General features: G+C 70.2%; 58 protein-coding genes (1 of these 58 cut by a window edge). 33 read left to right on the top strand and 25 right to left on the bottom strand.

What is annotated here, in order from left to right; genetic code table 11:
* Positions 1-1,475, bottom strand: the 5' portion of a protein-coding gene (gene hrpA, locus BM109_RS07225) for an ATP-dependent RNA helicase HrpA (protein ID WP_256222468.1). Its footprint begins 2,311 nt before the window's first position; 1,475 of the gene's 3,786 nt are visible here — the first part of the coding sequence; it begins with the start codon at positions 1,473-1,475; its stop codon lies off the left edge, out of view.
* 486 nt (positions 1,476-1,961) lie between these two features.
* On the opposite strand from hrpA, the gene BM109_RS07220 reads away from it, so the two are divergent.
* From BM109_RS07220 to BM109_RS07175, 10 genes are all read left to right on the top strand, one after another.
* Entirely contained in the window at positions 1,962-3,977 is a 2,016-nt protein-coding gene (locus tag BM109_RS07220) for an AAA family ATPase (protein WP_093341713.1), read from the top strand.
* A gap of 43 nt (positions 3,978-4,020) precedes the next feature.
* The gene (gene argA, locus BM109_RS07215; RefSeq protein WP_093341712.1) at positions 4,021-5,367 is read left to right on the top strand and encodes an amino-acid N-acetyltransferase; all 1,347 of its coding nucleotides are present in this window, start codon (positions 4,021-4,023) and stop codon (positions 5,365-5,367) included.
* A gap of 31 nt (positions 5,368-5,398) precedes the next feature.
* Positions 5,399-6,034 (top strand): LysE family translocator, encoded by a 636-nt coding sequence (locus tag BM109_RS07210; protein ID WP_093341709.1) that lies wholly within the window; start codon positions 5,399-5,401, stop codon positions 6,032-6,034.
* A gap of 47 nt (positions 6,035-6,081) precedes the next feature.
* Complete coding sequence (dapC, locus tag BM109_RS07205) at positions 6,082-7,308, top strand: succinyldiaminopimelate transaminase (protein WP_093341707.1); 1,227 nt, start codon at positions 6,082-6,084, stop codon at positions 7,306-7,308.
* Between the two features lie 50 nt (positions 7,309-7,358).
* Complete coding sequence (gene dapD / locus BM109_RS07200) at positions 7,359-8,192, top strand: 2,3,4,5-tetrahydropyridine-2,6-dicarboxylate N-succinyltransferase (protein WP_093341706.1); 834 nt, start codon at positions 7,359-7,361, stop codon at positions 8,190-8,192.
* Positions 8,193-8,284: 92 nt separating this feature from the next.
* Positions 8,285-9,433 carry a PilT/PilU family type 4a pilus ATPase gene (locus BM109_RS07195; protein ID WP_093341704.1) on the top strand — a complete coding sequence of 383 codons (1,149 nt, stop codon included), beginning with the start codon at positions 8,285-8,287 and terminating at the stop codon, positions 9,431-9,433.
* Between the two features lie 14 nt (positions 9,434-9,447).
* Complete coding sequence (gene dapE / locus BM109_RS07190) at positions 9,448-10,626, top strand: succinyl-diaminopimelate desuccinylase (protein ID WP_093341703.1); 1,179 nt, start codon at positions 9,448-9,450, stop codon at positions 10,624-10,626.
* Positions 10,623-11,498 (top strand): 50S ribosomal protein L3 N(5)-glutamine methyltransferase, encoded by an 876-nt coding sequence (gene prmB / locus BM109_RS07185; RefSeq protein ID WP_093341701.1) that lies wholly within the window; start codon positions 10,623-10,625, stop codon positions 11,496-11,498. The genes dapE and prmB overlap by 4 nt, the downstream gene beginning before the upstream one ends.
* 168 nt (positions 11,499-11,666) lie before the next feature.
* Complete coding sequence (locus tag BM109_RS07180) at positions 11,667-13,691, top strand: ABC-F family ATP-binding cassette domain-containing protein (RefSeq protein ID WP_093341699.1); 2,025 nt, start codon at positions 11,667-11,669, stop codon at positions 13,689-13,691.
* Positions 13,692-13,797: 106 nt separating this feature from the next.
* Entirely contained in the window at positions 13,798-14,301 is a 504-nt protein-coding gene (locus tag BM109_RS07175) for a hypothetical protein (RefSeq protein ID WP_093341697.1), read from the top strand.
* Here BM109_RS07175 and BM109_RS07170 read toward each other — a convergent pair.
* Together BM109_RS07170 and BM109_RS41475 are read right to left on the bottom strand one after the other, a co-directional pair.
* Positions 14,234-14,485: a hypothetical protein gene (locus tag BM109_RS07170; RefSeq protein ID WP_093341696.1), complete on the bottom strand. Its 252-nt coding sequence runs from the start codon at positions 14,483-14,485 to the stop codon at positions 14,234-14,236. The two genes, BM109_RS07175 and BM109_RS07170, sit on opposite strands and share 68 nt — an antisense overlap.
* 3 nt (positions 14,486-14,488) lie before the next feature.
* Positions 14,489-14,893, bottom strand: a complete 405-nt coding sequence (locus tag BM109_RS41475; RefSeq protein WP_218159362.1) for a helix-turn-helix domain-containing protein — start codon at positions 14,891-14,893, stop codon at positions 14,489-14,491.
* Positions 14,894-14,959: 66 nt separating this feature from the next.
* Between BM109_RS41475 and BM109_RS07160 the strand changes: the two genes are divergently transcribed.
* The 3 genes from BM109_RS07160 to BM109_RS07150 all read left to right on the top strand — a co-directional run bounded on the left by BM109_RS07160 (position 14,960) and on the right by BM109_RS07150 (position 18,102).
* Positions 14,960-15,763 (top strand): helix-turn-helix domain-containing protein, encoded by an 804-nt coding sequence (locus BM109_RS07160; RefSeq protein WP_256222412.1) that lies wholly within the window; start codon positions 14,960-14,962, stop codon positions 15,761-15,763.
* Positions 15,764-16,051: 288 nt separating this feature from the next.
* Positions 16,052-17,446, top strand: a complete 1,395-nt coding sequence (locus BM109_RS07155) for an alkaline phosphatase PhoX (RefSeq protein ID WP_093341693.1) — start codon at positions 16,052-16,054, stop codon at positions 17,444-17,446.
* Between the two features lie 128 nt (positions 17,447-17,574).
* Positions 17,575-18,102, top strand: coding sequence for a nucleoside 2-deoxyribosyltransferase (locus tag BM109_RS07150; RefSeq protein WP_093341691.1), 528 nt, complete (start codon positions 17,575-17,577; stop codon positions 18,100-18,102).
* Position 18,103: 1 nt separating this feature from the next.
* On the opposite strand, the gene fliR is transcribed toward BM109_RS07150, so the two are convergent.
* From fliR to fliF, 13 genes are all read right to left on the bottom strand, one after another.
* Positions 18,104-18,874 carry a flagellar biosynthetic protein FliR gene (fliR, locus tag BM109_RS07145; protein WP_057591753.1) on the bottom strand — a complete coding sequence of 257 codons (771 nt, stop codon included), beginning with the start codon at positions 18,872-18,874 and terminating at the stop codon, positions 18,104-18,106.
* Between the two features lie 19 nt (positions 18,875-18,893).
* The gene (fliQ, locus tag BM109_RS07140) at positions 18,894-19,163 is read right to left on the bottom strand and encodes a flagellar biosynthesis protein FliQ (RefSeq protein WP_057591754.1); all 270 of its coding nucleotides are present in this window, start codon (positions 19,161-19,163) and stop codon (positions 18,894-18,896) included.
* Positions 19,160-19,909 (bottom strand): flagellar type III secretion system pore protein FliP, encoded by a 750-nt coding sequence (fliP, locus tag BM109_RS07135; RefSeq protein ID WP_093341689.1) that lies wholly within the window; start codon positions 19,907-19,909, stop codon positions 19,160-19,162. Before fliP ends, fliQ begins: the two co-directional genes overlap by 4 nt.
* Positions 19,890-20,186 (bottom strand): FliO/MopB family protein, encoded by a 297-nt coding sequence (locus BM109_RS07130; protein WP_093341687.1) that lies wholly within the window; start codon positions 20,184-20,186, stop codon positions 19,890-19,892. The genes fliP and BM109_RS07130 overlap by 20 nt, the downstream gene beginning before the upstream one ends.
* A gap of 25 nt (positions 20,187-20,211) precedes the next feature.
* The gene (fliN, locus tag BM109_RS07125; protein WP_093341686.1) at positions 20,212-20,577 is read right to left on the bottom strand and encodes a flagellar motor switch protein FliN; all 366 of its coding nucleotides are present in this window, start codon (positions 20,575-20,577) and stop codon (positions 20,212-20,214) included.
* Positions 20,567-21,556, bottom strand: coding sequence for a flagellar motor switch protein FliM (gene fliM, locus BM109_RS07120; protein ID WP_093341684.1), 990 nt, complete (start codon positions 21,554-21,556; stop codon positions 20,567-20,569). The genes fliN and fliM overlap by 11 nt, the downstream gene beginning before the upstream one ends.
* A gap of 13 nt (positions 21,557-21,569) precedes the next feature.
* Positions 21,570-22,136: a flagellar basal body-associated FliL family protein gene (gene fliL / locus BM109_RS07115; protein ID WP_256222411.1), complete on the bottom strand. Its 567-nt coding sequence runs from the start codon at positions 22,134-22,136 to the stop codon at positions 21,570-21,572.
* A gap of 107 nt (positions 22,137-22,243) precedes the next feature.
* The gene (locus tag BM109_RS41755) at positions 22,244-23,497 is read right to left on the bottom strand and encodes a flagellar hook-length control protein FliK (protein ID WP_093341682.1); all 1,254 of its coding nucleotides are present in this window, start codon (positions 23,495-23,497) and stop codon (positions 22,244-22,246) included.
* Positions 23,494-23,943 carry a flagellar export protein FliJ gene (locus tag BM109_RS07105; protein WP_093341681.1) on the bottom strand — a complete coding sequence of 150 codons (450 nt, stop codon included), beginning with the start codon at positions 23,941-23,943 and terminating at the stop codon, positions 23,494-23,496. Before BM109_RS07105 ends, BM109_RS41755 begins: the two co-directional genes overlap by 4 nt.
* A 61-nt stretch (positions 23,944-24,004) precedes the next feature.
* Positions 24,005-25,411: a flagellar protein export ATPase FliI gene (fliI, locus tag BM109_RS07100; RefSeq protein ID WP_093341679.1), complete on the bottom strand. Its 1,407-nt coding sequence runs from the start codon at positions 25,409-25,411 to the stop codon at positions 24,005-24,007.
* Positions 25,398-26,075, bottom strand: a complete 678-nt coding sequence (locus BM109_RS07095) for a flagellar assembly protein FliH (RefSeq protein ID WP_093341678.1) — start codon at positions 26,073-26,075, stop codon at positions 25,398-25,400. Before BM109_RS07095 ends, fliI begins: the two co-directional genes overlap by 14 nt.
* A gap of 43 nt (positions 26,076-26,118) precedes the next feature.
* Positions 26,119-27,111 (bottom strand): flagellar motor switch protein FliG, encoded by a 993-nt coding sequence (fliG, locus tag BM109_RS07090; protein WP_057591764.1) that lies wholly within the window; start codon positions 27,109-27,111, stop codon positions 26,119-26,121.
* A gap of 15 nt (positions 27,112-27,126) precedes the next feature.
* Entirely contained in the window at positions 27,127-28,872 is a 1,746-nt protein-coding gene (fliF, locus tag BM109_RS07085; protein ID WP_093341676.1) for a flagellar basal-body MS-ring/collar protein FliF, read from the bottom strand.
* 158 nt (positions 28,873-29,030) lie between these two features.
* On the opposite strand from fliF, the gene fliE reads away from it, so the two are divergent.
* On the top strand, positions 29,031-29,348 hold the full coding sequence (gene fliE, locus BM109_RS07080; RefSeq protein ID WP_093341675.1) for a flagellar hook-basal body complex protein FliE: 318 nt from the start codon (positions 29,031-29,033) through the stop codon (positions 29,346-29,348).
* Positions 29,349-29,421: 73 nt separating this feature from the next.
* Here fliE and BM109_RS07075 read toward each other — a convergent pair whose 3' ends face one another.
* The 4 genes from BM109_RS07075 to BM109_RS07060 form a co-directional block, all read right to left on the bottom strand.
* Positions 29,422-29,721: a flagellar protein FliT gene (locus tag BM109_RS07075; protein ID WP_093341673.1), complete on the bottom strand. Its 300-nt coding sequence runs from the start codon at positions 29,719-29,721 to the stop codon at positions 29,422-29,424.
* 19 nt (positions 29,722-29,740) lie between these two features.
* On the bottom strand, positions 29,741-30,157 hold the full coding sequence (gene fliS, locus BM109_RS07070) for a flagellar export chaperone FliS (protein ID WP_093341672.1): 417 nt from the start codon (positions 30,155-30,157) through the stop codon (positions 29,741-29,743).
* Between the two features lie 98 nt (positions 30,158-30,255).
* Complete coding sequence (gene fliD / locus BM109_RS07065) at positions 30,256-31,704, bottom strand: flagellar filament capping protein FliD (protein WP_093341670.1); 1,449 nt, start codon at positions 31,702-31,704, stop codon at positions 30,256-30,258.
* 126 nt (positions 31,705-31,830) lie between these two features.
* A complete protein-coding gene (locus BM109_RS07060; RefSeq protein WP_093341669.1) occupies positions 31,831-32,994 on the bottom strand; it encodes a flagellin in 1,164 nt (387 codons plus the stop codon).
* A gap of 624 nt (positions 32,995-33,618) precedes the next feature.
* Between BM109_RS07060 and flhD the strand changes: the two genes are divergently transcribed.
* From flhD to BM109_RS07020, 8 genes are all read left to right on the top strand, one after another.
* Positions 33,619-33,951, top strand: coding sequence for a flagellar transcriptional regulator FlhD (gene flhD, locus BM109_RS07055; RefSeq protein ID WP_057591771.1), 333 nt, complete (start codon positions 33,619-33,621; stop codon positions 33,949-33,951).
* A gap of 29 nt (positions 33,952-33,980) precedes the next feature.
* A complete protein-coding gene (gene flhC / locus BM109_RS07050) occupies positions 33,981-34,520 on the top strand; it encodes a flagellar transcriptional regulator FlhC (RefSeq protein WP_093341667.1) in 540 nt (179 codons plus the stop codon).
* Between the two features lie 103 nt (positions 34,521-34,623).
* The gene (motA, locus tag BM109_RS07045; protein WP_093341666.1) at positions 34,624-35,481 is read left to right on the top strand and encodes a flagellar motor stator protein MotA; all 858 of its coding nucleotides are present in this window, start codon (positions 34,624-34,626) and stop codon (positions 35,479-35,481) included.
* 25 nt (positions 35,482-35,506) lie between these two features.
* Positions 35,507-36,526: a flagellar motor protein MotB gene (motB, locus tag BM109_RS07040; RefSeq protein WP_093341664.1), complete on the top strand. Its 1,020-nt coding sequence runs from the start codon at positions 35,507-35,509 to the stop codon at positions 36,524-36,526.
* 15 nt (positions 36,527-36,541) lie between these two features.
* Positions 36,542-37,720, top strand: coding sequence for an EscU/YscU/HrcU family type III secretion system export apparatus switch protein (locus BM109_RS07035; protein ID WP_093341663.1), 1,179 nt, complete (start codon positions 36,542-36,544; stop codon positions 37,718-37,720).
* Complete coding sequence (gene flhA / locus BM109_RS07030) at positions 37,717-39,789, top strand: flagellar biosynthesis protein FlhA (RefSeq protein ID WP_093341662.1); 2,073 nt, start codon at positions 37,717-37,719, stop codon at positions 39,787-39,789. The genes BM109_RS07035 and flhA overlap by 4 nt, the downstream gene beginning before the upstream one ends.
* Positions 39,786-41,252, top strand: coding sequence for a flagellar biosynthesis GTPase FlhF (gene flhF / locus BM109_RS07025; RefSeq protein ID WP_093341660.1), 1,467 nt, complete (start codon positions 39,786-39,788; stop codon positions 41,250-41,252). Before flhA ends, flhF begins: the two co-directional genes overlap by 4 nt.
* 52 nt (positions 41,253-41,304) lie before the next feature.
* A complete protein-coding gene (locus tag BM109_RS07020) occupies positions 41,305-42,027 on the top strand; it encodes an RNA polymerase sigma factor FliA (RefSeq protein WP_093341659.1) in 723 nt (240 codons plus the stop codon).
* 32 nt (positions 42,028-42,059) lie between these two features.
* Here the strand turns inward: BM109_RS07020 and BM109_RS07015 are convergent, their stop codons facing one another.
* Both BM109_RS07015 and pdxA read right to left on the bottom strand, forming a co-directional pair.
* Entirely contained in the window at positions 42,060-42,731 is a 672-nt protein-coding gene (locus BM109_RS07015) for a 4-hydroxythreonine-4-phosphate dehydrogenase (protein WP_093341657.1), read from the bottom strand.
* Entirely contained in the window at positions 42,728-43,765 is a 1,038-nt protein-coding gene (pdxA, locus tag BM109_RS07010) for a 4-hydroxythreonine-4-phosphate dehydrogenase PdxA (RefSeq protein ID WP_256222407.1), read from the bottom strand. The genes BM109_RS07015 and pdxA overlap by 4 nt, the downstream gene beginning before the upstream one ends.
* Positions 43,766-43,833: 68 nt before the next feature.
* On the opposite strand from pdxA, the gene BM109_RS07005 reads away from it, so the two are divergent.
* The gene (locus BM109_RS07005; protein ID WP_093341655.1) at positions 43,834-44,754 is read left to right on the top strand and encodes a LysR family transcriptional regulator; all 921 of its coding nucleotides are present in this window, start codon (positions 43,834-43,836) and stop codon (positions 44,752-44,754) included.
* An 18-nt stretch (positions 44,755-44,772) separates the two neighbouring features.
* A complete protein-coding gene (locus BM109_RS07000) occupies positions 44,773-45,693 on the top strand; it encodes an SdiA-regulated domain-containing protein (RefSeq protein WP_093341654.1) in 921 nt (306 codons plus the stop codon).
* A 9-nt stretch (positions 45,694-45,702) separates the two neighbouring features.
* Here BM109_RS07000 and BM109_RS06995 read toward each other — a convergent pair whose 3' ends face one another.
* The 3 genes from BM109_RS06995 to flgA all read right to left on the bottom strand — a co-directional run bounded on the left by BM109_RS06995 (position 45,703) and on the right by flgA (position 47,234).
* Positions 45,703-46,083: a hypothetical protein gene (locus BM109_RS06995; RefSeq protein WP_143129102.1), complete on the bottom strand. Its 381-nt coding sequence runs from the start codon at positions 46,081-46,083 to the stop codon at positions 45,703-45,705.
* A gap of 4 nt (positions 46,084-46,087) precedes the next feature.
* Entirely contained in the window at positions 46,088-46,396 is a 309-nt protein-coding gene (flgM, locus tag BM109_RS06990; protein ID WP_093341650.1) for a flagellar biosynthesis anti-sigma factor FlgM, read from the bottom strand.
* Positions 46,397-46,493: 97 nt separating this feature from the next.
* Complete coding sequence (gene flgA, locus BM109_RS06985; RefSeq protein ID WP_093341648.1) at positions 46,494-47,234, bottom strand: flagellar basal body P-ring formation chaperone FlgA; 741 nt, start codon at positions 47,232-47,234, stop codon at positions 46,494-46,496.
* A gap of 211 nt (positions 47,235-47,445) precedes the next feature.
* Here flgA and flgB point away from each other — a divergent pair, with 211 nt between their 5' ends.
* From flgB to flgJ, 9 genes are read left to right on the top strand one after another with little or no spacing between them, the layout of a single operon-like run.
* Positions 47,446-47,874, top strand: a complete 429-nt coding sequence (gene flgB, locus BM109_RS06980) for a flagellar basal body rod protein FlgB (RefSeq protein WP_093341646.1) — start codon at positions 47,446-47,448, stop codon at positions 47,872-47,874.
* Between the two features lie 3 nt (positions 47,875-47,877).
* Positions 47,878-48,282, top strand: a complete 405-nt coding sequence (gene flgC / locus BM109_RS06975) for a flagellar basal body rod protein FlgC (protein WP_057595352.1) — start codon at positions 47,878-47,880, stop codon at positions 48,280-48,282.
* A 40-nt stretch (positions 48,283-48,322) separates the two neighbouring features.
* A complete protein-coding gene (locus BM109_RS06970) occupies positions 48,323-49,000 on the top strand; it encodes a flagellar hook assembly protein FlgD (protein WP_093341644.1) in 678 nt (225 codons plus the stop codon).
* A gap of 38 nt (positions 49,001-49,038) precedes the next feature.
* Entirely contained in the window at positions 49,039-50,256 is a 1,218-nt protein-coding gene (gene flgE, locus BM109_RS06965; RefSeq protein ID WP_093341642.1) for a flagellar hook protein FlgE, read from the top strand.
* Positions 50,257-50,281: 25 nt separating this feature from the next.
* Complete coding sequence (gene flgF / locus BM109_RS06960; RefSeq protein ID WP_093341641.1) at positions 50,282-51,022, top strand: flagellar basal-body rod protein FlgF; 741 nt, start codon at positions 50,282-50,284, stop codon at positions 51,020-51,022.
* A gap of 28 nt (positions 51,023-51,050) precedes the next feature.
* On the top strand, positions 51,051-51,833 hold the full coding sequence (flgG, locus tag BM109_RS06955) for a flagellar basal-body rod protein FlgG (protein WP_057595348.1): 783 nt from the start codon (positions 51,051-51,053) through the stop codon (positions 51,831-51,833).
* Positions 51,830-52,522, top strand: a complete 693-nt coding sequence (locus BM109_RS06950; RefSeq protein WP_256222406.1) for a flagellar basal body L-ring protein FlgH — start codon at positions 51,830-51,832, stop codon at positions 52,520-52,522. Before flgG ends, BM109_RS06950 begins: the two co-directional genes overlap by 4 nt.
* A 14-nt stretch (positions 52,523-52,536) precedes the next feature.
* Complete coding sequence (locus BM109_RS06945; RefSeq protein WP_093342429.1) at positions 52,537-53,688, top strand: flagellar basal body P-ring protein FlgI; 1,152 nt, start codon at positions 52,537-52,539, stop codon at positions 53,686-53,688.
* 5 nt (positions 53,689-53,693) lie between these two features.
* The gene (flgJ, locus tag BM109_RS06940; protein ID WP_093342427.1) at positions 53,694-54,548 is read left to right on the top strand and encodes a flagellar assembly peptidoglycan hydrolase FlgJ; all 855 of its coding nucleotides are present in this window, start codon (positions 53,694-53,696) and stop codon (positions 54,546-54,548) included.
* Positions 54,549-54,550: the final 2 nt, after the last annotated feature.

Below are 54,550 nucleotides of genomic sequence, written 5' to 3'. Positions count from 1 at the left end.
GCGTCGGCGATCCACTTCCACAGCCGCAGGTAGCCGCTGAACTCGCTCTTCTCGTCGTCGAACTTCGAATGCGCCTGGTCGGCCTGCTGCTGCGCTTCCATCGGGCGGTCGCGCACGTCCTGCACGCTGAGCGCCGAGGCGATCACCAGCACCTCCTCGAGCGCGCCGCGCGAACGGGCCTCGAGGATCATGCGGCCCACGCGCGGGTCGAGCGGCAGCTTGGCGAGCTCGGCGCCGGTGGCGGTCAGCTCGTTGGCATCGTCGACCGCGCCGAGCTCGTTGAGAAGCTGGTAGCCGTCGGCGATGGCGCGCGGCGACGGCGCCTCGAGGAAGGGAAAGCGCGACACGTCGCCCAGCCGCAGCGACTTCATGCGCAGGATCACGCCCGCCAGCGACGAACGCAGGATCTCGGGATCGGTGAAGCGCGGCCGGCCCTCGAAATCCTTCTCGTCGTAGAGGCGGATGCAGATGCCGTTGGCCACGCGCCCGCAGCGGCCCGCGCGCTGGTTGGCGGCGGCCTGGCTGATCGGCTCGACCAGCAGCTGCTCGACCTTGCTGCGGAAGCTGTAGCGCTTCACGCGCGCCGTGCCCGCGTCGATCACGTAGCGGATGCCCGGCACGGTGAGCGAGGTCTCGGCCACGTTGGTGGCCAGCACGATGCGCCGGCCGGTGTGGCCGTCGAAGATGCGGTCCTGCTCGGCCTGCGAGAGCCGCGCGAACAGCGGCAGCACCTCGGCATTGCGGTACAGCGGCTGGTGCGTGAGGTGCCGGCGCAGATGGTCGGCGGCCTCGCGGATCTCGCGCTCGCCGGGCAGGAAGACCAGGATGTCGCCCGCATGGTGCGGATCGCGCCAGAGCTCGTCGACGCCGTCGGCGATGGCGTCGTTGAGGTCGTGGTCGCGCGATTCCTCGAACGGCCGGTAGCGCTGCTCCACGGGGAAGGTGCGGCCCGACACGAACACCGTCGGCGCCGGTCCCTTGGCCGAGGCGAAATGCTGCGCGAAGCGGTCGGCGTCGATGGTCGCCGAGGTCACGATCACCTTGAGGTCGGGCCGGCGCGGCAGGATCTCGCGCAGGTAGCCGAGCAGGAAGTCGATGTTCAGCGAGCGCTCGTGGGCCTCGTCGATGATGATGGTGTCGTAGGCCTTCAGCAGCGGATCGTTCTGCGTCTCGGCCAGCAGGATGCCGTCGGTCATCAGCTTGACCGAGGCATCGCGCGACAGGCGGTCCTGGAAGCGCACCTTGAAGCCGACCACGTCGCCCAGCGGCGTCTTGAGTTCTTCCGCGATGCGCTTGGCCACCGAGCTCGCGGCGATGCGGCGCGGCTGCGTGTGGCCGATGAGGCGGCCCTTGCCGGGCTCGGCATTGAGCTTGCCGCGGCCCAGCGCCAGCGCGATCTTCGGCAACTGCGTGGTCTTGCCCGAGCCGGTTTCGCCGCAGACGATCACCACCTGGTGCGCCTGGATGGCGGCCATGATCTCGTCGCGCCGGGCCGAGACCGGCAGCGATTCGGGGAAGTCGATGCGAAGGGAGGAAGTCGTCGTGGTCGTCAAGGGAGGGGGTCGCAAGCGCAGGCGCCCGTTCTCTTCGGGCAAACCGTCGATTATCGGCGCGCGCGATGGATGTTGCAGCACATCCACACCGTGGCGTAAATATTCTTTACGCCACGAGCCCGCGCCGCTACGATCGCGGCCATGACCACCATCCTTGTCCCCCCCTCGCTGCGTTTGCACGCAGGCCACGTGAGTGCACGTGGCGGGGTCAAGTCGACCCGCCCGGCCTGACGAAGCCCGCGCGCGCCGCGTTCTCCTTCACGGAACGCCGCCCGCGCGCTTCGGCAGCAGTCCGAAGCGCGCCGCCCTGATCCCGACCAGCGCATCGCATGCAGCCTCTCCCCGTTCGCGGGGAAGCGGCCGCGTTCCCGTCTCCCGAAACATCATCCGAAGAAGAAAAACACCGCCATGTCCAACGACATCCATTCCGACCTGCATGCGACGCTCGCCGAGCGCTCGCGCCACCTGCAGGCCGTGGCCCATTCGCTGAAGACCGAGCTCTTCGGCATCGACGACATCATCGATCGCGTGATCGATTCCCTGCGCGCCTGGTACGTGCTGCCGCAGCTCATCGGCCGCCCGGTCGTGATCTGCCTCTGGGGCCTCACGGGCACCGGCAAGACGCAGCTGGTGCGCCGCCTGGCCCAGCACCTGGGCTTCTACGACCGCTTCATCGAAGTGCAGATGGACGGCTTCAGCCACGGCTCGGGCCACCGCAGCGCCGGCTCGATCTCGGCCATGCTGGCCGAGTCGGGCATCGCCGAGGGCGAGCGCGGCATCCTCGTGCTCGACGAGTTCCAGCGCTTTCGCACCGTCGACAAGCACGGCAAGGAAGCCAAGGTCGAGCGCTACCAGGACGTCTGGGCGCTGCTGTCCGACGGCCGCCTGCCGCCTTCGCTGTCGGTGCTCGGCGAGATCGAGTCCTCGCTGGCCTGGGCCGAGTACGACCAGGACCGCAAGAGCGCGGACGAGGACGACGACGAGGAAGACCAGAAGGACGGCAAGCCGCGCCGCAAGCGCCGGCTTCAGCTGTCGCCGTGGGAGGCGCAGGAGTTCAAGCGCTGCCTCAAGCTGCGCGAATCGCTGCTCGACATCATGACCTGGAAGCCGGCCGAGATTCAGGAGCGGCTGCGCGCCTTCCGCGCCTCGCAGGAAAGCTGGGAGACCGACTACTCGAAGCTGCTGGTGTTCGTCTCGGGCAACCTCGACGAGATGTACGCCGAGACCGCCAAGCGGGTCGAGGACTGCGACACCGATGCCGACATCTTCCACGCGCTGACGAAGAAGCTCTCGCTGATCGACGTCAAGAAGGCGCTGGCCGAACGCTTCAAGCCCGAGCAGATCGCGCGGCTGGGCAACAACCACGTGATCTATCCCTCGTTCGACCGCGCGACCTACGTGCGCCTGATCCTCTCGATCTGCGACCGCTACGTGGGCGAGATCCAGGAGAGCTCGGGCGTGCGCTTCGTGCTCGACGCCAGCGTCTACGAGCAGATCTACGCCAACGCGGTGTTCCCCGCCCAAGGCACGCGGCCGCTGTTCTCGTCGATCCACGCGATCCTCAGCGCGACCCTGGTCAACGCGGCGCTCTGGGCGCTCGAACAGGGCGCCAACGGCGCCGAGCCGGTCTGGCTGATGCTGGACGCGGGCGACGGATCGCAGGGTGCGCAGGGCCAGGCGAAGATGGTGGCGCGCTTTCGCCTCGCGCGGCGCGAGTTCCCGGTGGTGCTCGAGCTCAACCGGCTCAAGCAGCGCGCCAACGCCGACTTCCGCGCGCTGCTGGCGGTACACGAGGCCGGCCACGGGCTGGTCTATGCGCTGCTGTTCGGCCGCGCGCCGCAGGAGATCCGCATCAACGTGGCCTCGTTCGAGGGCGGCTACAACAGCTACGTGAAGCGCAAGGCCTGGTCGAAGCAGAACACGCTCGACAGCATCTGCGTGAGCCTGGCCGGGCGCGCGGCCGAGCGGCTGGTGTTCGGCGATGCCGGCGCCACCACCGGCGCCGAGCAGGACCTGGCGCAGGCCACCGAGACCGCGGCGCGCCACGTGCGCCACCACGCCTTCGGCAGCCGCTGGAGCCGCACCGACGTGACGACCGACGCCAACGACAACCTCAACACCGACGTGGCGGCCACCAACCGGGAGATCGAGCAGATCCTGGCGCGCGAGCACATCCGCGCGCTCGAACTCATCGAGTCGCATGCGACGGCCTTCCTGGCCGTGGTCGATGCGCTGATGGCCCAGGGCTCGATCGCGCCGGCCGAACTCGCCGCGCTGCTCGGCCTGCCGCTCGCCACGGCGGGCCCGCCGGCCGGGCCGGAGGCCGAACCGCTGGACGCCTACGCCACCCAGCTCGCGTCGTTCAAGGCTCGCGGCACGCCGCCGGCCGGGGGTGCCGCGCGGCTGCTGCGCGCCCTGGCCTGATGCGCTGCACCAAAACGCGCCCAAGAATGCACAATCACGCCCCATGTCGACCGTCTTCAATTTCACCTTCGTGCCCTGGTTCCGCTCCGTCGCGCCCTACATCCACACGCACCGTGGCAAGACCTTCGTGGTCGGGCTCGCGGGCGAGGCGATCGCGGCCGGCAAGCTCCAGAGCATCGCGCAGGACCTGGCCCTGATCCAGAGCATGGGCGTGAAGATCGTGCTGGTGCACGGCTTCCGCCCGCAGGTCAACGAGCAGCTCGCCGCCAAGGGCCACGAGGCCAAGTACTCGCACGGCATCCGCATCACCGACGCGGTGGCGCTCGATTCGGCCCAGGAAGCCGCGGGCCAGCTGCGCTACGAGATCGAGGCCGCGTTCAGCCAGGGCCTGCCGAACACGCCGATGGCCGGTTCGACGGTGCGCGTGATCTCGGGTAACTTCATCACCGCGCGGCCCGTGGGCGTGGTCGACGGCGTGGACTTCAAGCATTCGGGGCTGGTGCGCAAGGTCGACTCGGCCGGCATCCGCCGCACGCTCGATTTCGGCGCGATGGTGCTGATGTCGCCGTTCGGCTTCTCGCCCACCGGCGAGGCCTTCAACCTCACGATGGAGGAAGTCGCGACCAGCGTGGCGATCTCGATCCAGGCCGACAAGCTGATCTTCCTGACCGAGACCCCGGGCATCCGCATCCACAGCGAGTTGCCCGAGAGCGAGGACAACCCGATCGACACCGAGCTGCCGCTGGACGCCGCCGAGAAGCTGCTGGCCGCGCTGCCGCCGGCGCAGAAACCCACCGACACCGCCTTCTACCTGCAGCACTGCGTGAAGGCCTGCAAGGCCGGCGTGGAGCGCAACCACATCCTGCCGTTCGCGCTCGACGGCTCGCTGCTGCTCGAGATCTACGTACACGACGGCGTGGGCACCATGGTGATCGACGAGAAGCTCGAGAGCCTGCGCGAGGCCTCGGTGGACGACATCGGCGGCATCCTGCAGCTGATCGAGCCCTTCGAGCGCGACGGCACGCTGGTCAAGCGCGACCGCACCGAGATCGAGCGCGACATCCACCAGTACACGGTGGTCGAGCACGACGGCGTGATCTTCGGCTGCGCGGCGCTCTATCCCTATCCCGAGGCCAAGACCGCCGAGATGGCCGCGCTCACCGTCTCGCCGCAGTCGCAGGCCCAGGGCGACGGCGAACGCATCCTCAAACACATCGAGCACCGCGCCAAGGCCATGGGCATCGAGAGCCTGTTCGTGCTCACCACCCGCACCATGCACTGGTTCCTCAAGCGCGGCTTCCAGCAGGTCAACCCCGACTGGCTGCCCGAGGCGCGCAAGCGCAAGTACAACTGGGACCGCAAGAGCCAGGTGCTGGTGAAGAAGATCTGAACCCTTCCATCGATTCCGCCCGCGAGAAACCATGACGCTCACCACCGCCCTGCTGTTCTGCATCGTGGCCCTGGCCGCCATCGCCACGCCCGGCCCCACCGTGCTGCTGGCGCTGAGCAACGGTTCGCGCCGCGGCGTGCGCGGCGCGCTGCCGGGCATGTTCGGCGCGATGCTGTCGGACTTCGTGCTGGTGGGCGCGGTGGCGCTGGGCCTGGGCGCGCTGCTCGCGGCCTCGGAATTCTGGTTCTCGATGCTCAAGTGGGTGGGCGCGGCCTACCTCGCCTGGCTCGGCATCCGCATGCTGCGCTCGAAGGGCGGCAGCTTCGAGCGGCCCGCCGAGGGCGCGGCCGCCGCGCCGGGCAGCGGCCGCCAGGTCTTCTTCAAGTCCTTCCTGGTGGCCGTGACCAATCCCAAGGGCTACCTGTTCTGCTCGGCGCTGCTGCCGCAGTTCATCGATCCCGCCGCGTCCCAGGGCATGCAGTACGCGATCATCGCGGTGCTGTTCGCGGGCCTCGACATGGCCGTGATGCTGGTCTACGCCTTCGTCGGCGCCAAGGCGATGCAGCTGCTGACCGCACGGGCCGCGCGCTGGATCGACCGCACCTGCGGCGCGATGCTGCTGGCGCTGGCCGGCTCGCTGGCCTTCTACCGCCGCGCCACGCCCTGAGCCCGCGCCGGGGCGGCGGCGGCCCGTGTCGCCGATAATCGCGCCCCATGAATCCCCTGCTTTCCAGGCTCCAGCCCTATCCCTTCGAACGGCTGAAGCAGCTGTTCGCCGGCGTCACGCCGAACCCCGACCTGAAGCCCATCAGCCTCGGCATCGGCGAACCCAAGCACGCGACACCCGAATTCATCAAAGAGGCCCTGAGCGCCGGCCTCGGCGCGCTGGCCGCCTACCCCGCCACCGCCGGTGACCCGAAGCTGCGCACTTCCTTCACCGACTGGCTGCAAAAGCGCTACGGCCTGGCGCTCGACCCGGCCACCCAGGTGCTGCCGGTCAACGGCTCGCGCGAGGCGCTGTTCTCGCTGGCCCAGACCGTGATCGACCCCAGCGACCGCGACCATCCGCCGGTCGTGATCTCGCCCAATCCCTTCTATCAAATCTACGAGGGCGCGGCCTTCCTCTCGGGCGCCGAGCCCTACTACGCGCCCAGCGTGCCCGCGCGCAACTTCGCCGTGGACTGGGACAGCGTGCCCGAGGCGATCTGGCAACGCACCCAGCTGGTGTTCGTCTGCTCGCCCGGTAACCCCACGGGCGCCGTGATGCCGCTGGACGAATGGCGCAAGCTGTTCGAGCTGTCGGAGCGCCATGGCTTCGTGATCGCCTCCGACGAGTGCTACAGCGAGATCTACTTCCGCGACGAGCCGCCGCTCGGCGGGCTGGAAGCGGCCGCCAGGCTCGGCCGTGGCGACTTCAGGAACCTGGTCGCGCTGACCTCGCTGTCCAAGCGCAGCAACGTGCCCGGCCTGCGCAGCGGCTTCGTCGCGGGCGATGCCGAGATCCTCAAGAAATTCCTGCTCTACCGCACCTACCACGGCAGCGCCATGAGCGGCATCGTGGCCGCGGCCAGCATCGCCGCCTGGGGCGACGAGGAACACGTGGTGCACAACCGCGCGATGTACCGCGCCAAGTTCGCGGCCGTCACGCCGCTGCTCGAGCCGGTGCTCGACGTGCGCCTGCCCGACGCCAGCTTCTACCTCTGGGCCGGCGTGCCCGAAGTGTGGGCCGGCGACGACGAAGGCTTCGCCCGCGCCCTTTACGCTCAATACAATGTCACGGTTTTGCCGGGGAGCTATCTGGCACGCGACACGCATGGCCCGCAGGGCGGCGCCCCCGTCAACCCGGGCAAGGGCCGCATCCGCATGGCGCTGGTGGCCGAGACCGCCGAGTGCGTCGAGGCGGCCGAGCGCATCGTGCGCTTCGTGCAGGGCGGCCGCTGATCCTGCCTCTCCCCGCCCCCGATTTTTCGCTTCTTCATCCGAGAGTCCTCATGACCCAGCAACTGCAACAAATCATCGACGCCGCGTGGGAAGACCGCGCCAACATCTCCGCCAGCGCCTCCTCGGCCGAAGTGCGCGATGCCGTCGAGCACGTGATCGTCGAACTCAACAACGGCAAGCTGCGCGTGGCCACGCGCGAAGGCGTGGGCCAGTGGACGGTGCACCAGTGGATCAAGAAGGCCGTGCTGCTGTCGTTCCGCCTCAAGGACAACGAGCAGATCCAGGCCGGTTCGCTCGGCTTCTACGACAAGGTGCCGACCAAGTTCTCGCACCTGTCGGCCAGCGAGCTCAAGGACTCGGGCGTGCGCATCGTGCCGCCGGCCGTGGCCCGCCGCGGCAGCTTCATCGCCAAGGGCGCGATCCTGATGCCCTCGTACGTGAACATCGGCGCCTACGTGGGCGAAGGCTCGATGGTCGACACCTGGGCCACCGTGGGCTCGTGCGCGCAGGTCGGCGCCAACGTGCACCTGTCGGGCGGCGTGGGCCTGGGCGGCGTGCTCGAGCCGCTGCAGGCCAACCCGACCATCATCGAGGACAACTGCTTCATCGGCGCGCGCTCCGAAGTGGTCGAAGGCGTGATCGTGGAAGAGAACTCGGTGCTCGGCATGGGCGTCTACATCGGCCAGAGCACCCCGATCTTCAACCGCGACACCGGCGAGATCTCGTACGGCCGCGTGCCCAGCGGCAGCGTGGTGATCAGCGGCAACCTGCCCAAGAAGACCAAGACCGGCCAGGACTACAGCACCTACGCCGCGATCATCGTGAAGACGGTCGACGCGCAGACGCGCTCGAAGACCAGCCTCAACGACCTGCTGCGCGACTGATCGAACGGCGGCCGAAGGGGGCCGCCTTTTTCCTGTCCCACCAAGAGTGCCACGACGGCACCGCCGAACGACCGAGGAGAAGGAGAGCGACGATGAACATGATGGAGCGGATTCTTCGGCTGATGGCCGAGCGCAAAGCCTCCGACATCTACCTGTCGGCGCACTCCCCGGTGCAGATCCGCATCAACGGCGTCTGCGTGCCGATCAATGCGCAGGTGCTGCCGCCGGCCGCGCCGCTCGCGCTGCTGGCCGAGGTGGTGCCGCCCGCGCGCATCCAGGAGCTCGAGGCCAACGGCGAGCTCAACATGGCGGTGGGCATCGAGGGCGCGGGCAACTTCCGCATCAGCGCGATGCGCCAGCGCGGCACCTACGCGGTGGTGGTGCGGCACATCGCCTCGGTCATCCCGGGCTTCGACGAGCTCAACCTGCCCGACATCCTGAAGACCCTCATCATGGAGAAGCGCGGGCTGATCCTGATGGTGGGCGCCACCGGCGCCGGCAAGACCACCACGCTGGCCTCGATGCTCGACTACCGCAACGAGCACGCCAGCGGCCACATCCTCACGGTCGAGGAACCGATCGAGTTCACCTACACCAACAAGCGCTCGCTGGTGAACCAGCGCGAGGTGGGCAGCGACACGCAGTCGCTGCAGACGGCGCTGAAGAACGCGCTGCGCCAGGCGCCCGACGTGATCCAGATCGGCGAGATCCGCGACCGCGAGACCATGACCGCGGCCATCGCCTATGCGCAGTCGGGCCACCTGTGCGTGGCCACGCTGCATGCCAACAACAGCTACCGCGCGCTCAACCGCGTGCTGAGCTTCTTCCCGGTCGAGGTGCGCCCCACGCTGCTGGGCGACCTGGGCTCGGCGCTGCGCGCCGTCGTCTCGCAGCGGCTGCTGCGCACGCCCCAGGGCGCGCGCGTGCCGGCGCTCGAGGTCATGCTCAACACCGCGCTGGTGGCCGAGCTGATCGAAAAAGGCGACTTCTCGGGCGTCAAGGAAGCGATGGAGAAATCCATGGCCGAAGGCTCGCAGACCTTCGAGGAAGACATCGCGCGCCTCGTGATCGAGGAGCGCATCACCCGCGAGGAAGGGCTGGCGCATGCCGATTCGCCCACCAACCTCATGTGGCGCCTGCAGAACCGCCAGGCGCCCAAGCCCCAGGCCGACGAGCGGCACCTGACCGACCAGCTCGACGAGCCCACCTTCACCGACATCACGCTCGACGTGAAATTCTGAGAACCGCTCCCCCGATGTCCCGCACGCTCCAGCTCGCCGAACAACTGATCTCGCGCCCTTCCGTCACCCCCGACGACGCGGGCTGCCAACAGATCCTGGGCGAGCGGCTCGCGCGGCTGGGCTTCGCGCTCGAGACCATCGAGAGCGGTCCGGCGGACTTCCGGGTCACCAATCTGTGGGCGGTGCGCCGCCCGGCCGACGCCTCGGCCGCCACGAAGACGCTGGTGTTCGCGGGCCACACCGACGTGGTGCCCACCGGCCCCGTCGAGCAGTGGACCAGCCACCCGTTCACGCCCACCCACCGCGACGGCAAGCTCTATGGCCGCGGCGCCTGCGACATGAAGACCTCGGTGGCCGCCTTCGTGGTCTCGATCGAGGAGTTCCTGCAGGCCGTGCCCGATCCGCGCCTGACGCTGGCGCTGCTGCTCACCAGCGACGAGGAAGGCCCGGGCGTCGACGGCACCGTGGTCGTGTGCAATGCGCTGGCCGCGCGCGGCGAGAGGCTCGACTACTGCATCGTCGGCGAGCCCACGGCCGTCGAGCGCTGCGGCGACATGATCAAGAACGGCCGCCGCGGCACCATGAGCGGCAAGCTCACGATCAAGGGCGTGCAGGGCCACATCGCCTACCCGCACCTCGCGAAGAACCCGGTGCATGCGGTGGCGCCCGCGCTGGCCGAGCTGGTCGCGATCAACGCGGCCGGCGGCTGGGACGCCGGCAACGCCTGGTTCCAGCCCACGAGCTGGCAGATCAGCAACTTCCACGCGGGCACCGGCGCGAGCAACGTGATCCCGGGCAGCGCGGTGATCGACTTCAACTTCCGTTTCTCGACCGAGTCCACGCCGCAGGCGCTGCAGCAGCGCGTGCAGGCCGTGCTCGACGCGCATGGCGTCGACTGCACCCTGGCCTGGACCGTCGGCGGCCTGCCCTTCCTGACCACGCCGGGCGAACTGGTCGCGGCCGTGCAGGGCGCGATCCGCGACGAGACCGGCATCGAGACCGAGCTGTCGACCAGCGGCGGCACCAGCGACGCGCGCTTCATCGCCAAGGTCTGCCCGCAGGTGGTCGAGCTCGGCCCGGTGAACGCCAGCATCCACAAGATCGACGAGCACATCGAGGTGGCCGAGATCGAGACGCTGAAGAACATCTACCTGCGCACCCTGAAGCAGCTCGACGCTGCCCTCGCGGCATGAAGACCGTCATCGCGCTGATCGAAGCGGGCGCCGAGCAACTGGAGCAGGCCGGCGTGGCCTTCGGCCATGGCACGGCCAACGCCTTCGACGAAGCGGCCTGGCTGGTGCTGTGGCGCCTCAAGCTGCCGCTCGACGAGCTCGACGCCGTGGCCGACACACCGGTGGCGCCGGCCGACGCGGCCAAGGTCGAGGCGCTGATCGCCGAGCGCATCGCGAGCCGCAAGCCCGCCGCCTACCTCACGAAGGAAGCCTGGCTGCAGGGCGTGTCCTTCTATGTCGACGAGCGCGCCATCGTGCCGCGCAGCTTCATCGCCGAGCTGATCGCCGACGGCTCCATCGACTACTGGCTCGGCGAGCACACGCAGCGCGTGCTCGACCTGTGCACCGGCAACGGCAGCCTCGCGGTGCTCGCGGCGCTGACCTATCCCGAGGTGAGGGTGGACGCCGCCGACCTGTCGGTGGCGGCGCTCGAGGTGGCGGCGATCAACGTCACGCGCCACGCGCTCGATGCGCGCGTGAGGCTGATCGAGTCCGACGGCCTCGCGGCCACGCCCGGCCCCTACGACCTGGTGCTGTGCAACCCGCCCTACGTCAACAGCCAAAGCATGGCCGCCCTGCCCGCCGAATACCGCGCCGAGCCCGAGCTGGCGCTGGCCGGCGGCACCGACGGCATGGATTTCGTGCGCCGGCTGTTCGCCGACGCGCCCGCGCGCATGAGCGAGCACGCGGTGCTGGTGCTGGAGATCGGCAACGAGCGCGAGCACTTCGAGACGGCGTTTCCGCAGCTCGAGGTGGTGTGGCTCGAAACCTCGGCCGGCGACGACCAGGTGCTGCTCGCCACCCGTGCCGCGCTGGCGGCGCTCGCGCCATGAGGGCCGGCGCCGGCGTGCGTTAGCTGCGCTCGACCGCAACCCCTTCCTCCTTCTTCTCGCGGCCATCGGCCGCGAATCCCGGTTTTCGGGCGAGTTTTCCGCGCCTTTGTCCCTTGTCGCCAAGACGCAAGGGCCGGGCGGGATAATCGCCCCCACGGTTCCTCTCTCATGATCACTCTCAAGAACGTCATTCTTCGCCGCAGCGCCAAGGTCCTGCTCGACGGCGCCACCGTCACCCTCAACCCCGGCGAGAAGGTCGGCCTGGTGGGACGCAACGGCGCGGGCAAGTCCACCCTGTTCGCGCTGCTCAACGGCACCCTGCACGAGGACGGCGGCGATTTCTCCGTGCCCAAGCAGTGGCGCATGGCGCAGGTCGCGCAGAACATGCCCGAGACCGAGGAGTCGGCCACCGACTTCGTGGTCGGCGGCGACACCCGCCTGGTCGAGCTGCGCGAGGCGCTCGCGCTGGCCGAGACCGCGCACGAGGCCGATCCCGACGACGCCGACGCGGGCATGGCGCTCGCGCATGCCTACACCGACCTGGCCGATGCCGGCGAGCACGATGCCGTGCCGCGCGCGCAGGCGCTGATCCTCGGCCTGGGCTTCAAGGCGCACGAACTCGACGCGCCGGTCAACAGCTTCTCGGGCGGCTGGCGCATGCGGCTGCAGCTCGCGCGCGCGCTGATGTGCCCGAGCGACCTGCTGCTGCTCGACGAACCCACCAACCACCTGGACCTCGACGCCCTGGTCTGGCTCGAAGCCTGGCTGCAGCGCTACGCGGGCACCATGATCGTCATCAGCCACGACCGCGAGTTCCTCGATGCCGTGACCGACGTGACCCTGCACATCGCCAACGCCCAGCTCACGCGCTACGGCGGCAACTACAGCAAGTTCGAGGACATGCGCGCGCTGCAGATGGAGCAGCAGCAGCAGGCCTTCACCAAGCAGCAGGACAAGATCGCCCACCTGCAGAAGTTCATCGACCGCTTCAAAGCCAAGGCCAGCAAGGCCAAGCAGGCCCAGAGCCGCGTGAAGGCGCTCGAGCGCATGGAGCGCGTGGCGCCGCTGCTGGCCGAGGCCGACTTCAGCTTCGAGTTCAAGGAGCCGGGCAACATCCCGAACCCGATGCTGTCGATCAGCAACGCGAGCTTCGGCTACGAGATCGAGAACGAGGAGCCCAAGACCATCCTGCGCGGCGTCAACCGCTCGGTGCTCGCGGGCCAGCGCATCGGCATCCTGGGCGCCAACGGCCAGGGCAAGTCGACGCTGGTGAAGACCATCGCGCGCGAGATGGGCGCCCTGGCCGGCCAGGTCACCGAGGGCAAGGGCCTGAACATCGGCTACTTCGCGCAGCAGGAACTCGATGTGCTGCACCCCGAGAGCAACCCGCTCGAGCACATGGTGCGGATGGCGCGCGAACTCGGCAGCAGCGTGAAGGAAGCCACCGGCGAACAGGCGCTGCGCGGCTACCTCGGCAGCTTCAACTTCAGCGGCGACATGGTGAAGCAGCCCGTGGGCACCATGAGCGGCGGCGAGAAGGCGCGCCTGGTGCTCGCGATGATGGTCTGGCAGCGGCCCAACCTGCTGCTGCTCGACGAGCCCACCAACCACCTGGACCTCGCCACGCGCGAGGCCCTGGCGGTGGCGCTCAACGAATTCGAGGGCACGCTGATGCTCGTGAGCCACGACCGCGCGCTGCTGCGCTCGGTCTGCGACGAGTTCTGGCTCGTGGGCCGCGGCGTGGTCGGCGACTTCGACGGCGACCTCGACGACTACCAGCGCTACCTGCTCGACGAGGCCAAGCGGCTGCGCGAGGAGGCCAAGGTGGCGAACGCGGCGGCGGCCGCGGCCCCTGCGCCCGCCCCCGCGCCGATCGCCGCTCCCGCACCGGCGCCCGTCGCAGCGCCCGCGGCCTCGTCGCGCAACCTGCAGCAGCGCAAGCAGGACGCCCAGGAGCGCCAGCAGCGCAGCGAGCAGGCCAAGCCGCTGAAGCGCGAGCTCACGAAGATCGACGAGCGCATGGCCGCGGCCGGCAGCGAGCGCAGCGCGCTCGAGGCCCGGCTGGCCGAGCCGCTGCCGCCGGCCGAGATCGCCGACGCCGGCAAGCGGCTCAAGGCGCTCAACGACGAGATCGGCCAGCTCGAGGAACGCTGGCTCGCGCTGTCGGACCAGCTCGAAGCCCTGAGCGCGTGACTAGCCTGTAACGCCAGTAACGCCTGCAGGCCTTGAACCACCGCCCGGGCGGACCATCTATCGGAAGATCCCCATCCATCCGACGACCACCCGGGAGGTGCACCGCATGCCATCCGCCATCGAACTGGCCCAGGGCGACGAGAAGCTGATCGCCGCCATCCTGCGCAGCCGGCGCCTGCTCGGACGCAAGGCGCTGATGGCCGCGGCCGCCAGCGCCGTGCCGCTGCCGGGTGTGGACTGGATGGCCGACGCCGCCCTGCTCTCGCGGCTGGTGCCGCAGATCAGCGCCGAATTCGGACTCTCGGTGACCCAGATCGACCGCCTCGGCACGCACCAGCGCGAGCGCGTGCAGAAGGCCGCCACCACCGTCGGCGCGCTGCTGGTCGGCCGGCTGGTCACACGCGAGCTGCTGCTTAAGCTCGCGCGCCATGCCGGCATGCGGCTCACGGCCAAGCAGGCCACCAAGTACGTGCCGATCGCCGGACAGGTGGTGTCGGCCGCCCTCGGCTATGCCGCGCTGCGCGCGCTGGGCGAACAGCACATCAAGGATTGCGTGCGCGTGCGCACCGCGCTCGCGCTGCCGCCCGCCGAAGCGCCCGCGTCCGCCTGAGCGCTTCGCGGTCGGGCGTGGTCAGCGCCAGGGCCACGCCGACCGCCAGGCCGAAGCCGCCCAAGCCCAGCGCCAGCATGTCGCCGGCCTGCAAGCCCACGCAGATCACGGCCACCGACACCAGCATCAGCAGCCCGCGCAGCGCGCCCTCGAACTCGAGGCCCGGCGCGGCTTCGCGGCGCATGGCTCAATCGCGGTGCATCGCGGGCCAGGGCAGCGGGCCGCGCGGGAAGGGCCGCAGCACCACCGGGGCCGCCGGTCGGCGGCGGGACGAGCTGCCCGACCTGGCCGGCGTCGGCGCCGGCGCGGACGCTGAGGCCGGGGTCGCGGGTGTCGATTCGGAGGCCGCGTTCTCGACCGGCGCGCTGCGCGACAATGGCCGGCCCCGGCCCGGCCCTGGCGCCACCGGTCCTTCCTTGAGCTGCTGCTCGTAGGCGGCGAGCAGCGCGTCGTAGGTGCGCAGCATCACGTCGCGCTCGCCGTAGCGTCCGATCTTGCTGATGGTGGGTTGCGGAATGCCGGTCCGTTTCTGGATCTGCTTCTGCGTAAGTCCCATGGCGCGCAGCGCCAGTACGAGCTCTTGTGGCTTCATGGCTGACTCCCTTTCGCTTATTCTAGAGTCGATATAGAATATTCTCTCGGGATTAAATCTGCGGCTATGGAAGACTCCCTAGCCGCACGAGCACTGGCGGCTCGCCTCTACGCCGACATGACGCAAAGGGCAGCCGAGGACAAATCGGGGGTCCGGCAATCGGACATTTCGAAGATCGAACGCGGCGAGACCCTGCGCCCTTCGGGCTTGCTGCAGCTTGCTCTCGCCTATCGCTGCGATCCGGTGTGGCTGGCCACCGGCGAAGGGCGCGCCCCCTGGGAAGAGGCCGCCCTGCCGCGCTCGGCCAACATCACGGGCGAACCCGACGGCTCCTACCGCGTGACCCGCGTGCCGCCGCCGATCCCCTTCTACCGCCCCGGCACGCCCGGTACCGTGCCGCTGATCAGTTGGGAACAGGCCGCCACCTGGACCGGCCCCACCATCCCCGAACCGACGCCGCCGGCTCCGCCCCCGTTGCCACTGAACGTGCGCGAGCTGCGCAAGGGCAAGCTGCCGCCCGCGCCGCCACCGCAACCGGTTCCGGCCGAGATGTGGATTCCCTGCGTGAGCCGCCACAGCGAGCTGGCCTATGCGCTGCGTGTGCGCGGCGACAGCATGACCGCGCCCAGCGGCCACCTGAAGAGCTATCCCGCCGACGCGATCATCTTCGTCGACCCGCAGCGCGTGCAGCCGATGGACGGCGAACGCATCATCGCGAGGCTCGACGCCAGCGGCGAGGTCACCTTCAAGGCCTTCAAGCAGGAGGACGGCCGGCGCTGGCTGCAGCCGCTCAATCCCGCGCACGAACCGATCCGGCTCGCGTTCACCGTGCTGGGCACGGTCATCGGCAAGTGGGAAGACGAGGACTGAGTCGAGCGCCGCGGCGAGAAGAATGAGCCCAGGATGAGCATCCCTCCAGGAATGCGAAACGGCGCGCGCGGTCAGGTTGCATGCAGGTTCGCAGAGCACATTAAGGGCTCTCCCTGTGACCTGTACCTCTGATCCTCCCTCCTCCGCAGGTCACCTTCCAGCCCGCCTCGTGCGGGCTGTTTTTTTTCCGCGACGCCTTGCGTCCAGCGTCATCGTTCTGCCATCGCACCCCCGAAGAATCGGGCCCGGTCTTCCCTGACCGCGACCTGACTTCACGATGCAAAGAACATGACAAAAGCCTTCCCCGCGATTCCCCTCGACCTGCCCCAGCGCCGCGCCTTCCTGCGCCAGAGCTTCGCCACCGCCGGTGCCGTCACGCTGCCCGCCTTCCTCGCCGCCTGCGGCGGTGGCGGCGACGGCGTGGCCTTCCCGCCGATCGGCGCCCTGCCGCCGAGCCCGCCGCCCGCGGGCGAGCCGCCCGCACCGCCGCCGGCGCCGCCCGTGAAGAAGAGCCCGTTCGCCGAGTTCTCCGCGCTGCAGGCCGCCGACGCCAACGGCGTGATGCTGCCCAAGGGCTTCAGCTCGCGCATCGTCGCGCGCTCGGGCACCGCGGCCGCGGGCAGCTACGCATGGCATGCCGCGCCCGATGGCGGCGCGGTCTATCCGGGCCCCGACGGCGGCTGGATCTACCTGAGCAATTCGGAAGTCAGCAAGACCGGCGGCGTCGGCGCGCTGCGCTTCGACAAGAACGGCGTGGTCGTCGATTCGTACGCCGTGCTCAAGAACACCTCCACCAACTGCGCCGGCGGCCCCACGCCCTGGGGCACCTGGCTCTCGTGCGAAGAGCATTCGAGCGGCATGGTGTGGGAGTGCGATCCCGCCAAGCCCTGGGTCGATGCCAGCAGCGCGCCCAGCCTGCCCGCGCTCGGCCTCTATGCGCACGAGGCCGTCTGCGTGGACCCGGTCCACAAGACGCTCTACCTGACCGAGGACGCATCGGGCGGCCGCGTCTACCGCTTCGTCTGCGACGCCAGCGACTGGCCCGAAGGCGCGGCGCGTCCCGCCATGAAGAGCGGCCGGCTCGAAGTGCTCAAGGTCAAGGGCATCGTGAACGACGTGGACCTCGCCGCGCCCGACTACGCCAAGCTCAAGGACTACGGCACGCCCCAGCCCGTGGAATGGCTCGACGTGATCAATCCCGAGAAGGCGCAGGCCGGCGTGCGCAGCGCCATGCGCACCGGCGGACTCACGCCGCCCGGCGCCATCTTCACCAAGGCCGAGGGCATCTGGTTCTTCAACGGCATCGTCTATTTCGTGACCTCGTTCAATGCCCGCATCTGGGCCTACGACACGTTGAACCAGACGCTCGAGGTGATCTACGACGGCAAGGACAAGGACCCGGCCACGCATTCGATCGACGAGCCCGACAACCTCACGATCTCGGCGCTCGGCGACATCCTCGTGGCCGAGGACGCGGGCAACCTCGAGATCGGCGTGCTGCGCATCGAAGCCGGCACCTCCCAGCCGCTGATGCGCCTCGTGGGCCACGACGACAGCGAAGTCACCGGCCCCGCCCTCTCGCCCGACGGCACGCGCCTGTACTTCAGCTCGCAGCGCGGCACCAGCGGCTCGAGCAACGGCGGCATCACCTTCGAGATCACGCTGCCTTCGCCCGCGAAGTAAAGCGGCACGGCGGTTCATTCCTGCGAGCAGTCTTGGCCCGGTTCGTCCGGGCTTTTTTTCGTCCGCGGCGATATGCCAGGGCGCATCGCCCTACGCACGCGCGCGCCATGCCGCCGCATACTCGGCCCATGAACGCTCCTTCCGACCGCGTGCGGCGCGTCTACCTCGCCGGCCCCGATGTCTTCAGCGCCGATGCCACGGCGCGCCTGCAGCGCCTGGTCGAGGCCTGCGAGGCACGCGGGTTCGAGGCGCTGCCGCCGGCCGAGGACGCGAGCGGCCCGGCCACGCCGCCGGCCGAGGTGGCGCAGGCGATCTACGACACCAACATGGCGCTGCTGCGCCGCGCCTCGGGCGTGATCGCCGACCTGTCGCCGTTCCGCGGCACCGAGCCCGATTCGGGCACGGTGTTCGAGGTCGGGGTGGCGATCGCGCTGGGCTTGCCGGTGGTGGGCTACGGCATTCCCGAGGGCAGCTATGCGGCGCGCGTGGAAGCGGCACTGCCCACGCGGCGCGAGGCCGACGGCACGCTGCGTGACGCGAACGGCATGGCGGTCGAGGGTTTCGAGCTGCCGCTCAACCTGATGCTGGCCTGCTCGATCCGCATCGCGCGCACGGCCGAGGAAGCGCTCGACCTGTTGCAGCAGCGACTGGGCTGACTCAGCGGCCGCCCGCGGCGGTCGTGATCATGCGTTCCATCAGCGCGAGCAGCGGCTGCTCCATCATCGGCAGCACCAGCGCGATGCCGGCCAGGCCCGCGGTCAGCGTGACCGGGAAGCCGATGGCGTAGATGTTCATCTGCGGCGCCACGCGCGAGACGATGCCCAGCGTGAAGTTGACGAACAGCAGGAGCCCGATCATCGGCAGCGCAATCCACATCGCGCTCGCGAACAGGTCGGTGCCCAGCTCGTGCATGCGCGTGCGCGCCAGCGCCTGCAGCAGGCTGCCGCCGACGGGGAAGGCCTCGAAGCTGCGGATCACCGCCATCAGCACCGTGAGGTGGCCGTTGATCACCACGAAGAACAGCACCGCGATGTTGCCGAAGAAGCGCGATACGGCACTGGTCTGGCCGCTGCTCACGGGATCGAAGAAGGAGGCGAAGTTAAGGCCCATCTGCAGGCCCACGAGCTCGCCCGCGAACTCCACCGCCGCGAACACCATGCGCACCGAGAAGCCGATCGCCATGCCGATGCCCACCTGCTGCACCAGCGTGCCGAGCATCGCGGCGTCGTTGAGGCCGATCATCGGCGGCGTGTCCAGCGTGGCCTGCGCGCACAGCGCGACCATGAAGGCCAGCCCGATGCGCGCGCGCACCGGAAAGGCACGCGAGGAGAAGACCGGTGCGGTGGTGAACACGCCCAGCACGCGCAGGAAGGGCCACAGCACGGGCGTGACCCAGGCCATGAGCTGGGCTTCGGTGAAGGTCAGCACGGCAACGGAAGAAGACGCGCTACAGCACCATCTGCGGAATCGACTCGATCACGCGGCGGATGTAGTCGACCAGCGTGGCGAGCATCCACGGCCCGGCCAGCGCGAACACCGCCACGGCCGCCACCAGCTTGGGCACGAAGGCCAGCGTGGCCTCGTTGATCTGCGTGATGGCCTGGAAGATGCTCACGACCAGGCCCACGACCAGCACCACCAGCAGCACCGGCAGCGACACGGTCAGGAGCATGACCAGCGCTTCCTGCCCCATGGTCAGGACCATCTGCGCGTTCATGTGGCGAAGCTCGCGGCGAGCGAGCCGATCAACAGGTTCCAGCCGTCCGCGAGCACGAACAGCATGAGCTTGAACGGCAGCGCGACCAGCACCGGCGACAGCATCATCATGCCAAGCGACATCAGCACGCTCGAGACCACGATGTCGATCACCAGGAACGGGATGAAGATCATGAAGCCGATCTGGAACGCCGACTTGAGCTCGCTGGTGGCGAAGGCCGGGATCAGCACGCGCATCGGCGCGGTTTCGGCCTTGACGTCGGCCGGCAGCTTGGCCAGCCGCGCGAACAGCGCGAAGTCGCTCTGGCGCGTCTGCTTGAGCATGAACTGGCGCATCGGCGTCTCGGCGCGCTTGAGCGCCTCCTCGAAGCCGATGGCATTGGTGCTGTAGGGCTTGTAGGCCTCGTCGTAGACGCGGTCCAGCGTGGGGCCCATCACGAACACCGTGAGGAACAGCGACAGGCCGATGATCACCTGGTTGGGCGGCGCCGACTGCGTGCCCAGCGCCTGGCGCAGCAGCGACAGCACGATCACGATGCGCGTGAAGCCGGTCATCATCAGCACGATGGCCGGCAGGAACGACAGCGCGGTGAAGAACAGCAAGGTCTGCACCGGCACCGAGAAGCTGGTGCCGCCGCTGCCCGAACCCACCAGCAGCGGCAGTTGGCCGCCGGCCTCCTGCGCGAGGGCGAACGCGGGCGCGAGCAGCGCGAGGGCCGCGAGGGCCTTAGCGCGGCAATTGCGCATGCGGCACCTCGGAAGACGCGGCCGGCAGCGTGTGCAGGCAGGTGATCGACTGGCCGGTCACGCCCAGCACCAGCCAGGTCCGCGCGCCCTCGGGGCCGACCTCGACCGTCACCACGCGCTGCTGCGGCCCGACCGCCACGGCCGACAGCAGGCGCGAGGCGGAACCGCCCGCGCCGGCCGGACCGAGCCCGCGGCGCTGCTGCAGGCGGCGCAGCACGAAGGGCACGGCGCAGATCAGGCCGATGAAGACGACGATGGTGAGCAGGCTCTGCGTCATGGAGAAGAACGGAGGGAAAGCCGCCTCAGACCCGGTTGAGCCGGCGCAGCCGCTCGGCCGGCGCGACCACGTCGGTCAGCCGGATGCCGAACTTGTTGTTGACCACCACCACCTCGCCCTGGGCGACGAGGTAGCCGTTGACCAGCACGTCCATCGGTTCGCTCGCGAGCGTGTCGAGCTCCACGATCGAGCCCTGGCCCAGCTGCAGGATCTGCTTGATCGGCACCTTCTTGCGGCCCAGCTCCACCGAGAGCTGCACCGGGATGTCGAGCACGCGCTGGATGTCCTGCAGTGGCGCCGCGCCCGAAGCGGCGGCGCCCGCGGGCACTTCCTCGAGCGCCTCGGCCCAGCCGCCGGCCGCGTTGTCTGGGGTGGCTTGATCAGTGGACATGTGAACCTCCAAGCCAGTGCGGGTCGTCGCCGCGCAGGCATTCGTCGATGCGCAAGGCGTAGCGCGCGTTGTGGGTGCCGTAGTGGCAGATGAAGACGGGGGCGCCCTCGACCGAGGCCACCAGCTGCGGCAGGCGGTCGAACTGGATGAAGTCGCCGGGCTTCATGCTCATGAGCTGCGCCACCGTGACCTCGGGATGGGCCAGCTCGGCCACCAGCGTGACCTCGGCGGCCTGGATCTCGCGCGTGAGCATGGTCACCCAGCGCCGGTCCTCGGCCATCTCGCGCGCCTGCTGCGCGCCGTAGAGCACCGAGCGGATCGGCTCCAGCGAGGCATAGGGCAGGCAGACGTGGATGTGGCCCGTGACGCCCGCCACGCTGACCTTGATCAGGTTGACCAGCACCGTGTCGCCGGGCGCGGCCACGTCGACGAACTGCACGTGGGTCTCGGAGCGGTCGGGCACCAGCTTGAGCGGATACACGTCCTGCCAGGCGCTGTTGTAGGCATGGCAGATCGCGCCGAGCGCGCGCTGGATCACGCGCTGCTCGGTCGGCGAGAAGTCGCGGCCCTCGATCGGCGCATGCACCGTGCCCGAGCCGCCGTACAGCGCATCGACCAGCGCCGAGATCAGCGTGGCCTCGCAGACCACCAGCGCGCGGCCGCGCAGCGGCGGCATCGCCACGATGTTGAAGTTGGATGGCAGCGGCAAGGCGCCGAGGAAATCGGAGAAGCGCAGCAGCTGCACCGGCTCGATCGCGATGTCGGCGCTGCGGCTCACGAGCTGGAACAGGCCCTGGCGCAGGTTGCGCGCGAAGCGGTCGTGCACCACGTCGAGCGTGGGCATGGGGCGGCGCACCAGCCGCTCCTCGCCGGCCGTGATGTCGTAGTCGCGCGCGGCCGCGTCGGCCATGCGCTCGGCGGTGTCGGTGGGGGCGGCCGCCTCGGGCGCGGCCTCGGTGTCCTGTTCGCTGCTGCTCATGGGCGCTTCGGGCTCACTGCACGATGAAGCTGGAGAACAGCACGCCGCGCACCGGGCCGTTCGCGCGCGGCTTGCGCGCGCGCGGCGCCTCGTCGTCGATGGCGCGCGCCGCGTCGGGGTTGAGCACACGCGTCACCTCGATCATCACGTCCTCGGCCAGCTTCTCCTTGCCGTCGCGCTTGAGCAGTTCCTCGGAGGTGCGCTGCGACACCAGCATCAGCATCCGGCTGCGCACCACGGGCATCAGCGTCTTCAGCCGCGCGGCGGTCTTCTCGTCCCGCACGTCGAGCGTCATGCCGATCTGCGCGACGCGTTCGCCGCCCGGGTCGGCCAGGTTCACGATCAGGTTCTCGAGCGCGAGGTAGGTGGCGTCCGCATGCTTGGCATCGGGCTCGGGTTCCGCATCGGCGGCGGCGGCCGGTGCCGCGGCGCCGGTCTTGTTGAGGAAGAACCAGGTACCGCCCGCGGCCGCGCCGCCGGCCAGCAGCACGGCGACGACGATGCCCAGGACGAGCTTCATCCGGCCCTTGGGCGGCGGCGCGGCGGTGGCCGTGGCGGAGTCGGCGGCTTTGGCGGACACGGTGGATTTCCTTGGGGGCACGGACGGCGGCCATCGCCGTCCTCGTGCGGTCGATTATTCGATCGCGAGGGCCGCGGGAAGGGCCGGAAAAAAGGGGGGAAAACCGCTCAGACGTACAGATCGAGCGCGCGCCCCGCCGGCAGCGACGCACGCGCAACGACCGGCGCGGGCGCCGAGGCGGAGGCCGCGCCGAGCCGCGCGACGCCGCGCACCACGCCGCGCGCATCGGGCCGCCCTTCGCCCTCGCCGCGCTGCTGCGTGCCCGCGGACTGCGCATCCACGGTCACGCCCGACAGCAGCAGCCCCTCCTGTCCGAACAGATCCTTGAGCTGCGCCGCGGCCTGGCCCAGCATCTGGCGCACCTCGGGCTGGTCGCTGCGGAACGCGATCTGCGCCTCGTTGCCCTGCACCTGCACGCTGAACGACACGGTCTGGCCCGGCGCGAGCTCGAGCGAGACCTCGGCGCCCTGCGACTTCTGCGCCAGCCACCAGCTGACCTGCTCGGTCATGCGGTCGGCGAGCACGGCGCCACCGGCCGAGGCGGCGGCGGACGCGGCATCGACGGGCGCCATCCAGGCCGACGATGTCGAGGCGGAGGAGGACGCGCCCGCCGTCGCGCTGCCGGGATCGGCGAGCGTGCCGGTCGCGCTGCCGCGCTCGGTGCTTCGCTCGGCGCGGCGCGGCGCGGCCACGGTGGCGACGGTTTCCGTCACCGCGGCCTGGATCGTTCGCGCCTGCGCGGACAGCGAGGCGGCGGCGAGTTCTTCCTTCGGCGGCAGGGTCTGCGATGGCGCGGTGCGCGGCGGCGCGGCCGCGGCATCGGCCGCCGCCAGGTTCGCCAGGCGCTGCGCCGTGCTGCGCGCGGTCGCCGTGGCATTCGGCCTGGCGGCGGGCGCGGCGGGCACATCGACAGCGGCGTCCTGCGTGGTGCCAGGCGTCGTCGGCAACGCGGGCATGCCCTTGGCGGGCTTCGGTCCCGCTCCGGCGCCGTTCACGGCATCGACAGCGGCCTCGGCCGTGGCGACGAGCGCGTCCCCCGCCTTGCCCTCGCGGCTAACGAAGGCGCCCTGCGCCAGCAGCATCCAGGGCTCGACGGCCGGCTGCGTGGTTGCGGGCACGGGCGCGCCGGCAAGCGCCTCGTCGGCCTTCTCGTCCTCGTTCGCGGCACCCGCGGTGGGTGTCTTCACGGGCCTCGAAGCGCCCTCCTCGCCGGCCGCTTCCGCCGCCTCCGAGGCCTGGGACTCATTCGCGCCCTCGAGCGCCCGGTCGAAGGCATCGGCCGCGCCGCCTTGCTCGCGCGCGGCCGGCGCACGCGCGGGCAGCAAGGGATCGGCGCCCGTGCGCGCGACTTCGACGCTCATCGCCATTCCTCCGTGCGTTCCTGGTGTCGGCGGTGCTGCAGCGCCGCCTGTTCGTCCGTCTGCTTCTGCGCGCGCCGGTCGGCCTGCAGCTGCAGCTCGCGTTCGCGCGCCTGCACCAGTTGGCGCAGGCTCTCGAGTCGTGCCTCGGCCTCGCGCACCGGCACGGCCGCGCGCTCCACGCCCTGGCCGAGCTCGCGCACGATGCCGGTCTGCAGCGCGATCGCATGGTCGAGCCGCTCCATGAACTGGTAGTGGTGGCGCATCAGCTCGGGCGTGCAGTTGAGCGAGCGCGTGGCCCAGCGCGCGGTGCATTCCTGCGCGTAGCTCTCGAGCTGGTCGAGCTGCACCTGGCCCGCGAGCCACTTCTGCCGCGCCTGCGCGAGCAGCTGCACCGCGGCATCGCGCCGGTCGCGCGCCATGTCGGCGGCAATCTCTAGACCGCTCATCGAAGTACCTTCGTGCTTCGCACTGCGGTGCGAGCTTGCTTGGGGCGGCCCGGCGCGGCGCTCATGGCTGCCGGCCCTCGAGCACGTCGGCCATGCCGCCGAGGCTGACATCGAAGGGCGCGCTCTCGTGCATGCGCTGCTGCAGGAACGCGGTCATCGCGGGCTGCAGCCGGATCGCCTGGTCGAGCGCCGGGTCGCTGCCCGCGGCATAGGCGCCCACGCGCACCAGGTCGCGGCTCTTGCGGTAGCGCGAATAGATGGCGCGGAAGTGGCGCGCGCATTCGAGGTGGCCGGCCGAGGCCACGTTGTGCATCACGCGCGAGGCCGACTGCTCGATGTCGATGGCCGGGAAATGCGCTTCCTCCGCCAGCGCGCGCGACAGCACGATGTGGCCGTCGAGGATGGCGCGCGCCGCGTCGGCGATCGGGTCCTGCTGGTCGTCGCCCTCCGACAGCACGGTGTAGAAGGCGGTGATCGAGCCCACGCCGTTGAGGCCGTTGCCGCTGCGCTCCACCAGCCGCGGCAGCTTGGCGAAGCACGAGGGCGGATAGCCCTTGGTGGCCGGCGCCTCGCCGATCGCCAGCGCGATCTCGCGCTGCGCCATCGCATAGCGCGTGAGCGAATCCATCAGCAGCAGCACGTGCAGCCCCTGGTCGCGGAAATGCTCGGCCACCGCGGTGGCATAGCTCGCGCCCTGCATGCGCAGCAGCGGCGGCGAATCGGCCGGCGCGGCCACCACCACCGAGCGCGCGCGGCCCTCGGGGCCGAGGATGTCCTCGATGAATTCCTTCACCTCGCGGCCGCGCTCGCCGATCAGGCCGACCACGATCACGTCGGCCGCGGTGTAGCGCGCCATCATGCCGAGCAGCACGCTCTTGCCCACGCCCGAGCCGGCGAACAGGCCGATGCGCTGGCCACGCCCGACGGTCAGCAAGGCATTGATCGCACGCACGCCGGTATCGAGCGGCTCGCGCACCGGGTCGCGGTCCATGGCGTTGATCGGCGCGCGGTCCAGCGGCTCGGCGCTGACCTCGGTCAAAGGGCCCAGGTCGTCGAGCACATGGCCCTGCGGATCGACCACACGACCCAGCAGGCCGTCGCCCAGCGGCAGGCGCAGCGCGCCCACGCGCGGCGCGATGCCGGGATCGGCCTCGCCGAGCCGCGGCACCGGCACATAGGGCGCGGCGGGCACCACGCTGGCGCCGCTCGACAGGCCCTGCACCTCGCCGGCCGGCATCAGGAAGGCGCGGTCGTTCGAGAAACCCACCACCTCGGCCAGCACCGCGGGCTGGCTGCCCATGCGCACCAGGCACTGCGAGCCCACGGGCGCGCGGATGCCCGAGGCCTCGAGCACCAGGCCGGTGAGCCGGGTCAGCGTGCCGCGCGCCTCGAGGCCGGCATCGTGCGCCAGCCGCGCCTGCGCGTCGGCCATGAACTGGCGCCAGTCGAGCGGGTCAGCCAGCCGCATCCGGGTCCTTCGGGGCCGCGTCGTCCTGCCACGGCATCGCCAGGCCCAGCGCCGCGACCGCGCGCGACCAGCGCGTGGCCACGCCGCCGTCGATGACGGTGCCGGCCGATTCGACCAGGCAGTCGCCGGGCGCGATGCCCGCATCGGCCACCACGCTCACGGACTGGCCCTCGAACTCGGCGCGCAGCGCGACGCCGAGCCTCTCGAAATCGGCCGGCGACAGCCGCACGGTGCTGGCCTTGCCGTCGACCGCGAGCATGGCGAGCGCCTCGCGCACCACCGGCTCGAGCACGGCCGGCCGGGTCGCGATCTCCTGGCGCAGCACCTGGCGCGCGAGCGCGCAGGCGATCTCGAGCGTGCCGCGCGCGAGCTCCTGCTGCACCTCGGCCAGCTGCGCTTCGGCGCTTGCGAGCAAGGCGGCCACGCGCTGCGCGGCCTCCAGGCCCTCGTTGGCCTGGTAGGCCTCCATCTGTTCGCGCGCCTCGGCCTGCGCGGCCGCGCGGCCGGCCGCATAGCCTTCGTCGCGGCCCTGCTGGCGCGCCTCCTCGATCGCCTCGGGATCGACCACGCCGCCGAGCACGTTGCCCTCGGCGCCGACGGCGGCGAACTGCCAGCGCGCGAAGCGCGCAACGTCCTCGCCGCGAATGAAGGCGCCGCGGCTCACGCCCGGACCTCCGTCGTTTCAGCCAGCGTCATGCGTGCGCCCATCAGACGAACCCGCCATCGCCACCGCCCAGCATGATCTGGCCTTCGTCGGCGAGCCGGCGCAGCGCCTTGAGGATTTCCTTCTGCTGCGCCTCGACCTCGGACAGCCGCAGCGGCCCGCGCGCCTCGAGGTCCTCGCGCAGCGCCTCGGCCGCGCGCGAGGACATGTTCGAGAGGAACTTGTCGCGCAGCGGCGGCGCCGCGCCCTTGAGCGCGACGATCAGCGTCTCGGACGCGATCTCCTTCATCACCAGCTGCAGCGATTTGTCGTCGAGCTTCATCACGTCGTCGAAGACGAAGGTCAGGTCGGCGATCTGCTGCGCCAGCTCGGCATCGTGGTTGCGGATCGCCGCGATGGCCTGCGCATCGGCGCCGCTGCCCAGCAGGTTGATCATGCCGGCGGCCGTGCGCGGTCCGCCCAGCGAAGGCTTGCGCACCTTGGCGCCGCCCGAGAGCACGCGGAACATCACCTCGTTGAGGTCTTCGAGCGCGGCCGGCTGGATGCCCTCGAGCGTGGCGACGCGCAGCAGCACCTCGGCGCGCTGCAGGTCGGGCAGCTGCAGCAGGATCGCCGAGGCGTGCTCGGGCTCAAGGTGCACCAGGATCGCGGCCACGATCTGCGGATGCTCGAGCTTGAGCACCTCGGCCACCGAGGGCGCGTCCATCCACTTGAGGTTCTCGATGCCGCTGAGGTCGGCGGTCTGCAGGATGCGGTCGACCAGGATCGAGGCCTTCTCCTCGCCGAGCGCGTGGCGCATCACCGAGCGCACGTAGTCGCCGGTGTCGGCCGCGAACAGGCTCTGGCCCGCGGTGGCGGTGATGAAGCGGTCCGCCACCTCGCCGAGCCGCTCGCGCGACACGGCGCGGGTCTTGGCGATCGTCTCGCCGATCTTCTGCACCTCCCGCGGCGACAGGTGCCGCAGCACCTCGCCGGCTTCCTGTTCGCCGAGCGACATCAGGAGGATCGCCGCGTCGTTGAGTCCCTGTTCGTCCATGCGCGTTCGTTCCGGTCAGCCGTGAACCCAGGTCTTGACGATGTTCGCCACCGCCACCGGGTTCTGCCGCGCCATCTGGCGCGCGCCTTCCAGGCGCATCTGCTCGGGCACCTGCTCCTGCGGCGAGGGCACGGCCACCGCCTCGGGCGCGCCGAGCGCGGGACGCTCGGGCGTGTCGGCCACCATCGCGTTGAGCTGGCTGCCGGCGGCGGGACCACCGAGCGCCGGCGTGGTGCTGCCGGGCAGCGGCTTGGCCGCGGCCATGGCCTTGAGGCCGGGGCGCACCATGCCCAGCAGCACGATCGCGCCGATCAGCACCAGCCCCACGGGCCAGGCGAAGCTGCGCGCCAGCTCGAGCGTTTCGGGGCGCTTCCACAGCGGCAGCTCGACCTGCACCGGCGCGTCGACCAGGAACGGCGTGTTCATCAGGTTCACCGAGTCGCCGCGCTCCTTGTTGAAGCCGATGCTCTCGCGCACCAGCGCCGTCATCTGCTCGACCTGCTGCGCCGACAGCGCGGTCGGCACCACCTTGCCCGCGGCATCGGCCACGCCCTGGTAGTTGACGACCACCGCCGCGCTGAGCCGGCGGATCTGGCCGCTGGCGCTGCGCACGGTCTTCACGGTCTTGTCGACCTCGTAGTTGATGGTGGACTCGCGCTTGCCCGGCGGACGCTGGGCCGCGGCACCCGCGGCCGCCGCACCGGTGGGCGCGAGCGCCGCGGCCGGCCCGTTGACCGGCGCCGACGAGGCACCGGGCGGCTGGTTCGAGGTCGCGCCGGGCACGCCCGCGGGCGGCGTGGCGCCGGCCGCGCCGGGGCCGGTGGTCTCCACCGTCTGCTGGCTGCGCACGGCGCCGGCCTCGGCCGCCTGGTTCGGGCGGTGCTCCTCCATGGTCGCCTCGCTCTGCGAGAAGTCCACGTCGGCCGTGACCTGCGCCTTCACGTTCTGGCGCCCCACCACCGGCTCGAGGATGTCGAGGATGCGGCGCATGTACTGCTGCTCGATCTGCTGCACGTACTGCAGTTGCTGGCCCTCGCCGGCACCCGCGCCGCCCGTGGCACCGTCGCCGGTCTGCGACAGCAGCTTGCCGCTGTCGTCGACCACGCTCACGGCCGAGGGCGCGAGCTCGGGCACGCTGGAGGCCACCAGGTGCACGATGCCCGCGATCTGGTTGCGCTCGAGCGTGCGGCCCGGGTGCAAGGTCAGCAGCACCGAGGCCGAGGGCTTCTGCTGCTCGCGGAAGAAGCCGTTCTGGTTCGGCAGCGCCAGGTGCACGCGCGCGCTCTGCACCGAGGCCAGGCCCTGGATCGAGCGCGTGAGCTCGCCCTCGAGGCCGCGCTGGAAGCTCAGCTTCTCCTGGAACTGGGTCATGCCGAAGCGGTTGTTCTCCATCAGCTCGAAGCCGGCCACCGAGCCCTTGGGCAGGCCCAGCGAGGCCAGGCGCAGGCGCACGTCGTGCACCTTGTCGGCCGGCACCATCACGGCGCCGCCGCCCTCGGTGTACTTGTAGGGCACGTTCATCTGGGCGAGCTGGGCGACGATCGCGCCGCCGTCCTTGTCGCCGAGGTTGGCGTAGAGCACGCGCCAGTCGGCCTGGCGGCCCATCACGATGGCGGCCACGGCCAGCGCCACCAGCAGCGCGGCACCGATCGCCAGCCGCAGGCGCTGGCGCCGGTCGAGCGACGCGAGGCGGCCCTGCCAGGCCGGGGCGGCAAGGGACGCGGGCTGGGCGGCGGGAAGTTCGGCGACGGCGGTGGACATGGGCTCGGCGGTGCGGGTGTTCGCACGGCGCGGAAGGCGCTTCGTGCTCGCTGCGATTATTCGGGCCGGCCCCGTCCCACATAAGCCCGATAAAGGGCTGCTTTCCTGCCCATTTCCCCGCGATCGCGAGCGGCCGAGCGCCCGTAGCATCGGTGCCCATGGACCTCCGACTCGCACCGCTGACTTCGCCCACCCCGGCGCAGGCTTTCGCGCGCACGGCGCGCACCGCGCCCTCGGCCGCCGAGGGCAGCGGCGGCGGCTTTGCCGGGGCGCTCTCGGGCGCGCTGCAGTCGGTGAGCGCGGCCCAGAACCAGGCCGGCGCGCTGCAGCGCGAGGTTCAGCTCGAGAACCCGAACGTCAGCCTGGAGCAGACCATGGTCGCGATCCAGAAGGCGCAGATCGGCTTCCAGGCCACGATGCACGTGCGCAACCGCATGGTGCAGGCCTACAGCGACATCATGAACATGCAGGTGTGAGGCGACGGGCGCCCTGCCCGTCCGTCTTGCCGGACCGTGCCACCGCCTTGCCGGCGGTGTCGGTCCTTCTTCTTCAGTGGATCAGCTGCAGCCGCGAATCGAACAGGTGGTCGAGGTCGGCGATCCACGGCTCGGCCAGCAGCCGGATCTCGGCATCGTTGCGCAGGATGCGCTGCATCACGCGGGTCTTCTCGGCGCGGTCGGTGCGCGGCAGTTCGAGGGTGGTGGCCTTGAAGCGCAACTGCTCGATCAGCACGGCGCAGGCGCCTTCGCAGCGCACCACGCCTTCCCAGTCTTCCATGCGGGCGGCCTCGAGCATCTGCTTGCTCGCGGCTTCGATCGCTTTGTAGTAGTCGAGCAGTCGCTCTTGCATGAAGGACTCCAAGGACGCCTCAGGCGGCCTGCACGGGCTGGGACGGCCCGATCTGTTTCCAGCTCTGTGCGACCGGTGCGATCAGCGAGGCCACTTCCGCCAGGGCCGCCCCGTCGTTGCGGAGGTTGGCGACCGTCAGGCGGTTGATGCAATAGTCGTACAACGCGCGGAGTGTAACCGCGAGTTCTCCACCCCGGGCCTCGTCGAGCCCACCCTTGAGGCCCTCTTCGAGGAATCGCACCGCCCGCATGATCTGCTGGCCCTTGAGCGCGATGTCGCCGCGCGCCAGCGCGCCGCTGGCGGCGTGGATCGACTGCAGCAGGCCGTCGAACAGCAGTTCGATGAGCCGGTGCGGGGAGGTCGAGGCGTCCACGCCCGATTCGGCGCCCACTCTGGAGTAGGCCTTGGCGGCGCGGGCTGCGGGCGAGGTGTACATGGTGCGGCTTCCTGTTCCGGTGTCTATGCCTTCTTTATCGGCATTCCGGTGCGGAAGTTGAGGCCCGCGGGCCCGGCGCGCGCGCCCGATCTCGCGCCTCAGCTGGTGGACTTGTTCCACTGCGCCACCTGCTGGGAGATGTAGGTGTTGAGCGCGGTCAGCGAGGCCATCTTGGTGTCCAGCGCCGTGTACTGCGCGCGCAGCCGCTTCTCGGTCAGGGTCAGCCGGTCGTTGAGGTTGTCCTGGCTCTTGTCGTTGTCCTTGCGCTGGGCCTTGAGCGACTGGGTGCGGGTGTCGAGCGTGCCGTCGGTGGCCACGGCCGCCTGGGTGAAGGCCGACAGCCGCGTGGCGAAGCCGGTGGCGCTGGAGTCCACGGTGTTCTGCGGCGCGGCGAAGAACTGCTGCACGGCGGCCGGGTTCTTCAGCGCCGTGTCGAGCTTGGCAGTGTCGAGCGCGAGGTTGCCCGCGCCGTCCTTGGCGACCGTGATGCCGAGGTCGCTCAGGCGCTGGATCGCGCCGCCGCCCGAGGGCGCGCCGACCAGGCTACGCAGTGCGTTCTGCAGGCTCACGGCGGTGGAGTCGCCCTGCAGCAGCGCCGCGGTCTTGCTCGCCGCGTCGTAGGCGGTGGCCGAGTTCAGCGTCTGGTTCATCGTGTTGTAGGCCGTCACGAAGGCCTGGATCGTGCTGCGCAGGCCCGAGGTGTCGGTGGTCACGGCGATCTCGACCGGCGCCGTCGTCACCTGCGACAGCGTGAGGCTCAGGCCCGGCACGGTGTCGGCCAGCACGTTGCTGTCCGAGCGGATCGCCACGCCGTTGATGGTGGCCTCGGCATTGCGCGCGTACTGCACCGGGTTGGCCCCCATGCCCTGCACCGAGCCGTCGAAGGCCAGCAGGCCAAGGTCGGCGCCGTCGCCCGAGCCCACGGGCGCCGCGGTCACGCGAAAGCCCGCGGCCTCGCCGGTGGCGCCCGAGCGCAGCATCAGCCGCTCGCCCGAGAGGTCCTTGAGCACGGTGGCGCTGACGCCCGCGCCGGCGGCGTTGATCTTGGCCGCGATGGCCGAGAGGCTGTCGCCCTCGTTCACGCTGATGTCGATCGCCGGCTTGTCGCCGGCCGCGAAGTTCGGGCCGCCCGCGTCGGTGTCGTTCCAGTCGCCGAGCTGGATGCTCAGCGTGCCGAGCCCGAAGCCGGTGCCCGTGGCCACCGCACCCGAGGACACGGCCTGGGCCCGCGCGAGCTGCGACACCTGCATGGTGAAGCTGCTGGCCACGGCGTCGCCGGCCTTGGTCACGCTCGCGCTCAGCGCGGTGGCGTTCGAGCTCGAGGCGGTCTTCGCGTTCCAGGTCGCGGCGGCCGCCAGCTTGGTGGCCGCGTCGGACAGCGCCGAGAGTTGCGACTTCAGCGTGCCGAAGGCCGAGATCTTGTTGTCGAGCGTGGACGCCGTGCCCTGCAGCGCGGTCAGCGGCTTCTTCTCGATCGCCATCAGCTGCGTGATGATGGATTCGACGTCGAGCTGGCTGCCGATGCCGGTCGATGTGATGGTGGCCATGTCGTTTCTCCGATGCTGGAATCGCCTGCGCCCACGGAAAAAACGCGGGGCGGCGAACGGAATTGTCCGTTCGCCGCCCCGCGATGAAGCGTGCAGGAGGCCGGCCTTCGGCCCCCTGTTCCAGCCTTAGCCGCGCAGCAGCGACAGCACCGTCTGCGGCAGCTGGTTGGCCTGGGCCACCATCGCCGTGCCGGCCTGCTGCAGCACCTGGGCGCGCGACAGGTTGGCGGTTTCGGCCGCGAAGTCGGCGTCCTGGATGCGGCTGCGCGAAGCGGTCAGGTTCTCGGCCGAGGTCGAGAGGTTCGAGACCACCGATTCGAAGCGGTTCTGGATCGCGCCGAGGTCGGCGCGCGAGGAGTTCACCGCCTTCAGCGCGGCGTCCATCGCGAGGATTGCGTTGTCGGCACCGTCCACCGTGTCCACCGTCAGGCCGGAGAAGCCGGTCTGCGCGCTGCCCGCGGCGGTGACGGTCGCAGCCGTCTGGCCGGCGGTCAGGCCGGTGTTGGTCAGCGTACCGCCGACCGTGATGGCCGTGCTGCCGCTCGAGGTCAGCGTGATGGCGCCGCTGGCGGCGGCCGTCGCGACCACGCCGGTCTCGCTCGACTTCTTGTTGATGGCGGCCGCCACGTTGGCGCCTTGCGTGGCGGCGTCGGTGCCGGCATTGACCGCGCCGATGCCCACGCCGTTGATCGTGAAGGCGTTGGCAGTGATGCCGCCGAAGCCCGCGGGCGCCGCGCCGGTCACCGTGGCCGAGTAGGTGTCCACGCTGGTCCAGCTGCCCAGCGAGGTGATGCTGGCGTTGGCGATCGAGTCGATCGAGATGGTCTCACCCTGGTTGGCGCCGACCTGGAACGACTGGGCGCTGAAGCTGCCATCGAGCAGCTTGGTGCCGTTGAACGAGGTCTGCTTGGCGACGCGGTCGATTTCGCTCTTGAGCTGCGTGACTTCCTTCTGCAGCGAGGCGCGGTCCTCGGTCGAGTTGGTGGCGTTGCGCGACTGCACGGCCAGTTCGCGGATGCGCTGCAGGTTGTTGCCGATGGTGCTCAGCGCGCCTTCGGCCGTCTGCGCCAGCGAGATGCCGTCGTTGGCGTTGCGGCCGGCTTGCGTCAGGCCGCGGATCTGGGCCGTCATGCGCTCGGAGATCGCGAGGCCGGCGGCGTCGTCCTTGGCGCTGTTGATGCGCAGGCCCGAGGACAGGCGCTGCATCGAGGTGGCCAGCGAGGATTGGCTGCCCGAGAGGTTGCGCTGCGCGGTGAGCGAACTGATGTTGGTGTTGATGATCGAGGCCATGAGAGCTCCTTCAAACTGATAAGTCGGGCATCGCTGCCAAAGTCGCGCCAGCGAAGCGCTGGCTGCCTGACGAACCCTGGTGCAAGGCCCGTTGCACTGGTTTTCGGTGGGTCCCGGCCGGCTCTTTAGCGATTTATTTTTGCGATCGCACCCTCAAGATTTCCGAGCGGATGCAGACGGGTGCCACAGCGATTGCGCTGCCGGGGCCACCATGTTCCGCGCGTTACCCCCACGGAAACACGTAGCTTCCCCACCACGCAAGACAACTTCGCCCCCACGGGATTTCGTGGTCTGTGCACCACGACAGGTCACACTCGTTAACAGCTTGTAAAGCGCAGTGCTAAAGCCATGGATGTCCGACTTTCGATAGATTTATCTATCAATGTCGAAACAAGTCTTTCATCGCGCATCCCTTAGTATTCATTTCAGCCAACAAAATCACATTCTTGGGGCGCGATGGTTGCAAGCGCTTACCATCGGATGCCTTCGGGTCGAAGTTTTTTTGTAGGAACCCGCCTACTCAGGTACATTTTTAACAAATGTTTACTGAAGCTGACATTTGTGATTAAACTGAAAGTACACGGTCGACAAGGGGCACTTTTGCCCGCCTAGGAGGAGGCACTCATGACCAATGAACAGTTGCTCGCCGAGATCAAGGAAGCCAACCTCACCTACCTGATGCTGGCACAGAGCCTCATCCGGGAAGACAAGGCACAGGCCCTGTTCCGGCTGGGCATTTCCGAGGAATCCGCGGACCTCATCGACACGCTGTCGCCGGCGCAGATCATGAAGCTGGCTTCCAGCAACATGCTGCTGTGCCGCTTCCGCGCCACCGACGACATGGTCTGGGGACTGCTCACCAACCACAACGTGCGCACCCGCACGGCCAACGACGAGACGCTGAAGCTGCACGCCAACATCGTCATGTCGAGCCGCTTCGCGGAAACCTCGTACTGAGGCGCCGCGCGTTCGCGAGCTGACAAGGCATGGCCAATCCGAAGAGCGTGCTGGGCGAGTCCCGGCAGATCGAGCGCGCGGTCCATCTGATCGAGATGGGCGCCCGCCTGCAGGTGCTGGAGAGCGAGACCGAGCTGTCGTACGAGCGGCTGCTGCGCCTCTACAAGGAAGTCGCGGGCAAGTCACCGTCGAAGGGCCAGCTACCCTTCTCGACCGACTGGTTCCTGACCTGGCAGCCGAACATCCACGCCTCGCTGTTCCACAACATCTACACCTACCTCCACAAGACCAGCGAGCTCGAGCCGGTCGACGCGCTGATCAAGGCCTACGGCCTGTACACCGAGCAGACCGGTGCCTGCGGCCTGGAGCCGCAGCTGTCGATCACGCGTGCCTGGCGGCTGGTGCGCTTCATGGAGAACCAGATGCTCGCCATGACGCCCTGCTCGCGTTGCGGCGGCCACTTCGTGACCGAGCCCTACGAGAACGCGCAGCACTTCGTCTGCGGCCTGTGCGAACCGCCGGCGCGCGCCGGCAAGGGTGCGGGCGCGGGCGGCATCCAGCTGCAGTGAGCGCGGCAAACAGAAGATAAGGGCCCCTGCAGGGCCCTTTTTTCATGGAATGCGGGCGGCGGCTCCGAGGCCCAATAGGGGCTCCAGGAACTCGTATCGCCCCATGTCCGTCATCCTCGGTTACCTCGTCGCGCTGGGCTGCATCTTCGGCGGCTACATCATCCATGGCGGCAACATCGGGGTGGTGCTGCATGCGCTGCCGATCGAGCTGATGGTGATCGGCGGCGGTGCGCTCGGCGCCTTCGTGGTGAACAACCAGCGCAAGGTGCTGATGGCCACGCTGAAGGCGCTGCCGACCGCGCTCAAGGGTTCCAAGTACACCAAGGCACGCTACCTCGAGCTGATGGCGCTGCTCTACGACATCCTGCAGAAGGCGCGCAAGGAAGGCCTGATGTCGATCGAGAAGGACATCGAGGCGCCGCAGGATTCGCCGCTGTTCCAGAAGCACCCGAACGTGGCCAAGGACCACCACGTGGTCGAGTTCACCACCGACTACCTGCGCATGATGGCCTCGGGCAACCTCAACAGCCACGAGATCGAGTCGCTGATGGACAGCGAGATCGAGACCCACCACCAGGAATCGCACGCACCCGTGGCCGCCATCGCGCGGCTGGCCGGCGGCCTGCCGGCCTTCGGCATCGTGGCCGCGGTGCTCGGCGTGGTGAACACGATGGGCTCGGTCGGCCAGCCGCCGGCGGTGCTCGGCGCCATGATCGGCTCGGCGCTGGTCGGCACCTTCCTGGGCATCCTGCTGGCCTACGCCATCGTCGAGCCGCTGGGCGGCCTGCTCGAGCAGAAGGCCGAGGAAGGCACCAAGGAACTGCAGTGCATCAAGACCACCCTGCTGGCCAGCATGCAGGGCTACAACCCCACGACCGCGATCGAGTTCGGCCGCAAGGTGCTGTTCTCGACCGACCGCCCGAGCTTCGTCGAGCTCGAGAGCCACGTGAAGAAGAAGTAGAGCGCCCAGCGCAAGAGGCAACGCCATGGCCACCACGCCCGGGACCCGCAAGCTCCAGCCGATCATCATCAAGCGGGTCAAGAAGACCACGCATGCGCACCACGGCGGCGCCTGGAAGATCGCCTACGCCGACTTCGTGACGGCCATGATGGCCTTCTTCCTGCTGATGTGGCTGCTGGGCTCGACCGCCAAGGGCGACCTGCAGGGCATCGCCTCCTACTTCAACTCGCCGATGAAGGTCGAGATGGCCGGCGGCTCGGGCGCGGGCAGCGCCTCGAGCGTGGTGCCCGGCGGCGGGCGCGACCTCACGCGCACCACCGGCGAGGTGCGCCGCACCGACGGCAGCACCATGGACCCGAAGAAGATCGGCCAGGACAACAGCCTCAAGCTCGAGCAGGCGCGCCAGGACGCGCGCCGCATGGCCGCCCTGCGCGCGCGCATCGAGGAGATGATCAACGCCAACCCCAAGCTGCGCGAGTTCCGCTCGCAGATCAAGCTCGAGGTGACCTCGGACGGCCTCGAGATCCAGATCGTCGACGCGCAGAACCGCCCGATGTTCGACACCGGCAGCGCGATCGTGAAGCCCTACATGCACGACATCCTGCGCGCGGTGGGCAGCGCGCTCAACGACATCGAGAACCGCGTGAGCCTGGCCGGCCACACCGATGCCGCGCCCTACGGCAACGGCGACCGCGGCTACGGCAACTGGGAGCTGTCGGCCGACCGCGCCAATGCCTCGCGGCGCGAGCTGGTGGCCGCCGGCATGCCCGACGACAAGCTGGTGCGCGTGGTCGGCCTGGCCGCCAGCGACCTGCTCGACAAGAAGAACGCGCTGGCGCCGCTGAACCGCCGCATCAGCATCGTGGTGCTGACGCGCGATGCCGAGTCGCGCCTGTTCGGCAACGCGCGCCTGGAGGGCAACGACGCGGTGAAGGCCATCGCCACCGAGCTCGCCAAGGAACAGAAGAAGCCCGAGGGCGCCGATGCGCCGACCGCTCCCGCCGGCGCGGCCCCCGCCGCCACCCCGGGCCGCGCCCAGCCCTGAGCGAGCGCCACCGCCATGGAATCGAACAGTCAGGACCGCCAGCTCCCCGCCTCGCAGCGCAAGATCGACCAGGCGCGCCGCGACGGCCAGGTGCCGCGCTCGAAGGACCTGTCGCACCTCGCGGTGATGGGCACCGGCGCGGTCGCGCTGCTGCTGCTGGCGCCCACCGCCTTCGAGCAGCTGCGCGCCACGCTCGCGCAGGCACTGGTCTTCAACGCGGCCAGCGTGCAGGACCCGGCCGACATGCTGTCGCGGCTGTCGACCTTCGCCGGCCTGGGCCTGGTGGCCTGCGTGGTGTTCGCGGTCATCGTGCTGAGCGCGGCGGTCGCGGGCAGCCTCGCGGTCGGCGGCTGGGTCTCGAGCACCAAGGCGATCACGCCCGACCTCTCGCGCCTGAGCCCGTTCAAGGGCCTGGGCAACCTGTTCAGCCGCCAGCAGGTCGCGCAGGTGACCAAGCTGGTGCTGCTGTCGGCCATCCTCGGCGCCATCGGCTGGTACTACGTGGCCGGGTCGATCGGCGAGGTGGTGCGCGTGGTGCTGCAGCCCTCGCCTTCGGCGCTGCGCGCGCTCGGCGACTGGCTCGCCACCGGCGTGGGCCTGCTGCTGCTGGTGGTGTTCGCCACCGCGGTGATCGACGTGCCGCTGCAGCGCTTCTTCCACCTGTCGAAGCTCAAGATGTCGCACCAGGAGCTCAAGCAGGAGCACAAGGAATCCGACGGCGACCCGCACACCAAGGGCCGCCAGCGCAGCGCGGCGCGCGCGATCTCGCAGCGCGCCAGCATCACGGCCGTGCCGCGCGCCGACTTCGTGCTGATGAACCCGACCCACTACGCGGTGGCGCTGCGCTACGACGAGGCCACCATGAACGCGCCGCAGGTGGTGGCCAAGGGCGCCGACCTGCTCGCGATGAAGATCCGCGAGATCGCCAACGCCAACGGCATCCCGGTGGTGCAGTCGCCGATGCTCGCGCGCGCACTGTTCGCCCATGCCGAGATCGACCAGCCCATTCCCTCGAGCCTGTTCACCGCCGTGGCCCAGGTGCTGGCCTATGTCTACCGCCTGAAGGCCGCGCTGCGCGGCGAGGGCCCGATGCCGCAGGGCGTGCCCGATCCCTACGTGGCGCCCGAGCTCGATCCGCACCGCAAGCCAGCGGCAACCACCGCCGCCGAACCAGTCGCCGGAGTGCGCCCATGAACCCGCTCGCCCTGCGCCAGTGGCTCGGTGAGCGCGGCGGCATGTTCCAGCGCGCGGCCGCGCCGCTGCTGGTGGTGGCCATCCTCGCGCTGATGGTGCTGCCGATCCCGCCCTGGCTGCTCGATGGCTTCTTCACGCTCAACATCGCGGTCGCGCTGATGGTGATGATGGTGGCGGCCTACATGGTGCGCCCGCTCGACTTCGCGGCCTTTCCCTCGGTGCTGCTGCTGACCACGCTGATGCGGCTGTCGCTCAACGTGGCCTCCACGCGCGTGGTGCTGCTCGAGGGCCACACCGGCCCGGGCGCCGCGGGCGCGGTGATCGAGTCCTTCGGCCACTTCCTGATCGGCGGCAACTTCGCGGTCGGCCTGATCGTGTTCGCGATCCTGGTGGTGATCAACTTCGTGGTGGTCACCAAGGGCGCCGAGCGCATCGCCGAGGTGTCGGCGCGCTTCACGCTCGACGCCATGCCCGGCAAGCAGATGGCGGTCGACGCCGACCTCAACGCCGGCGTGATCGACGAGAAGGAGGCCCGCCGCCGCCGCGCCGAGGTGTCGGAGGAAGCGAACTTCTTCGGCTCGATGGACGGTGCCTCCAAGTTCGTGCGCGGCGATGCCATCGCCGGCATCCTGATCCTGGTGATCAGCATCGTCGGCGGCTTCGCCATCGGCGTGCTGCAGCACGGCCTGTCGGCCGGCAAGGCGGCCGACACCTACGTGCTGCTGGCGGTCGGCGACGCGCTGGTGGCGCAGGTGCCGGGCCTGCTGATCTCGGTCGCCGCGGCGATGGTGATCTCGCGCGTGGGCCGCGAGGACGACGTGGGCCGCCAGATCGTCGACCAGCTGCTGACCTCGCCGCGCGTGCTCGGCCTCACGGCCGGCATCCTGGGCCTGCTGGGCGTGATTCCCGGCATGCCGCACGTGGTGTTCCTCTCGATCGCCTCGCTGCTGGCCTGGGGCGCCTGGCGCCTGTCGCGCCGCCCGCCGCCGGCCGCGCCCGCGCCGCCGGCACCGCCCGCGCCCGATGCCGAGGCCACCTGGGACGACCTGCAGCCGGTGGACCTGCTGGGCCTGGAGCTCGGCTACCGCCTGATCGCGCTGGTCGACAAGAGCCGCCAGGGCGACCTGCTCACGCGCATCAAGGGCGTGCGCCGCAAGTTCGCGCAGGAGGTCGGCTTCCTGCCTCCCGCGGTGCACGTGCGCGACAACCTCGAGCTCAAGCCCAGCAGCTACCGCGTCACCCTGCGCGGCGTCGTGGTGGCCGAGGGCGAGGCCCATCCGGGCATGTACCTGGCGATCAACCCGGGCGGCATCACCACCCCGCTGATCGGCACGCCCACCACCGACCCGGCCTTCGGCCTGCCCGCGCACTGGATCGAGGAGCGGCAGCGGGAAGCCGCGCAAATGAGCGGTTTCACCGTCGTTGATTCGGAGACCGTGATGGCCACCCACCTGTCACATTTGATGCAGGTGCAGGCGGCGCGGCTGCTGAGCCGCACCGAAACCCAACAACTGGTCGAACACGTGAACAAACTGGCGCCCAAGCTGATCGAGGAAGTCGTGCCCAAGCTGGTGCCGCTGTCCACGTTCCAGAAGGTGCTGCAACTGCTGCTGGAAGAGTCGGTGCACATCCGCGACATCCGCACCATCGTCGAGACGCTGGCCGAGCATGCCGGCAGCACCACCGACCCGGCCGAGCTCGCGCGCCGCGTGCGCGTGGCGCTGGCGCCGGCCATCGTGCAGCAGATCTACGGCCCGGTGAAGGAACTCGACGTGATCGCCATCGAGCCCGCCTTCGAGCGCCTGCTGATGCAGGCGCTGGGCAATGCCCAGGCGCCCGCGCTCGATCCGGGCGTGGTCGAGATCTTCACGCGCACCGCCGCCGAGGTCGCGCTCAAGCAGGAAGAGCAAGGCGTGCCGGCCTGCCTGCTGGTGCCCGACGCGATCCGCAACGCCATCGCGCGCATGGTGCGCCGCGCCGCGCCGCGCATGCAGGTGCTCGGCCACAGCGAAATTCCTGAAACCCACACGATCCGCATCGGCCCGATCCTGCGAGGAGCCTCCGCATGAACATCCAACGTTTCACCGCACCGACCGCCCGCGAAGCGATGGCGCTGGCGCGCAATGTCTTCGGCGACGGCACGCTGATCCTCTCGAACCGCCAGCTCGACGACGGCGTGGAAGTGGTGGCCGCGGCCGAGGACAGCCTCAGCGCGCTCGAGGCCGGCCGCGCGATCCTGCAGGGCACGCAAGGCACGCTGTCGGCGCCCGCGTGGACGCCGCCGAAGCCGGTGCCCGCGCCCGCCATCGCCCAAGCGCAACCCGCCGCACCGGCCCCGGCCCCGCTTGCGAGCGCCGAATCGCGCGCCATCGTCGAGGCCGACGTGGCCGAGCTCGGCATGAGCACGCTGTCGTTCCAGGACTACGTGCGCGAACGCATGCTGCGGCGCCAGCAGGAGGCTGCATCGCCGGCCCCCGCACCCGCTGCGCCATCGGCCGCGCCGGTCCGCGCGGCCTTCGCGCCCACTGCCGCCCCCGCCGCCACCGAAACGTCCCGCCCCACACCCGTCGCCACGCCCGCTCCCGCGATCGACACCGCGAGCGAAACCCAACAGGCGCTGATGGCCGAGCTGCAAGCCATGCGCACGCTGATGGAGAGCCGCTTCAACGCCCTCGCCTGGCTCGGCCCGGCGCGGCAGAACCCGGTGCATTCGAACCTGATGCTCAAGCTGCTGCGCGCCGGCTACTCGCCCGCGCTCGCGCGCGGCGTGCTCGAATCGATCGCGCTCGACAACGACGCGGCCGGCGCGGTGCGCCGCATGATGGGCGCGCTCGAAACCATGCTCGGCCTCGACCCCGCCGCGCCCACGCTGGCCGAGGAAGGCGGCGTCTACGCGCTGGTCGGCGCCACCGGCGTCGGCAAGACCACCACCGCCGCCAAGATCGCGGCCCAGTGCGCGCGGCTGCACGGCCCGGCCAGCGTCGGCCTGATCACGCTCGACATGCACCGCGCGGGCGCGCACGAGCAGTTGCGCGCCCACGGCCGCGCCATGGGCGTGGTGGCGCATCTCGCGCACGACCGCGCCGCGCTGCAGGAACTGCTCGCGCTGTTCCACGGCAAGCGCATGGTGCTGATCGACACCGCCGGCCTGGCGCCGCGCGATCCGCGCCGCCGCGACCTGCTGGACCTGCTCGACCTGCCCGGCATCTCGCGCCTGATGGTGCTCAACGCCGGCGCGCACGGCGACACGCTCGACGAGATGGCCGCCAGCTTCAAGATCGGCGGCGCGCGCCAGGCCGTGCTGAGCAAGACCGACGAGGCCGTGAAGCTCGGCCCGGCGCTCGACACGCTGATCCGCCACCAGCTGGTGCTGCGCGGCGTGGCCCATGGCCCGCGCACCTCGCAGGACTGGAAGCCGGCGCTGGCCGCCGAGCTGGTGCGCGACTCGATGCGCGCGGCGCAGCGCTCGCCCTTCGATCCGCAGCCGGCCGACCTCGAACTGTTCTTCTCGCCGGGCGCGGGCGAACTCTGAGGAGCGTTGCGCCCCCCGACACGACATGCAGGCCGCTTCCCCGCTCTCCCAGATGTACACGCCCAAGGGCCGGCTCGACCGCGATGCGCTGATCCGCCAGCACGTGCCGCTGGTGCGCCGGCTGGCGCATCACATGATCGCCAAGCTGCCGCCCAACGTCGAGCTCGACGACCTGATCCAGGTCGGCATGATCGGCCTGGCCGATGCGCTGTCGCGCTACGAGGCCAGCCAGGGCGTTCAGTTCGAGACCTTCGCCACCCAGCGCATCCGCGGCGCCATGCTCGACGAGCTGCGCGACGGCGACTGGCTCTCGCGCGGCTCGCGCAAGAGCCAGAAGCAGATCGAGCAGGCGGTGCGCGCGCTCGAGCAGAAGCTGGGCCGCGCGCCGGCCGAGTCCGAGATCGCCGACGCGCTCGAGATGCCGCTGGCCGACTACCAGAGCCTGCTGGGCCGCGTGCGCGGCACCCAGCTCGTGTACCTGGAGGACATGGGCGGCGGCACCGACGCCGAGGGCGAATCGGGCTTTCTCGACCGCCACCTGGCCGATGCCGACGCCGACCCGATGAGCCTGCTCAAGGACCAACGGCTGCGCCAGGCGCTGGTGGGCGCGATCGACAGCCTGCCCGAGCGCGAGCGCCACATCATGGGCATGTACTACGAGCAGGACATGAACCTCAAGGAGATCGCGGCCGTGCTCGGCGTGACCGAGTCGCGCGTGTCGCAACTGCACAGCCAGTCGATCGCGCGGTTGCGCGCGAAGATGCGCTCGCACTGACGCTCACACAGCACCGCGCCGCGGTGCTTTTTTCATCGCGCCCCGAGGATCGCCGCGAGCTGGCTTTCGAGGCTTCGGTCGGTCGCCGGAAAACGCCCGTCGAGCGCCGCCGTGCCCACCGTGAAGCCCGCGGCACCGCTGGCGCGGATCGCCGCGATCCGTTCCGGCGTGTCGATCGACCCGGCCACGATCACTGGCTTGCCCGCGGCCTCGCACACCGCGCGCATCAGCCGCGGCACGTCGAGCGCGGCGCGGTAGGCCAGCAGGTCCAGCCCCGCCACGCCGGGCCGGCTCGCGATCGCACAGGCGCTGGCCACGGTCTCCTCGATCGAGCCGCCGAGCACGCTCGGATGCCCCGAGACCCGGCCCGCGAACGGGTAGTAGCGGATGCCCGTGCCCTCGAGCAGCGGCAGCACCTCGTCGACATGCGTGCCGCCGAGCAGATGGTCGACACCGAGCCGGCACGCCATCTCGACCGAAGCGATCTCGCTGTCGCGGTCGAGCGAGACCACCTCGAGGTAGCTCGAGGCGCCGTGTGCGCGGAGGGTGCGATGCAGGCCCTCTAGCTCGGCCATCGGCAGCCCGATGTCCTTGAAGCCGATGTGGCGCACGCCGGCCGCGAGCGCCGTCGCCAGGTGCCGTGCCGCGTCGGTCACGGTGCGGTCGTGGCGCGTGAGCATGAAGATGAATTCGAAGCTGCTCATGGTCGGGTCTTTCTCGTGGTGCCGTTGGCGGCCGCCAGGCGCGCGGCCATGTCGAGCGCGGCCTCGAGGCTGGCGGCGTCGGCGATGCCGCGCCCCGCGATGTCGAAGGCGGTGCCGTGGTCGGGGCTGGTGCGGACGAAAGGCAGGCCGAGCGTGATGTTCACGCCCTTGTCGAGCCCGAGGTACTTGACCGGGATCAGCCCCTGGTCGTGGTACTGCGCCACCACCACGTCGAAGCGGCCCTGGCGCGCCTGCATGAACACCGTGTCGCCGGGCCAGGGACCGCTGGCATCGATGCCCTCGCGCCGCGCGGCGGCGATCGCGGGCGCGATGGTGCGTTGCTCCTCGTCGCCGAACAGACCGCCCTCGCCCGCATGCGGATTGAGCCCGGCCACCGCGATGCGCGGCGCGGCGATGCCGAAGGCCCGGGCGCCCTGGTGCGCGAGCCGGATCGCCGACATCTGCGCCGCGAAGTCCGCGCGTTCGATGGCCTCGCGCAGCGCGCAATGGACCGTCACGAGCACGGTGCGCAGTTCGTCGTTGGCCAGCATCATCGCGACCTTGCAGCCGGTGCGCTCGGCCAGGATCTCGGTATGGCCCGGATAGCACAGGCCGGCGGCGGCCAGCGCCTCTTTGTGGATCGGCGCGGTGACGATGCCCGCGACACGGCCCGCTTGCGCGAGGGCTATCGCCGCCACGATCGCCTCGAAGGCGGCCCGGCCACTGGCCGCATGCACGGCGCCCACGGGCGGCAGCGCCTCGAGCCGCGACGCGGCCAGCAGGTTCACCGTGCCCACCTCGTGCGCCATGTCGTCGATCGAAGCCGCCACGCGCAGCCTCGCGCCGACGCCCAGGGCCTCGAAGGCCTGGCGCATCACGCGCGGATCGCCGACCAGCACGCAGCGCCGGGCCCACTCGGCATTCAGCAAGGTGCGGGCCACGATCTCGGGGCCGATGCCCGAGGGATCGCCCATCGTCAGCGCGAGCCGCTCGGGCGGCGCGGGCTGGGTGAGTTGGGCTGACAGTTCTTGCATCGTGGGGACTTGGTGGACGGCGGGACCGGACGCTCTAATCTATGCAGATGCCCGCCCCAGGACAAACGATGATTGCTGACACCGACGGTGAGCCTGGCTCACGGAAAAACCCCTCGCGCCTGCCCTCCCTGATGGCGCTGCGCTGCTTCGCCGCCGCGGCCCGGACCCAGAACTTCAGCCAGGCCGCCGACAGCCTGCACCTGACCCATGGCGCGGTCAGCCGCGCCGTGCGCATGCTCGAGGACGACCTCGGCCTGGCGCTGTTCGAACGGCGCAACCGCGGCGTCTTCCTCACCGAGGCCGGGCGCCGGCTGCAGCGCGCGGTGGACGAGGGCTTCGGCCTGATCGAGGACGCCACGCGCGAGCTGCGGCACTCGGCGCGCGAGGCGCCGCTGGTGCTCTCGTGCGAGCCGACCCTGCTGATGCGCTGGCTGATCCCGCGCTGGCCCGGCTTCCAGGCGCGCCATCCCGAGGCGGCCGTGCACCTGGTGGCGGGCGGCGGGCCATTCGCCTTCGACGGCGGCATCGACCTCGCGATCCGGCGCAACGATTTCGAGTGGCCCGCGAGCGTGCAGGCACAGCCGCTGTTCGAGGAGAAGGTCGGCCCCGTGTGCAGCCCGGGCCGGGTCGACGCCTTCTTCGACACCCGCGGCGCGGGAGCGTCGCTGCGCCGCGACGCGGTGCGGCTGCACACGCGCACGCGGCCGCAGGCCTGGCCGTCGTGGATGCAGCTGCAGGGCGCATCGGCCGGTGCCGGCGGCAGGGAACAGGTCTTCGAGCATTTCTATTTCAGCCTGCAGGCGGCGGTCGCCGGGCTCGGCGTGGCGATCGGGCCCTGGCACCTGGTCTGCGACGACCTCGCGAGCGGCGTGCTGGCGGCGCCGCTGGGCTTCGTCGCGGACGGCTCGGGCTATTTCCTGCTGTCGCCGCAGAAGCCGACGACGGGTCGGCAGCGCCAGTTGCTCGACTGGCTTCTCTCCGTGGTCTGAACGCTAGACTCCGCCCGCATGACCCGAGCCAGATCCCGCAAGACCCTGTTCCTGGCCATCGTGCTCGCATTCGGCGTGGCCTTCGGCTGGTACTTCAAGGTGCCCGCGCTCGGCTACTACTGGCTCAGCACCACGCTGGGCGCGGCGCAATGGGCGAACAACGCGCTGTGGCTGCCGGACTACCGGGTGGCGGTCGAGGGCTTGCCGATCCAGGGCCTGACGCGCAACGCCTCGGGCCTGACCTTCAACACCGAGACCGGCACCCTGTTCACGGTGATCAACCGCCCGCCGCAGATCGCCGAGCTCGACACCGAGGGCCGGCTGCTGCGCGTGATCGGGCTCGAGGGCGTGAAGGATCCCGAGGGCATCACCTACGTGCAGGGCGAGCGCTACGTGATCTCCGACGAGGACAGCCACCGCATGTACTGGGTGCAGATCGGGCGCGACACGCGGCAGGTGTCGGTGGCCGGCCGCCCGAGCCTGGGCATCGGCATCGACCGGCTGCACAACAGCAGCTTCGAGGGCATCTCCTGGGACGGCGTGCACAAGCGCCTGTACGTGGTGCGCGAGAAGCTGCCGATGCGCGTGCTGGTGATCACCGGGCTCGACCCCGACACGACTTCCAGCGGCTTCAACATCGACATCAGCGAATGGCAGTCCTCGCGCGCGTCCTCGCTGTTCATGAGCGACCTGTCCTCGGTCACGCTGCACGATGCGACCGGCCACCTGCTGCTGCTGAGCGACGAGTCGGCGCTGGTGGTGGAGTACGCACCCGACGGGCGCCCGATCAGCATGCTGCCCTTGTGGCGCGGCTTCGGCGGCCTGCAGCGCAAGGTGCCGCAGCCCGAGGGCGTGGCGGTCGGGCCCGACGGGCGGCTCTACCTGCTGTCGGAACCCAACCTGTTCTACCGCTTCGAGCGCGCGCCGAAGCCTTCGTAGCCTTGGTCGTCAGTGCGCCGGCATCGAGGCCGAGCGCAGGCCCGCGAACACCCTGCGCTCGCCGGGCATGGTGTAGGTGGCGTCGGGGCGCGGCCCCAGCAGCGAGGCCAGGCTGCGGTCGACGATGACGGTGCGGCGCGCCACGCTGTCGCGCTGGTTCGACAGCCGCTGGGCCACGGCCTCGATGCGGCGGCGGAATTCGGCGTCGAGCGCCTCGGCCGACAGCGCGGCCTCGAGGGCGCGCGCGAAACCGGTGGCGCAGCGGCGCAGCTCGCCACTGGCCTGCAGCAGGTCCGAGGGTTGGTCGCAGCGCAGGCCGGCATCGACCCGGTCGAGCTGGTCCTCGACCTCGCTCAGCAACAACTCGGCGGAAGCACGGGTATCGGGCATGGCATCAGTTCCTTGCGCGGCTCAGGAATTCCTGGGCGTTGGCCAGGAGCTTGTCGGCGATGGCGCCGGAGTCGACCTTGAAGCTGCCGTCGGCGATGGCGGCGCGCACCGCGGCCACCTTCGCCGCGTCGATGCCGTTGCCGGCCGTGGCGGCGGCCTCGAGCGTGCGGGCCGAGGCCGACACGCTGACCGGCGTGCCGGTGGCGTCGCCGGCATCGGCCACCGCGGGCGTGGCGCCCCGGCCGGTCTTCGCGGTCGCGGCCACGCCAGTGGCGGCCGCGACGGCGGGATCTTGCAACGGGTTGATCTTCATGGCGGCTCCTGGCCCCGGGCGGGGGCTTCGTCCCCAGGATTTCGGCCGCCGTTCGACGGACTTGAGGACTTTTTCGAAGTTTTTTGCGCCGCGCCGCTCACATGGAGAGGCGCACGGTGCGCGGATCCTGCACCACCCCGGTGGTGATGCGGCCATTCTCCATGCGGATGCGCACCATCTGGCCGACCACGCCCGGCGTCAGCGCCTGGGCCTCGGTGGCGATCTCGAAGCCCTGGCCCTGGGCCACCACGCGCACCTGGGTGCCGGCGGCGAAAGCCTGGGCCGGCTTCACCATCGACTGGCGCAGCGGCTGGCCGGCCTGCAGCGAGCGCGAGGCGACCTGCCCCACCCACTGGGTGGCCTCGGCCATCACCGGCGAGGGATCGGCGGCCCAGTCGGCCTCGGCCTCGACCGCGTCGGCCGCGCTCAGCACGGTGCCGGGCAGCACGTTGTCGCGCAGCACCCAGGCCGGGCCGAAGGCCTTGATGGTGACCGGCAGGAACACGTTCCAGCGCGCGCCGCCCTCGACGCAGCGCAGCCCGAGCCGGGTGCGGCCCCACAGCCGCAGGCCGGTGGGGATGTAGGGTTCGACGCGGCTGCAGGGCGCGAGGCGCAGCCGGTTGTCGAGCGCGCCGATGGCGACCTCCATGCGCAGCGGCGCGGGATTGGCCGACTGGGCCTGGGCCACGGCGTCGTCGAGCCACTGGCGGGTGCTGGCGGCGAAGGCCTCGCCGGCCTCGGCGCCTTCGGACGGCGCCTGCTGGGCGAAGGCGCTGAAGGCGGTGCCGGCCGCGAGCAGCAGCGCGCCGGCGGCGAGATGGAATGCGGGGATGGCCATGGGCTCCTCCGGGATGTACAGGAACGGAAATGCGGAACGCGCGCGCCTCGGCCCACCGCGCCGCGACCCGCACTGTAGGCAGACCGGCCCGACCCCAAAGCCGCGATAAGGCCGAAAAAGCCGCCGTTCATCCGCGCTTCCGAAATCCGCGCGGCTCCCACAATTTCCGCACGGGCGCTCACGCCCACCCCCTTCGCGAGGACCTAGGCCCATGCTCGACAAACTGACGAACTCACTGGATTTCCAGGCGAAAGCGCTGGTGCTGCGTGCCGACCGCCAGCGCGACATCGCGAGCAACATCGCCAACGCCGACACGCCCGGCTACGCGGCGCGCGACTTCAGCTTCGCCGACGCGATGCGCGAGGCCACGGGCGGCGGCACGCCGCGCGCCGCCTCGGGTGCCGGCGCCGACGGCCGCACCGATGCGCGCCACATCCCGCTGACCTCGGGCGGCGGAACCGGTGGCAGCGGCGCCAGTGGTGGCTACGCGGTCCAGACCCAGCCCTCGCTCGACGGCAACAGCGTCGACCTCGACCGCGAGCGCGCGGCCTTCGCCGACAACGCGGTGCGCTACGAGGCCACGCTGCGCTTCATCAACGGCCAGGGCAAGACGCTGCTCGCGGCCATCCAGGGGCAATAAGCCATGTCGATGTTCTCGATCTTCGGCATCTCCGGCAGCGCGGTCAGCGCGCAGTCGCAGCGCCTCAACGTGGTGGCCAGCAACCTGGCCAATGCCGACGCGGTGGCCGGCCCCGACGGCCAGCCCTACAAGGCGCGCCAGGTGGTGTTCCAGACCGTGGCGCTCGACGGCGAGACCGGCGCCGGCGTGCGCGTGGACTCGGTGACCGAGAACCAGACGCCCGGTCGCAAGGTGCACGAGCCCGCCAACCCGATGGCCGACGCCCAGGGCTACGTGACCCATTCGAACGTGAACGCGGTGGAGGAGATGGTCAACATGATCTCGGCCTCGCGCTCCTACCAGAACAACGTCGAGGTGATGAACACGGCCAAGAACCTGCTGCTCAAGACGCTGCAGATCGGCCAGTGACCGCCACCCCTCCGCACACCCCTCTTCCGGACGCCCGCGCATGACCTCCACCGCCGCCACCTCCAACCTCACCGGCACCACCTACGTGCCGAGTTCGAGCGCGGACAGCAAGTCGATCTCCGCCAGCGGCACCGCCGAGGCGCAGGACCGCTTCCTCAAGCTGCTGGTCGCCCAGCTCGCGAACCAGGATCCGATGAATCCGATGGACAACGCGCAGATGACCTCGCAGATCGCGCAGATCAACACGGTCACGGGCATCCAGCAGCTCAACGACACGATGAAGAACATGAACACCCAGATGTCGGCCATGCAGGTGCTGCAGGCCGGCAACCTGGTGGGCCACGGCGTGCTGACCGAGGGCAACCAGCTGGCCTTCGACACCACGGCCAAGACCGCGGTGGGCGCGATCGAGCTGCCGGCCAAGGCCAGCAACGTGAAGATCCAGGTCACCACGGCCGGCGGCCAGGTCATCGACACCGTCTCGCTCGGCGAGCTCGAGGCGGGCCAGCACGGCTTCACGCTCGACTCCTCCACGTACCCGGCCGACACGCCGCTGCAGTTCAAGGTCATCGCCACCAACGGCAGCGAGAAGGTCGATGCCGTGGCGCTGATGCGCGACAAGGTGGTGGCCGTGGGCAGCGACGCCAGCGGCGGCCTCACGCTCACGCTGCTGACCGCGGGCAAGACGCCCTACGCCAACGTGCACGCCGTTCTCTGACAGACACCCCTTCCCATCCAGCACACAGGAGCCACTCCATGAGCTTTCAACAGGCACTCTCGGGTCTCAACGCCGCCAGCCGCAGCCTCGACGTGATCGGCCACAACATCGCCAACGCGGGCACCACCGGCATGAAGTCCTCGCGCGCCGAGTTCGCCGAGATCTACGCCAGCTCGGCCGGCGCCATCGGCGGCACCAACGTGGGCCTGGGCGTGGGCGTGGCCGACGTCTCGCAGCAGTTCTCGCAGGGCTCGCTGTCGATCACCGGCAACGACCTCGACGTGGCGATCAACGGCGGCGGCTTCTTCCAGGTGAAGGCGCCCGACGGCTCCACCGCCTACACCCGCGCCGGCAACTTCAAGCAGGACAAGCAGGGCAACATCATCACCAACAGCGGCGCGCAGGTGATGGGCTATGCCACCGACGCCAACGGCGTGCGCCAGAGCTACGACGCGATCCCGCTGAAGCTGCCCACCGGCGCGCCCATTCCGGCCAAGCAGACCACCAAGATGGCGGCCGAGATCACGCTCGACGCCAGCGCCGTGGTCGCCTCCACCGCCACGCCGCCGACGCCGATCCGCACCTACGGCACCTCGCTGACCGCCTACGACGCGCAGGGCCTCGAGGTGCCGGTCGGCCTGTACTTCCAGAAGACCGCCAACAACAGCTGGAACGTCTACACCAGCGTCAACGGCAGCGACCCCGCGGCCTCGACGCCGTTCCAGCTCAACTTCAACGCCGACGGCAGCCTCAACACCACCACCTCGACGGTGCCCGCGATCACGCTGTCCTCGCCCAACGACCCGACGCGCACCTTCACCGCCTCGCTGGACCTGAGCAAGATGACCCAGGTCAACGCGCGCTTCGCGGTCTCGGACCTGACGCAGGACGGCTACACCGCCGGCCAGCTCACCGGCATCAAGATCGAGGACACCGGCGTCATCACCGCCACCTACTCGAACGGCCAGACCCAGGCCGCGGGCCAGGTCGCGCTGGTGAACTTCCGCAATGCCCAGGGCCTGGCGCCCAGCGGCTCGGGCTACTGGGTCGAGACCGCGTCCTCGGGCCAGCCGGTGCGCGGCGCGCCCGGCGAAGGCACCTTCGGCCAGCTGCGCTCGGGCGCGCTGGAGGAATCGAACGTCGACCTCACGGCCGAGCTGGTCAACATGATGAGCACGCAGCGCGCCTACCAGGCCAATGCGCAGACCATCAAGACGCAGGACCAGGTCATGTCCACGCTGATCAACCTGCGCTGATCGAACGCACCGGAAGCGACGCGCGATGGACCGCCTGATCTACACCGCCATGAGCGGCGCGAGCGCCGCGGCGCAGCGCCAGAGCGTGCTCGCCAACAACCTGGCGAATGCCTCGACCCAGGGCTTTCGCGCCGAGCTCTCCACCTTCCGCGCGGTGCCGCTGCGCGGGGACGGCGCCAGCACGCGCGTGTTCGCGATGGAAGCCACCTCGGGCCACGACGACAAGCCCGGCGCGATCCAGCGCACCGGCCGCGCGCTCGACATGGTGGCGCAGGGCCGCAGCTGGTTCGCGGTGCAGGGCCTCGACGGCACCGAGGCCTACACCCGCGCCGGCGCCTTCCAGGTCTCGCCCGAAGGCACGCTGATGACCAGCTCGGGCCTGCCGCTGTTGTCCGACGGCGGCGCGCCGATCGACGTGCCGCCGGGCTCGGAGCTGTCGGTGGGCAGCGACGGCACGGTCAGCGCCAAGACTGGCGACCAGCCCTCCTCCACCCTGGGCCGCCTCAAGCTGGCCACGCCCACGGCCGACGACCCGCTGCGCCGCGGCGAGGACGGCCTGTTCCGCACCGCCTCGCAGGAGCCGCTGCCCTCGGACGCCACCGCGCGCGTGGAGACCGGCGCGCTCGAGGGCTCGAACGTGAACCCGATCGAGACCATGGTCGGGATGATCGCCGCCGCGCGCCAGTTCGACAGCCAGCTGCGCCTGCTGCAGTCCGCGCAGGACTCCGACAAGTCGGCCGCGCAGCTGCTCAACGTCCAGGGCTGATGCCCATCGCAAGAGAAAGACCCTCGCCATGATCAATTCGCTCTGGATCTCCAAGACCGGCATGGAAGCCCAGCAGACCCAGCTGGACGTGATTTCGCACAACCTCGCCAACGTCTCGACCACGGGCTACAAGCGCGCCAACGCGGTGTTCGAGGACCTGATGTACCAGAACCTGCGCCAGGTCGGCGCCAACAGCACCGAGCAGTCGCAGCTGCCCACCGGCCTGCAGCTGGGCCTGGGCGTGCGCACGGTCGCCACCAGCCGCTCGTTCTCGCAGGGCAGCATGCAGCAGACCAACAACCAGTTCGACCTCGCGATCAAGGGCAACGGCTTCTTCCAGGTCACGCAGCCCGACGGCACCATCGGCTACACGCGCGACGGCTCGTTCCAGGTCGATGCGCAGGGCCGGCTGGTCACCTCCTCGGGCCTGCCGGTGGCCAACGGCATCACGGTGCCCGCCACCGCGACCAGCGTCAGCATCTCGAGCGACGGCACGGTCTCGGCCACGCTGTCGGGCAATGCCACGCCGCAGAACATCGGATCGCTGGCGATCGTCAACTTCATCAATCCGGCCGGCCTCGAGCCGCTGGGCGAGAACCTCTATGCCGAGACCGCCGCCTCGGGCCAGCCCAACGGCGGCACCGCGGGCACCAACGGCCTGGGCACGGTGATGCAGGGCTTCCTCGAGACCTCGAACGTGAACGTGGTGCAGGAGCTGGTCTCGATGATCCAGACGCAGCGCGCCTACGAGATGAACTCGAAAGCCATCCAGACCAGCGACCAGATGCTGCAGAAGCTGGGGCAGCTGTGAGACTTTCCCTGTTTCGCGCGGCCTTCGCCGCCCTCGCCCTGGTCGTGGCCGGCGGCTGCACCACGCTGGCCAACACGCCGCAGGTCGAGATGCCCTCGACCGCGCCGCCGCCCGTGAGCGCCTCGCCGATGGCGGCCGTGCCGCGCCAGGCCACGGGCAGCCTGTTCCGCACCGCGAGCTACCGGCCGCTGTTCGAGGACCGGCGCGCGCGCATGATCGGCGACACGGTGACGATCTCGATCGTCGAGAACGTGAGCGCGAGCCAGAAGTCGACCTCGACCATCGGCAAGACCAGCAGCGTCGACACCGGCATCGCGGCCCTGCCCTTCTTCGCCGCCAACTCCTTCGGCCGCGCCAGCGCCAATGCCGAGTCGGCCCACAACTTCGCGGGCAAGGGCGGCACCGAGAGCGCCAACACCTTCCAGGGCTCGATCACGGCGACGGTGATCGACGTGCAGCCCAACGGCCACCTGGTGGTGACCGGCGAGAAGCAGATCGGCGTGAACCAGAACGTGGACGTGCTGCGCTTCTCGGGCACCATCGATCCGCGCTCGATCCAGGCCGGCAGCAACGTGCTGTCGACGCAGGTGGCTAACGTGCGCATCGAGTCGCGCGGCCGCGGCGCGCAGCAGGAATCGCAGGTCATGCCCTGGCTGGGCCGCTTCTTCATGAGCGTGCTGCCGTTCTGAGGATGCACGACGCCATGGCCCTTTCACCGAAGCACCGCCTGCGCCGCCGGCTCGCCGCCTTCTCGTTCGGCGTGGCCGGCATGCTGCTGCTCGCGCTCGGCCCCGCGCAAAAGGCGCATGCGCTGCGCATCAAGGAAGTCGCCGCCGTGCAGGGCGTGCGCAGCAACCAGCTCACGGGCTACGGCCTGGTGGTCGGGCTCGACGGCACCGGCGACCAGACCACGCAGATGCCCTACACCACGCAGAGCGTGGCGAACTACCTGCAGCAGCTGGGCATCACGCTGCCCGACAACCGCGCCTCGCAGCTGCAGCTGAAGAACGTGGCGGCGGTGATCGTCACCGCGCAGCTGCCGGCCTTCGCGCAGCCGGGCCAGCAGCTCGACGTCAACGTCTCCTCGATGGGCAATGCCAAGTCGCTCAAGGGCGGCACGCTGGTCGCCACGCCGCTGCGCGGCGCCGACGGCGAGATCTACGCGCTCGCGCAGGGCAACATGGTGGTGGGCGGCGCCGGCGCCTCGGCCGCGGGCAGCAAGGTGCAGATCAACCACCTGAGCGCGGGCCGCGTGCCCAACGGCGCGCAGGTGGAACGCAGCGTGCCCTCGCCGCTGCTCGATGGCGACAGCGTGAACCTCGACCTCAACGCGGTCGACTTCCAGACCGCGCGCCGCGTGGCCCAGGCCATCGACCGCAAGCTCGGCACCGGCACCGCACGCGCCATGGACGGGCGCACGGTGCAGGTGCGCGCGCCCACCGACGCCAATGCGCGCGTGAACTTCATCGCCGAGCTCGAGGAGCTCACGCTCGAGGCCAGCACGCCCGCGGCCAAGGTGGTGATCAATGCGCGCACCGGCTCGATCGTGCTGAACCAGGCCGTGACGCTCGGACCCTGCGCGATCGCGCACGGCAACCTGTCGGTCACGATCAGCTCGGCGCCGGTAATCAGCCAGCCCGCGCCGCTGTCGGGCGGGCGCACCGTGGTGGCCGAGCAGGCCTCGATCCAGATCAAGCAGGAGCCCGGCACCATGATCCAGGTGCCGGCCGCGCCGCTGCTGGCCGACGTGGTGCGCGCCCTCAACTCGCTGGGCGCCACGCCGCAGGACCTGCTCGCGATCCTGCAGGCCATCAAGGCCTCGGGCGCGCTGAACGCGGAACTCGAGGTGATCTGATGTCGATGCAGACCTCGCTGTCCGCGATGTCCATGTCGCCCTCGACCGGCCAGGGGCTGGCGGCCGACGCGCGCTCGCTCGACGCGCTCAAGCTCGCGGCCAACGGCAACGACCCGAAGGCGGTGCGCGAGGCGGCCAAGCAGTTCGAGTCGCTGTTCATGCGCGAGCTGATCAAGAGCATGCGCGAGGCGACCATGAAGTCGGGCCTGCTCGACAGCGACGGCGAGAAGCTCGGCACCGACCTGCTCGACCAGCAGTTCGCGGTGCAGCTCTCGGGCCTGCCCGGCGGCCTCACCGACGCGATCACGCGCCAGCTCACGCAGCAGATGAGCGGCACCGCCAAGGCCCCGACCATCGCGCTGGGCGCCGAGGCCGCGCGCATCAAGCCGGCCGCCAACCAGCGCAGCTTCGTCGAGCAGCACGACGATGCGGCCGAGCGCGTGTCGCGCGAGACCGGCATTCCCGCCAGCTTCATGATCGGCCAGGCCGGCCACGAGACCGGCTGGGGCCGCAGCGAGATCCGCCACCGCGACGGCAGCCCCTCGCACAACCTGTTCGGCATCAAGGCCGGCGGCAGCTGGACCGGCCCGACCGTGGCCGTGACCACCACCGAATACATCGGCGGCGAGCCGCGCAAGGTGACGGCGCGCTTTCGCGCCTACGACTCCTACGAGGAGTCGTTCCGCGATTACGCGCGCCTGATCGGCAACTCGCCGCGCTACGAGAAGGCGCGCGCCAGCGTGAGCTCGGTCAGCGCCTACGCGAGCGAACTGCACCGCGCCGGCTATGCCACCGACCCGGCCTACGCGGCCAAGCTCAGCCGCGCGATCCACACCACGCTGAAGATCCAGCGCACCTGAAG

The organism is Variovorax sp. PDC80, assembly GCF_900115375.1.
Taxonomy (GTDB): domain Bacteria; phylum Pseudomonadota; class Gammaproteobacteria; order Burkholderiales; family Burkholderiaceae_C; genus Variovorax.
The sequence above is the reverse complement of the archived record's forward strand: the minus strand, read 5'-3'. Positions and strand labels throughout refer to the sequence as shown.

Excerpts from the sequence above, each read along its gene's own strand:
- BM109_RS07220 (WP_093341713.1), top strand. The coding sequence starts at position 1,962 with ATGTCCAACGACATCCATTCCGACCTGCATGCGACGCTCGCCGAGCGC.
- argA (WP_093341712.1), top strand. The coding sequence starts at position 4,021 with ATGTCGACCGTCTTCAATTTCACCTTCGTGCCCTGGTTCCGCTCCGTC.
- BM109_RS07210 (WP_093341709.1), top strand. The coding sequence starts at position 5,399 with ATGACGCTCACCACCGCCCTGCTGTTCTGCATCGTGGCCCTGGCCGCC.
- dapC (WP_093341707.1), top strand. The coding sequence starts at position 6,082 with ATGAATCCCCTGCTTTCCAGGCTCCAGCCCTATCCCTTCGAACGGCTG.
- dapD (WP_093341706.1), top strand. The coding sequence starts at position 7,359 with ATGACCCAGCAACTGCAACAAATCATCGACGCCGCGTGGGAAGACCGC.
- BM109_RS07195 (WP_093341704.1), top strand. The coding sequence starts at position 8,285 with ATGAACATGATGGAGCGGATTCTTCGGCTGATGGCCGAGCGCAAAGCC.
- dapE (WP_093341703.1), top strand. The coding sequence starts at position 9,448 with ATGTCCCGCACGCTCCAGCTCGCCGAACAACTGATCTCGCGCCCTTCC.
- prmB (WP_093341701.1), top strand. The coding sequence starts at position 10,623 with ATGAAGACCGTCATCGCGCTGATCGAAGCGGGCGCCGAGCAACTGGAG.
- BM109_RS07180 (WP_093341699.1), top strand. The coding sequence starts at position 11,667 with ATGATCACTCTCAAGAACGTCATTCTTCGCCGCAGCGCCAAGGTCCTG.
- BM109_RS07175 (WP_093341697.1), top strand. The coding sequence starts at position 13,798 with ATGCCATCCGCCATCGAACTGGCCCAGGGCGACGAGAAGCTGATCGCC.
- BM109_RS07170 (WP_093341696.1), bottom strand. The coding sequence starts at position 14,485 with ATGCGCCGCGAAGCCGCGCCGGGCCTCGAGTTCGAGGGCGCGCTGCGC.
- BM109_RS41475 (WP_218159362.1), bottom strand. The coding sequence starts at position 14,893 with ATGAAGCCACAAGAGCTCGTACTGGCGCTGCGCGCCATGGGACTTACG.
- BM109_RS07160 (WP_256222412.1), top strand. The coding sequence starts at position 14,960 with ATGGAAGACTCCCTAGCCGCACGAGCACTGGCGGCTCGCCTCTACGCC.
- BM109_RS07155 (WP_093341693.1), top strand. The coding sequence starts at position 16,052 with ATGACAAAAGCCTTCCCCGCGATTCCCCTCGACCTGCCCCAGCGCCGC.
- BM109_RS07150 (WP_093341691.1), top strand. The coding sequence starts at position 17,575 with ATGAACGCTCCTTCCGACCGCGTGCGGCGCGTCTACCTCGCCGGCCCC.
- fliQ (WP_057591754.1), bottom strand. The coding sequence starts at position 19,163 with ATGAACGCGCAGATGGTCCTGACCATGGGGCAGGAAGCGCTGGTCATG.
- fliP (WP_093341689.1), bottom strand. The coding sequence starts at position 19,909 with ATGCGCAATTGCCGCGCTAAGGCCCTCGCGGCCCTCGCGCTGCTCGCG.
- BM109_RS07130 (WP_093341687.1), bottom strand. The coding sequence starts at position 20,186 with ATGACGCAGAGCCTGCTCACCATCGTCGTCTTCATCGGCCTGATCTGC.
- fliN (WP_093341686.1), bottom strand. The coding sequence starts at position 20,577 with ATGTCCACTGATCAAGCCACCCCAGACAACGCGGCCGGCGGCTGGGCC.
- fliM (WP_093341684.1), bottom strand. The coding sequence starts at position 21,556 with ATGAGCAGCAGCGAACAGGACACCGAGGCCGCGCCCGAGGCGGCCGCC.
- BM109_RS41755 (WP_093341682.1), bottom strand. The coding sequence starts at position 23,497 with ATGAGCGTCGAAGTCGCGCGCACGGGCGCCGATCCCTTGCTGCCCGCG.
- BM109_RS07105 (WP_093341681.1), bottom strand. The coding sequence starts at position 23,943 with ATGAGCGGTCTAGAGATTGCCGCCGACATGGCGCGCGACCGGCGCGAT.
- fliI (WP_093341679.1), bottom strand. The coding sequence starts at position 25,411 with ATGCGGCTGGCTGACCCGCTCGACTGGCGCCAGTTCATGGCCGACGCG.
- fliG (WP_057591764.1), bottom strand. The coding sequence starts at position 27,111 with ATGGACGAACAGGGACTCAACGACGCGGCGATCCTCCTGATGTCGCTC.
- fliF (WP_093341676.1), bottom strand. The coding sequence starts at position 28,872 with ATGTCCACCGCCGTCGCCGAACTTCCCGCCGCCCAGCCCGCGTCCCTT.
- fliE (WP_093341675.1), top strand. The coding sequence starts at position 29,031 with ATGGACCTCCGACTCGCACCGCTGACTTCGCCCACCCCGGCGCAGGCT.
- BM109_RS07075 (WP_093341673.1), bottom strand. The coding sequence starts at position 29,721 with ATGCAAGAGCGACTGCTCGACTACTACAAAGCGATCGAAGCCGCGAGC.
- fliS (WP_093341672.1), bottom strand. The coding sequence starts at position 30,157 with ATGTACACCTCGCCCGCAGCCCGCGCCGCCAAGGCCTACTCCAGAGTG.
- fliD (WP_093341670.1), bottom strand. The coding sequence starts at position 31,704 with ATGGCCACCATCACATCGACCGGCATCGGCAGCCAGCTCGACGTCGAA.
- BM109_RS07060 (WP_093341669.1), bottom strand. The coding sequence starts at position 32,994 with ATGGCCTCGATCATCAACACCAACATCAGTTCGCTCACCGCGCAGCGC.
- flhD (WP_057591771.1), top strand. The coding sequence starts at position 33,619 with ATGACCAATGAACAGTTGCTCGCCGAGATCAAGGAAGCCAACCTCACC.
- flhC (WP_093341667.1), top strand. The coding sequence starts at position 33,981 with ATGGCCAATCCGAAGAGCGTGCTGGGCGAGTCCCGGCAGATCGAGCGC.
- motA (WP_093341666.1), top strand. The coding sequence starts at position 34,624 with ATGTCCGTCATCCTCGGTTACCTCGTCGCGCTGGGCTGCATCTTCGGC.
- motB (WP_093341664.1), top strand. The coding sequence starts at position 35,507 with ATGGCCACCACGCCCGGGACCCGCAAGCTCCAGCCGATCATCATCAAG.
- BM109_RS07035 (WP_093341663.1), top strand. The coding sequence starts at position 36,542 with ATGGAATCGAACAGTCAGGACCGCCAGCTCCCCGCCTCGCAGCGCAAG.
- flhA (WP_093341662.1), top strand. The coding sequence starts at position 37,717 with ATGAACCCGCTCGCCCTGCGCCAGTGGCTCGGTGAGCGCGGCGGCATG.
- flhF (WP_093341660.1), top strand. The coding sequence starts at position 39,786 with ATGAACATCCAACGTTTCACCGCACCGACCGCCCGCGAAGCGATGGCG.
- BM109_RS07020 (WP_093341659.1), top strand. The coding sequence starts at position 41,305 with ATGTACACGCCCAAGGGCCGGCTCGACCGCGATGCGCTGATCCGCCAG.
- BM109_RS07015 (WP_093341657.1), bottom strand. The coding sequence starts at position 42,731 with ATGAGCAGCTTCGAATTCATCTTCATGCTCACGCGCCACGACCGCACC.
- pdxA (WP_256222407.1), bottom strand. The coding sequence starts at position 43,765 with ATGCAAGAACTGTCAGCCCAACTCACCCAGCCCGCGCCGCCCGAGCGG.
- BM109_RS07005 (WP_093341655.1), top strand. The coding sequence starts at position 43,834 with ATGATTGCTGACACCGACGGTGAGCCTGGCTCACGGAAAAACCCCTCG.
- BM109_RS07000 (WP_093341654.1), top strand. The coding sequence starts at position 44,773 with ATGACCCGAGCCAGATCCCGCAAGACCCTGTTCCTGGCCATCGTGCTC.
- BM109_RS06995 (WP_143129102.1), bottom strand. The coding sequence starts at position 46,083 with ATGCCCGATACCCGTGCTTCCGCCGAGTTGTTGCTGAGCGAGGTCGAG.
- flgM (WP_093341650.1), bottom strand. The coding sequence starts at position 46,396 with ATGAAGATCAACCCGTTGCAAGATCCCGCCGTCGCGGCCGCCACTGGC.
- flgA (WP_093341648.1), bottom strand. The coding sequence starts at position 47,234 with ATGGCCATCCCCGCATTCCATCTCGCCGCCGGCGCGCTGCTGCTCGCG.
- flgB (WP_093341646.1), top strand. The coding sequence starts at position 47,446 with ATGCTCGACAAACTGACGAACTCACTGGATTTCCAGGCGAAAGCGCTG.
- flgC (WP_057595352.1), top strand. The coding sequence starts at position 47,878 with ATGTCGATGTTCTCGATCTTCGGCATCTCCGGCAGCGCGGTCAGCGCG.
- BM109_RS06970 (WP_093341644.1), top strand. The coding sequence starts at position 48,323 with ATGACCTCCACCGCCGCCACCTCCAACCTCACCGGCACCACCTACGTG.
- flgE (WP_093341642.1), top strand. The coding sequence starts at position 49,039 with ATGAGCTTTCAACAGGCACTCTCGGGTCTCAACGCCGCCAGCCGCAGC.
- flgF (WP_093341641.1), top strand. The coding sequence starts at position 50,282 with ATGGACCGCCTGATCTACACCGCCATGAGCGGCGCGAGCGCCGCGGCG.
- flgG (WP_057595348.1), top strand. The coding sequence starts at position 51,051 with ATGATCAATTCGCTCTGGATCTCCAAGACCGGCATGGAAGCCCAGCAG.
- BM109_RS06945 (WP_093342429.1), top strand. The coding sequence starts at position 52,537 with ATGGCCCTTTCACCGAAGCACCGCCTGCGCCGCCGGCTCGCCGCCTTC.
- flgJ (WP_093342427.1), top strand. The coding sequence starts at position 53,694 with ATGCAGACCTCGCTGTCCGCGATGTCCATGTCGCCCTCGACCGGCCAG.